52 protein-coding genes, 1 tRNA gene and 2 riboswitches (1 of these 55 cut by a window edge) are annotated in these 57314 nt (G+C 74.0%); of the genes, 13 read left to right on the forward strand and 40 right to left on the reverse strand.

Features of this window, described 5'->3' with window-relative positions:
- Positions 1–24 precede the first annotated feature (24 nt).
- The 3 genes from AUV08_RS07580 to AUV08_RS07590 all read left to right on the forward strand — a co-directional run bounded on the left by AUV08_RS07580 (position 25) and on the right by AUV08_RS07590 (position 2567).
- Positions 25–1377, forward strand: coding sequence for a nicotinate phosphoribosyltransferase (locus tag AUV08_RS07580; RefSeq protein ID WP_036313014.1), 1353 nt, complete (start codon positions 25–27; stop codon positions 1375–1377).
- Positions 1378–1380: 3 nt separating this feature from the next.
- Positions 1381–2064, forward strand: a complete 684-nt coding sequence (locus AUV08_RS07585) for an isochorismatase family protein (RefSeq protein WP_036313018.1) — start codon at positions 1381–1383, stop codon at positions 2062–2064.
- 149 nt (positions 2065–2213) lie between these two features.
- Positions 2214–2567, forward strand: a complete 354-nt coding sequence (locus AUV08_RS07590; protein WP_036313021.1) for a GNAT family N-acetyltransferase — start codon at positions 2214–2216, stop codon at positions 2565–2567.
- Positions 2568–2576: 9 nt separating this feature from the next.
- Here AUV08_RS07590 and AUV08_RS07595 read toward each other — a convergent pair whose 3' ends face one another.
- The 6 genes from AUV08_RS07595 to AUV08_RS07620 form a co-directional block, all read right to left on the reverse strand.
- Complete coding sequence (locus AUV08_RS07595) at positions 2577–4526, reverse strand: heavy metal translocating P-type ATPase (RefSeq protein ID WP_036313024.1); 1950 nt, start codon at positions 4524–4526, stop codon at positions 2577–2579.
- 105 nt (positions 4527–4631) lie between these two features.
- Complete coding sequence (locus tag AUV08_RS07600; protein WP_080695844.1) at positions 4632–6452, reverse strand: DEAD/DEAH box helicase; 1821 nt, start codon at positions 6450–6452, stop codon at positions 4632–4634.
- The gene (locus AUV08_RS07605; RefSeq protein ID WP_010079007.1) at positions 6445–6789 is read right to left on the reverse strand and encodes a DUF3039 domain-containing protein; all 345 of its coding nucleotides are present in this window, start codon (positions 6787–6789) and stop codon (positions 6445–6447) included. The genes AUV08_RS07600 and AUV08_RS07605 overlap by 8 nt, the downstream gene beginning before the upstream one ends.
- A 23-nt stretch (positions 6790–6812) precedes the next feature.
- Positions 6813–8414: a hypothetical protein gene (locus tag AUV08_RS07610; protein WP_061867877.1), complete on the reverse strand. Its 1602-nt coding sequence runs from the start codon at positions 8412–8414 to the stop codon at positions 6813–6815.
- Positions 8405–9229 (reverse strand): ABC transporter ATP-binding protein, encoded by an 825-nt coding sequence (locus AUV08_RS07615; protein ID WP_061867878.1) that lies wholly within the window; start codon positions 9227–9229, stop codon positions 8405–8407. Before AUV08_RS07615 ends, AUV08_RS07610 begins: the two co-directional genes overlap by 10 nt.
- A gap of 64 nt (positions 9230–9293) precedes the next feature.
- Positions 9294–10250, reverse strand: a complete 957-nt coding sequence (locus AUV08_RS07620) for a co-chaperone YbbN (protein WP_231862133.1) — start codon at positions 10248–10250, stop codon at positions 9294–9296.
- Positions 10251–10375: 125 nt separating this feature from the next.
- On the opposite strand from AUV08_RS07620, the gene AUV08_RS07625 reads away from it, so the two are divergent.
- Entirely contained in the window at positions 10376–11698 is a 1323-nt protein-coding gene (locus AUV08_RS07625) for an AI-2E family transporter (protein WP_061867880.1), read from the forward strand.
- Positions 11699–11732: 34 nt separating this feature from the next.
- Here the strand turns inward: AUV08_RS07625 and AUV08_RS07630 are convergent, their stop codons facing one another.
- Positions 11733–12092 (reverse strand): hypothetical protein, encoded by a 360-nt coding sequence (locus AUV08_RS07630; RefSeq protein ID WP_049161478.1) that lies wholly within the window; start codon positions 12090–12092, stop codon positions 11733–11735.
- 52 nt (positions 12093–12144) lie between these two features.
- Here AUV08_RS07630 and nucS point away from each other — a divergent pair, with 52 nt between their 5' ends.
- Positions 12145–12840, forward strand: a complete 696-nt coding sequence (nucS, locus tag AUV08_RS07635) for an endonuclease NucS (RefSeq protein WP_061867881.1) — start codon at positions 12145–12147, stop codon at positions 12838–12840.
- A gap of 14 nt (positions 12841–12854) precedes the next feature.
- On the opposite strand, the gene AUV08_RS07640 is transcribed toward nucS, so the two are convergent.
- From AUV08_RS07640 to AUV08_RS07755, 24 genes are all read right to left on the reverse strand, one after another.
- Positions 12855–13244 carry a DUF2550 family protein gene (locus tag AUV08_RS07640; RefSeq protein WP_230259842.1) on the reverse strand — a complete coding sequence of 130 codons (390 nt, stop codon included), beginning with the start codon at positions 13242–13244 and terminating at the stop codon, positions 12855–12857.
- Between the two features lie 34 nt (positions 13245–13278).
- A complete protein-coding gene (locus AUV08_RS07645) occupies positions 13279–13554 on the reverse strand; it encodes a F0F1 ATP synthase subunit epsilon (RefSeq protein WP_036313044.1) in 276 nt (91 codons plus the stop codon).
- Between the two features lie 6 nt (positions 13555–13560).
- A complete protein-coding gene (atpD, locus tag AUV08_RS07650) occupies positions 13561–15018 on the reverse strand; it encodes a F0F1 ATP synthase subunit beta (RefSeq protein ID WP_002857256.1) in 1458 nt (485 codons plus the stop codon).
- Positions 15019–15071: 53 nt separating this feature from the next.
- Positions 15072–15965 (reverse strand): F0F1 ATP synthase subunit gamma, encoded by an 894-nt coding sequence (locus tag AUV08_RS07655; RefSeq protein ID WP_049161482.1) that lies wholly within the window; start codon positions 15963–15965, stop codon positions 15072–15074.
- 83 nt (positions 15966–16048) lie between these two features.
- A complete protein-coding gene (gene atpA, locus AUV08_RS07660; protein WP_036334989.1) occupies positions 16049–17683 on the reverse strand; it encodes a F0F1 ATP synthase subunit alpha in 1635 nt (544 codons plus the stop codon).
- Between the two features lie 90 nt (positions 17684–17773).
- Positions 17774–18586: a F0F1 ATP synthase subunit delta gene (locus AUV08_RS07665; RefSeq protein ID WP_036335014.1), complete on the reverse strand. Its 813-nt coding sequence runs from the start codon at positions 18584–18586 to the stop codon at positions 17774–17776.
- A complete protein-coding gene (locus AUV08_RS07670) occupies positions 18586–19140 on the reverse strand; it encodes a F0F1 ATP synthase subunit B (RefSeq protein ID WP_002857262.1) in 555 nt (184 codons plus the stop codon). Before AUV08_RS07670 ends, AUV08_RS07665 begins: the two co-directional genes overlap by 1 nt.
- Before the next feature lie 84 nt (positions 19141–19224).
- A complete protein-coding gene (locus tag AUV08_RS07675; RefSeq protein WP_002857264.1) occupies positions 19225–19440 on the reverse strand; it encodes an ATP synthase subunit C in 216 nt (71 codons plus the stop codon).
- A 150-nt stretch (positions 19441–19590) separates the two neighbouring features.
- The gene (gene atpB, locus AUV08_RS07680) at positions 19591–20391 is read right to left on the reverse strand and encodes a F0F1 ATP synthase subunit A (protein ID WP_002857266.1); all 801 of its coding nucleotides are present in this window, start codon (positions 20389–20391) and stop codon (positions 19591–19593) included.
- Positions 20392–20622: 231 nt separating this feature from the next.
- On the reverse strand, positions 20623–21057 hold the full coding sequence (locus AUV08_RS07685) for a hypothetical protein (protein ID WP_061867882.1): 435 nt from the start codon (positions 21055–21057) through the stop codon (positions 20623–20625).
- The gene (locus AUV08_RS07690; RefSeq protein WP_061867883.1) at positions 21054–22193 is read right to left on the reverse strand and encodes an MraY family glycosyltransferase; all 1140 of its coding nucleotides are present in this window, start codon (positions 22191–22193) and stop codon (positions 21054–21056) included. The genes AUV08_RS07685 and AUV08_RS07690 overlap by 4 nt, the downstream gene beginning before the upstream one ends.
- Before the next feature lie 9 nt (positions 22194–22202).
- Positions 22203–22934: an L-threonylcarbamoyladenylate synthase gene (locus AUV08_RS07695; protein ID WP_049161492.1), complete on the reverse strand. Its 732-nt coding sequence runs from the start codon at positions 22932–22934 to the stop codon at positions 22203–22205.
- The gene (gene prmC / locus AUV08_RS07700) at positions 22931–23833 is read right to left on the reverse strand and encodes a peptide chain release factor N(5)-glutamine methyltransferase (RefSeq protein WP_061867884.1); all 903 of its coding nucleotides are present in this window, start codon (positions 23831–23833) and stop codon (positions 22931–22933) included. Before prmC ends, AUV08_RS07695 begins: the two co-directional genes overlap by 4 nt.
- Positions 23830–24939 carry a peptide chain release factor 1 gene (gene prfA / locus AUV08_RS07705; protein WP_061867885.1) on the reverse strand — a complete coding sequence of 370 codons (1110 nt, stop codon included), beginning with the start codon at positions 24937–24939 and terminating at the stop codon, positions 23830–23832. The genes prmC and prfA overlap by 4 nt, the downstream gene beginning before the upstream one ends.
- Positions 24940–25054: 115 nt before the next feature.
- On the reverse strand, positions 25055–27130 hold the full coding sequence (rho, locus tag AUV08_RS07710) for a transcription termination factor Rho (RefSeq protein ID WP_061873171.1): 2076 nt from the start codon (positions 27128–27130) through the stop codon (positions 25055–25057).
- A gap of 320 nt (positions 27131–27450) precedes the next feature.
- Positions 27451–28404 carry a homoserine kinase gene (thrB, locus tag AUV08_RS07715; RefSeq protein WP_061867886.1) on the reverse strand — a complete coding sequence of 318 codons (954 nt, stop codon included), beginning with the start codon at positions 28402–28404 and terminating at the stop codon, positions 27451–27453.
- A gap of 3 nt (positions 28405–28407) precedes the next feature.
- Positions 28408–29520, reverse strand: coding sequence for a threonine synthase (gene thrC / locus AUV08_RS07720; RefSeq protein ID WP_002857280.1), 1113 nt, complete (start codon positions 29518–29520; stop codon positions 28408–28410).
- Positions 29521–29523: 3 nt separating this feature from the next.
- Positions 29524–30846 (reverse strand): homoserine dehydrogenase, encoded by a 1323-nt coding sequence (locus AUV08_RS07725; protein ID WP_061867887.1) that lies wholly within the window; start codon positions 30844–30846, stop codon positions 29524–29526.
- 172 nt (positions 30847–31018) lie between these two features.
- On the reverse strand, positions 31019–32491 hold the full coding sequence (gene lysA, locus AUV08_RS07730; RefSeq protein ID WP_061867888.1) for a diaminopimelate decarboxylase: 1473 nt from the start codon (positions 32489–32491) through the stop codon (positions 31019–31021).
- An 8-nt stretch (positions 32492–32499) separates the two neighbouring features.
- The gene (gene argS / locus AUV08_RS07735; RefSeq protein WP_061867889.1) at positions 32500–34170 is read right to left on the reverse strand and encodes an arginine--tRNA ligase; all 1671 of its coding nucleotides are present in this window, start codon (positions 34168–34170) and stop codon (positions 32500–32502) included.
- Positions 34171–34285: 115 nt separating this feature from the next.
- Positions 34286–35482: a HesA/MoeB/ThiF family protein gene (gene moeB, locus AUV08_RS07740; RefSeq protein ID WP_061867890.1), complete on the reverse strand. Its 1197-nt coding sequence runs from the start codon at positions 35480–35482 to the stop codon at positions 34286–34288.
- Positions 35479–36297 carry a thiazole synthase gene (locus AUV08_RS07745; protein ID WP_060775074.1) on the reverse strand — a complete coding sequence of 273 codons (819 nt, stop codon included), beginning with the start codon at positions 36295–36297 and terminating at the stop codon, positions 35479–35481. Before AUV08_RS07745 ends, moeB begins: the two co-directional genes overlap by 4 nt.
- A gap of 3 nt (positions 36298–36300) precedes the next feature.
- Positions 36301–36543, reverse strand: a complete 243-nt coding sequence (thiS, locus tag AUV08_RS07750) for a sulfur carrier protein ThiS (protein WP_060775073.1) — start codon at positions 36541–36543, stop codon at positions 36301–36303.
- Positions 36540–37709, reverse strand: coding sequence for an FAD-dependent oxidoreductase (locus AUV08_RS07755; RefSeq protein WP_061867928.1), 1170 nt, complete (start codon positions 37707–37709; stop codon positions 36540–36542). The genes thiS and AUV08_RS07755 overlap by 4 nt, the downstream gene beginning before the upstream one ends.
- A riboswitch (TPP riboswitch) is annotated at positions 37703–37833 on the reverse strand. It overlaps the preceding gene by 7 nt.
- A gap of 21 nt (positions 37834–37854) precedes the next feature.
- Between AUV08_RS07755 and thiE the strand changes: the two genes are divergently transcribed.
- Positions 37855–38592 carry a thiamine phosphate synthase gene (gene thiE / locus AUV08_RS07760; protein WP_061867892.1) on the forward strand — a complete coding sequence of 246 codons (738 nt, stop codon included), beginning with the start codon at positions 37855–37857 and terminating at the stop codon, positions 38590–38592.
- Positions 38593–38678: 86 nt separating this feature from the next.
- Positions 38679–38751 (forward strand) — tRNA-Arg (locus AUV08_RS07765).
- A gap of 200 nt (positions 38752–38951) precedes the next feature.
- On the opposite strand, the gene thiD is transcribed toward AUV08_RS07765, so the two are convergent.
- Positions 38952–39791: a bifunctional hydroxymethylpyrimidine kinase/phosphomethylpyrimidine kinase gene (gene thiD / locus AUV08_RS07770; RefSeq protein ID WP_061867893.1), complete on the reverse strand. Its 840-nt coding sequence runs from the start codon at positions 39789–39791 to the stop codon at positions 38952–38954.
- A 72-nt stretch (positions 39792–39863) separates the two neighbouring features.
- Between thiD and AUV08_RS07775 the strand changes: the two genes are divergently transcribed.
- The 4 genes from AUV08_RS07775 (at position 39864) to AUV08_RS07790 (ending at position 45511) form a co-directional block, all read left to right on the forward strand.
- Complete coding sequence (locus AUV08_RS07775; RefSeq protein WP_061867894.1) at positions 39864–41021, forward strand: hypothetical protein; 1158 nt, start codon at positions 39864–39866, stop codon at positions 41019–41021.
- 62 nt (positions 41022–41083) lie between these two features.
- Positions 41084–41198, forward strand: a riboswitch (TPP riboswitch).
- The gene (gene thiC, locus AUV08_RS07780; protein ID WP_061867895.1) at positions 41195–43018 is read left to right on the forward strand and encodes a phosphomethylpyrimidine synthase ThiC; all 1824 of its coding nucleotides are present in this window, start codon (positions 41195–41197) and stop codon (positions 43016–43018) included. It overlaps the preceding riboswitch by 4 nt.
- Positions 43019–43294: 276 nt before the next feature.
- Complete coding sequence (locus AUV08_RS07785) at positions 43295–44032, forward strand: DNA-3-methyladenine glycosylase I (RefSeq protein ID WP_061867896.1); 738 nt, start codon at positions 43295–43297, stop codon at positions 44030–44032.
- 63 nt (positions 44033–44095) lie between these two features.
- Positions 44096–45511, forward strand: a complete 1416-nt coding sequence (locus AUV08_RS07790; RefSeq protein WP_004167643.1) for an NAD-dependent succinate-semialdehyde dehydrogenase — start codon at positions 44096–44098, stop codon at positions 45509–45511.
- Positions 45512–45565: 54 nt separating this feature from the next.
- Here the strand turns inward: AUV08_RS07790 and thpR are convergent, their stop codons facing one another.
- The gene (thpR, locus tag AUV08_RS07795; protein WP_061867897.1) at positions 45566–46159 is read right to left on the reverse strand and encodes an RNA 2',3'-cyclic phosphodiesterase; all 594 of its coding nucleotides are present in this window, start codon (positions 46157–46159) and stop codon (positions 45566–45568) included.
- Positions 46156–47790, reverse strand: coding sequence for a sodium/proline symporter PutP (gene putP, locus AUV08_RS07800; RefSeq protein ID WP_061867898.1), 1635 nt, complete (start codon positions 47788–47790; stop codon positions 46156–46158). Before putP ends, thpR begins: the two co-directional genes overlap by 4 nt.
- 107 nt (positions 47791–47897) lie before the next feature.
- Here putP and hrpA point away from each other — a divergent pair, with 107 nt between their 5' ends.
- Entirely contained in the window at positions 47898–52001 is a 4104-nt protein-coding gene (gene hrpA, locus AUV08_RS07805; RefSeq protein WP_061867899.1) for an ATP-dependent RNA helicase HrpA, read from the forward strand.
- A 24-nt stretch (positions 52002–52025) separates the two neighbouring features.
- Here hrpA and AUV08_RS07810 read toward each other — a convergent pair whose 3' ends face one another.
- Positions 52026–52454, reverse strand: coding sequence for an HIT family protein (locus AUV08_RS07810; RefSeq protein ID WP_044659226.1), 429 nt, complete (start codon positions 52452–52454; stop codon positions 52026–52028).
- 44 nt (positions 52455–52498) lie between these two features.
- Positions 52499–53626, reverse strand: coding sequence for a sulfurtransferase (locus AUV08_RS07815; RefSeq protein ID WP_061867900.1), 1128 nt, complete (start codon positions 53624–53626; stop codon positions 52499–52501).
- 111 nt (positions 53627–53737) lie between these two features.
- Between AUV08_RS07815 and AUV08_RS07820 the strand changes: the two genes are divergently transcribed.
- The gene (locus AUV08_RS07820) at positions 53738–54184 is read left to right on the forward strand and encodes a Fur family transcriptional regulator (RefSeq protein ID WP_061867901.1); all 447 of its coding nucleotides are present in this window, start codon (positions 53738–53740) and stop codon (positions 54182–54184) included.
- 19 nt (positions 54185–54203) lie between these two features.
- Here the strand turns inward: AUV08_RS07820 and AUV08_RS07825 are convergent, their stop codons facing one another.
- The 4 genes from AUV08_RS07825 to AUV08_RS07840 form a co-directional block, all read right to left on the reverse strand.
- Positions 54204–55022, reverse strand: a complete 819-nt coding sequence (locus AUV08_RS07825; protein WP_044659228.1) for a metal ABC transporter ATP-binding protein — start codon at positions 55020–55022, stop codon at positions 54204–54206.
- On the reverse strand, positions 55019–55918 hold the full coding sequence (locus AUV08_RS07830) for a metal ABC transporter permease (RefSeq protein ID WP_044659229.1): 900 nt from the start codon (positions 55916–55918) through the stop codon (positions 55019–55021). Before AUV08_RS07830 ends, AUV08_RS07825 begins: the two co-directional genes overlap by 4 nt.
- A gap of 2 nt (positions 55919–55920) precedes the next feature.
- Positions 55921–56928 carry a metal ABC transporter substrate-binding protein gene (locus AUV08_RS07835; RefSeq protein WP_041104319.1) on the reverse strand — a complete coding sequence of 336 codons (1008 nt, stop codon included), beginning with the start codon at positions 56926–56928 and terminating at the stop codon, positions 55921–55923.
- Between the two features lie 75 nt (positions 56929–57003).
- Positions 57004–57314: the final stretch of a hemolysin family protein gene (locus AUV08_RS07840; RefSeq protein WP_041104317.1), read on the reverse strand. Its footprint extends 748 nt past the window's final position; the window shows 311 of its 1059 coding nt (coding positions 749–1059); the start codon falls outside the window, past its right edge — the gene reads right to left on this strand; its stop codon occupies positions 57004–57006.

Raw genomic sequence — 57314 nt, forward strand, 5'->3', positions numbered from 1 at the left:
GCCACGGTCCACTAGGGTGGGGGCGTGAGCCAGAACCCCGTGCCCAGCGCCCCGCGGACCGCCGACGACTGGCAGATCCCCACGGCGCTGATGACCGACCACTACGAGCTGACCATGCTCCAGGCCGCGCTGAAGGCCGGCACCGCGCACCGCCGCTCCCGCTTCGAGCTGTTCACCCGACGCCTGCCCAGCGGCCGCCGCTACGGCGTGGTGGCCGGCGTGGGCCGCGCGCTGGAGGGCCTGTCCCGCTTCCGGTTCGACACGCCCGAGCTCGACTTCCTCGCGGACACCACCGCCCTCGACGACGCCACGCTGGCCTGGCTCGCCGACTACGAGTTCACGGGTGACATCGTGGGCTACGCCGAGGGCGAGGCCTACTTCCCGCACTCCCCCCTCCTGCAGGTGGAGTCGACGTTCGCCGAGGCGTGCATCCTGGAGACCTACCTGCTCTCCATCTACAACTACGACTCCGCCGTGGCCTCCGCAGCCTCCCGCATGACGGCCGTCGCGGACGGCCGCCCGTGCGCCGAGATGGGCTCGCGCCGCACGCACGAGGAGTCTGCCGTGGCCGCCGCCCGCGCCGCGGCCATCGCGGGCTTCACCGCCACCTCGAACCTCGAGGCGGGCCGCCGGTACGGCATCCCGACCGTCGGCACCGCCGCCCACTCCTTCACCCTGCTGCACGACTCGGAGCGCGCCGCCTTCGAGGCCCAGGTCGCCGCGCTCGGGGCGGACACCACCCTCCTCGTGGACACGTATGACGTGGAGCAGGGCGTGCGCACCGCGGTCGAGGTTGCCGGCCCGGCCCTGCGGAACGTCCGGGTCGACTCCGGCGACCTCGTGATCCAGGCCCACCGCGTGCGCGAGCTGCTCGACGAGCTGGGCAACACCGAGACCGGGATCATGGTCACCTCGGACCTGGACGAGTACGCGATCGCCGCCCTGCGCTCCGCCCCCGTCAGCTCGTACGGCGTGGGCACGCGCCTGGTCACCGGGTCCGGCGCGCCCACCGCCTCCATGGTCTACAAGCTCGTGGCCCGCCAGGACGACGACGGCACGTGGGTGGACGTGGCCAAGGCCAGTTCCGGCAAGGCCAGCCGGGGCGGCCGCAAGGAGGCCGCGCGCCGCCGCGACCCGCGGGGCCGGGCCACCGCCGAGGTGATCGGCGTCAACCGCGGCGCCGCGCCCGACGCCGACGACCGTCCCCTGCTGCACCGTTTCGTGCACGCCGGCGAGCTGGCCGAGGGCTGGACCGGCCCCGAGGCCGTCACCCGCGCCGCCGAGCGGCACGCCGCCTCCCTGCGCGAGCTGCCCGCCTCGGTGGGCCGCCTGCAGCCGGGCGACCCCGCCATCCCGACCATCTTCCTGGAGGACTGACCCATGGAGAACCTGAACCGCGCCCTGGTGATCGTGGACGTGCAGAACGACTTCTGCGAGGGCGGCGCCCTCGGCGTGACCGGCGGCGCCGCCGTCGCGGCCGGGGTCAGCGAGCACCTGGCCGAGCACGCGGACGCCTACGCGTCCGTGGCAGCCACGCGCGACTGGCACGTCGACCCGGGCACGCACTTCGCCGCGGCCACCGGCGCCGAGCCGGATTTCCGCACCACCTGGCCGGTGCACTGCGTGGCCGGCACCGCCGGCGCCGAGCTGCATCCCGACCTGGACGCCGAGCACCTCGACGCCGAGTTCCTCAAGGGCCTGCACACGGACGCCTACTCCGGCTTCGACGGCGCCCTCGGCGAGCCCGACGCCGTCCCGACCGGGGCCGCGGGCGAGCGCCCCTCCGGGACCGTCGGCCCGTACGGGGCCACCGCCGTGGCCGCGGCCGCCGTCGAGTCCGGCGCCCCCGGCCTCGACGAGTGGCTCCGTGAGCAGGGCGTGGACGCGATCACCGTGGTGGGCATCGCCACGGACCACTGCGTGCGCGCCACCGTGCTCGACGCCCTCGACGCCGGCTACGAGGTCACCGTGCTGACCGACCTGGTGGCCGGCGTCGACGAGGCGGCCGCCCAGGCCGCGCTCCACGAGATGGAGGCCGCCGGGGCCATCCTGGCGACCTCGTGAGCGGGTTCGGCCCCGAGCGGCACCGGCGTCGCCTCTGAGGCGCCGCACGCCGAGACAGTGACGAATGTCACTCGATGCGGCATGATGGAGGCACGCGGCCCCGGCGGGCGTGCCGGAGCCGGTGCCCGACGCAGACGAGGAGAGCAGCCATGACCGACTCCCCCATCGCCGCAGACCGGGACGGCATCCGCTACCTCTCCGGGGTGATCCCCGCCGCCGACGGCGGCCGTCTGGTCGGTCTGGCCCGCGTGGTCTCCGACGGCCACACCATCGCCTACCTGCAGGACATCCTCGTGGATCCGGGGCACCAGCGCCGCGGCATCGCCTCCGAGCTGCTGCGCCGCGTTTTCGCCCGGTTCGGCCAGGTGCGTCAGCACGTGCTGCTCACGGACACCGAGGAGCGCCAGCGCGCCTTCTACGAGGCCCATGGATTCCGCGAGTCCCGTGACGTGGAGGGTGACGAGCTGCGCGCCTTCGTGCGCTTCCAGTCCCGGGACGGCTGAGCCCGGCGCTCAGGCCGACACGGCCTGCCGCTCCCCCCGGGCGGGGGCGGCGGCGAGATCGCCGAGCCGCTCGGCCTCGTGCGGGCCGGGCTTCATGGCGCGCAGCGCGTTGACGATGGCCACGACGTCCACGAGCTCCTGGAACAGCGCGCCGACCAGAGCCGGGATGGCGCCCGTGGCGGCGATGACCATCAGGACCAGGGAGAGCGCGATGCCGACCCAGATCGACTGCGTGGCCACCTGCAGGGTGCGCTGGCCGGCGGCCACGGCGACGGCGACCTTGGAGACGTCGTCGGCGAGCACCACCACGTCGGCGGACTCGGAGGCGGCGGTCGAGCCGCGGGCGCCCATGGCCACGCCCACGTCCGCGGCGGCGAGCACGGGGACGTCGTTGACGCCGTCGCCGACCATCATCACCGGGCGCTCCGGGCGCTCGGAGAGCAGGCGGACCTTGTCCGCGGGCAGCAGGTCCGCGTGGACCTCGTCGATGCCCGCCTCCCTGGCGATGTGCCGTCCGGTGGCCTCGGCGTCGCCGGTGAGCATGAGGACCTGTCGTGCGCCGAGGCGGTGGAGCGCCTGCACGGTGGCGGCGGACTCGGGGCGGATGCGGTCGGCCAGCAGCAGGACGCCGGCGAAGGCGCCGTCCACGGCCACGTAGACGGCGGACTGACCGGGGGCGAGGTCGGCGGTGACGGTGTCCGGGGCGGCCTGCGTGACGTAGGCGCGCTTGCCGACGACGACGCGCCGACCCTCGAGCACCGCCACGACCCCGTGGGTGGCCTCCTCCGTGGCATCCTGCGCGGTCGCCAGGGACAGCCCGCGCTCCTCGGCCGCCGCGCGGATGGCGTCGGCGAGCACGTGCACGGAGTACTGCTCGGCGGAGGCGGCCAGGCGCAGCAGCTCGTCCTGGGCGAAGCCGGCGGCCGGGCGCACGCCGACCAGCTCGGGGCGGCCGGCGGTGAGGGTGCCGGTCTTGTCGAAGCCCACGGTCTGCACGGAGCCGAGGGCCTCGATGGTCCCACCCGACTTCACGATCACCCCGGACGTGGCGGCGCGGGACATGCCGCCGAGGAAGGCCACCGGAGCGGCGATGAGCAGCGGACACGGCGTGGCCACCACGAGCACCTCGGCGAAGCGGACCGGGTCCTGGGACAGCCACCAGGCCAGGCCGGCGATCAGGTAGGCGACGGCGGTGAACGGCACGGCGTAGCGGTCGGCCAGGCGCACCATGGGGGCGCGGGACTCGGCCGCCTGCTGCACGAGGGAGACGATGGCCGCGTACTGCGAGTCGGCCGCGGAGGCGGTCGCCTCGAGCACGAAGGCGCGGGTGCCGTTGAGCGCGCCGGACATCACGGCCGAGCCGGTGCGGTGCGTGACGGGCAGGGACTCGCCGGTCAGGGAGGACTCGTCCAGGTCCACGGCGACCTCCCCGCCGTCCTCGGCGGAAGCCACGGTGCCGTCCACGGGAAGCACCTCGGCGGGACGCACCAGGAGCCGGTCGCCGGCACGCACCTCCTCCACCGGCACGTCCTCCACGGAGCCGTCCGGGCCCAGGCGATGCGCGCGCTGCGGGGCGCGGTCCAGCAGGGCGGACAGATCCCGCCGAGCGCGGCCGGCCGCGTAGTCCTCGAGGGCCTCCCCACCGGTGAGCATCAGGCAGACGAGCACGGCGGCGAGGTGCTCCCCCACCAGCACGGTGGCGACGATCGCGGTGACGGCGAGGATGTCCACACCCCAGTGCCCGCGCATCAGGTCCCTGACCATGCCCACCGAGGTCCACGCGGCCACCACCAGGGCATACGCCGAGGCGATCCAGCGCGCCGGATCCTCCGCCCCCGCCAGGTGCAGGCCGAGGGTGAGGGCGACGACGACCAGCGTCGCGAGCACCCACGGGTACCGCGCGGCGAAGCCGAGGACGGCGGGGCGCGACGACGACGGGGACGGGGCGGACACGGGCATGGCGACTCCTGACATCGTGCCCCCATTCCAGCCCGTCCCCGTGCCGGGTGCCAGCCAGGGGAGGCGAACCTCGGCCCGCGGGCGCCCCCGCGCTCCCGGCGGACCTCAGGTCCGGCCGACGAACCACCCGCGCAGGGTGCTCAGCCGCTTCTCCAGCTGCTCGCGGGAGGCCTGGGCCACGGCGGGGCCGCCGGAGATCTCCCGCAGGCGGTTGTGGATCACCCCGTGCGGCTGGCCGGAACGGGCCGCCCAGGCGGACACCGTCTTGGACAGCTCGGAGCGCAGCTCCTTCATCCGCCGGTGGTCCACGACGTCGGCGGGCTCGGCCGCCTGCGCACGCGGCCGGCGCTGGATCTGCTCGGCCTGCCGCTGCCGCAGCAGGGCGGAGACCTGCTCGGCGTCCAGCAGGCCCGGGATGCCGAGGAAGTCCTGCTCCTCCTCCGAGCCGACGGCGCCGCCGAGGCCGAACTCGCCGCCGTCGAAGAGCACCTTGTCGAAGCTCGCCCGGGACTCGAGGGCCTCGAACTTCTCCCGCGTCAGCGCGTCCGAGCCGCTCTCGGCCCGGTTGGCCTCCGCGATGAGGTCCTCCTCGGGGGCGTCCTCGAGGTCCTCGACCTCGACGGCGCCCTCCTTGCGGTCCAGCGCGTGGTCCCGCTCGAGCTCCATCTCGTTGGCCAGCAGCATGAGCGCGGGCACGGACGGCAGGAACACCGAGGCGGTCTCCCCACGCCGGCGGGAGCGCACGAAGCGGCCCACGGCCTGGGCGAAGAACAGGGGCGTGGACGTGGACGTGGCGTACACGCCCACGCACAGGCGGGGCACGTCCACGCCCTCGGACACCATGCGCACCGCCACCATCCACCGCTCGTCCGACGCGGCGAACTCCTCGATGCGATCCGAGGCGCCCTTGTCGTCCGAGAGGATCACGGCCGGCCGCTGGCCGGTCAGCGCCTCGAGCTGCGCGGCGTACGCGCGCGCGTCCTGGTGGTCCGTGGCGATCACGAGACCGCCGGCGTCGGGGACGTTGCGGCGCACCTCGGTGAGCCGGCGGTCCGCAGCGCGCAGCACCGAGGGGATCCACTCTCCCGCCGGGTCCAGCGCGGTCCGCCAGGCGGAGGCGGTGATGTCCTTCGTGGCGGCCTCGCCGAGCTGGGCCTCCATGACCTCGCCGGTGGAGGTCTTCCAGCGCATCTGGCCCGAGTAGGCCATGAAGATCACGGGGCGGACCACGTGGTCGCGCAGCGCCGGCCCGTAGCCGTACGTGTAGTCGGCCTTGGAGCGCTCGATGCCGTCCTGGCCGAGCTCGTAGCGGACGAAGGGGATGGAGGCGGTATCCGAGCGGAAGGGCGTGCCGGTCAGGGACAGCCGCCGCGTGGCCGGCTCGAACGCCTCACGGATGCCCTCGCCCCAGCTCAGGGCGTCGCCGCCGTGGTGGATCTCGTCCAGGATCACCAGCGTCTTGGCGGCCTCGGTGCGGTTGCGGTGCAGGACGGGCTTGTTCGCCACCTGGGCGTACGTCAGCGCCACCCCGCGGTACTCGGCGCCGTGCCGCCCGTCGGCGTTCTTGAAGTTCGGGTCGATGGCGATGCCGACGCGCGCGGCGTTGTCCGCCCACTGGCGCTTGAGGTGGTCCGTGGGCGCGACGACGGTCAGCCGTTGCACGACGCCGGAGTCCAGGAGGATCTTGGCCACGCGCAGCGCGAACGTCGTCTTGCCCGCGCCGGGGGTCGCGACCGCCAGGAAGTCCTGCGGGGCGGTCTGGAGGTAGCGCTCCAGCGCCTCCTGCTGCCACTGGCGCAGCTTGGGGGCCGTCCCCCACGCCGCGCGCTCGGGCATGGCGGGGGGAAGGTCCTCGCCGATGTGGAACAGGTCGTGCTGGACGCTGCCGTCCGGGGTGCCGCTCGTCAGGGAGCGGCCGTCAGCCACGGCCGCGGCCTCCGAACCAGCCACCGCGCTTGCCGCCGCCGTCGCCGTCGCCGCCGTCCTGCGGCTCGCGCAGGCCCTCGTAGATCTCCTTGCACGTGGGGCACACGGGGAACTTGTTCGGGTCCCGGCCCGGCACCCACACCTTGCCGCACAGGGCGATCACGGGGGCACCGGTGACAGCGGACTCCGTGATCTTCTCCTTGCGGACGTAGTGGGCGAAGCGCTCGTGGTCGCCCGGCTCGATCTCCTGCCGCAGCTCCTCGCGCTCGAGGACGGACGTGCCGCCGCCGGCGGGCGCGAAGGGGTCGTTCAGGTCGGGTTCGCCGGTCACACTCATACGGGCCAGTCTAGCCGCGCCCCTCAGAAGGCGGCCACGGCCTGGTAGGTCTCGGCCTGCGCGCGGTCGTACCAGCGCGCCCCCAGGCGCACGCCCAGCCACAGCGCGACGGCGCCCCACACGAGCCCGAGGGCCACCGTCACCCAGCCCCACACGGCGGCCCCGGTGACGAGCCGGACGATGAAGGGCACCAGGAACGGCACCGCGAGCGCCAGGCTGACCAGCATCGCGGCGCCCTGGACGAGCATCGTGCGCATGGCCGCGCCCTGCGGCGTCTTGAACGGGCTGTCTCCCGGCTTCGGCACGGGGTACACGAAACGGGCGGAGACGAACGCGGACAGCCCGGCGGTCGTCCCGAACAGGCCGAGGGCCAGGCCCAGCATCGGCGCCAGCAGGGACCAGTCCCCCGCCGCCGCCACCGTCGCCGTCGTCACGAGCAGGATCATCGGCACGCCCCAGCCCGCCAGGCCCAGGACCCGGCCCCAGCGGTCGTCCACGCCCCGCACGCCCGAGACGACGTGCAGGTGGAACGCCGTGTGGTCGTAGGCGATGTCCGCGGAGATCGAGTAGGCCAGAGACCAGGCGGTGATCGGCCCGAGGACCAGCAGCAGGCCCAGTCCGGGACCCCCCTCCCCGGCCATGCCCCCGGTGAACCACAGCAGGACGGCCATGAGCGGGATGATGATGAGCCCGGCCGCGTACCGCGGGTCGGCCAGCCAGTAGCGCTGGGCGCGGGCCGCGATCGCGGTGCGCGGGCCCGTGGCCGGTCGGCCCAGCCAGCGCAGCGGCGTCGGGTCCGCTCCCGCGGCGACGCGGCGGGACCGACCGCCGCCCACGGCCACCGGCTCCACGGTGCAGCGCACGGCCAGGTGCCACAGGGCCAGGGCGGCCAGGCACCAGGCGGCCGCCACCGCGAGGTGGAGCGCGACGGCGGCGCCGCGGCCCTCGGCAGCCGCCCACGCCGCGGCGGGGCCCGCCCCGAACGGGGTCCACGCCGCGCCGCGGGCGATCTGGGGCGCGATCGCCAGGAAGTCCTCGAACGACGCGATGGCCCGCGAGAGGGCGAGGCCGCCGAGCATGAGCGGGATGAACAGCAGGACGGAGACGACGTCCCGCACCCGACGCCGGCTCGCGTAGGCGGCCAGGAGGCCGGCGAGACCGGAGCCGATCGCCACGGCGGTCACCGCGGTGAGCGCGCCCCCGACCAGGCCCACCGCCAGCGCGGCCGGCCGGTCCCACCAGCTGGCCCCCAGGCCCACCAGCACGGCCAGCGTGGCGAGCCCGACCGGCGTCGTGAAGGCGCTCAGGACCAGCCCGGCGATGAGGGTGCGGGCCGGGACGGGGAAGAGCACGAAGCTGTGCGGGTCGAGCGTGGCGTCGACGCCCGTGACGAACGGCGGGATGACGAGCCAGGCGAGCACCACGACGGCGGCGGCCAGCACGGTCGTGGCGCCGCGGGCCTCGTCCGGCAGGGCGGGCAGGCCCGTGACGAGCAGCGTCACCGCCACGGCGGCCATGCCGAGCACGTACAGCGCGCCGAGCACGCTCATCACCAGGGTGAACGGGGACCGGCGCCACTGGTTCAGGGTCAGCGTCCAGCGCAGTCGGACGAGCGTCAGAGCCATGCCAGCCCCTCCGAGCCGTGGCGGCCGCCGACGAGGTCCACGAAGCGGTCCTCGAGGTCGCGCCCGTCCCGGACCTCCTCGAGCGTGCCGGCGGCCCGCAGGGTCCCGGCCGCGATCACGGCGACGTGGGTGCACATGCGCTGGACGAGGTCCATCACGTGGCTCGAGACGATCACGGTGCCGCCCCGCTCCACGTACGAGTGCAGGATGTCCCGGATGTTCGCGGCGGAGACCGGGTCCACGGCCTCGAACGGCTCGTCCAGGACGAGCAGGTCCGGGGCGTGGACCATGGCGGCCGCCAGGGACACCTTCTTGGTCATGCCGGCGGAGTAGTCGGCCACGAGCTTGCGGCCGGCGTCCTCCAGGTCCATCACCCGCAGCAGGTCCGCGGTCCGCTCGGCCACGGTGTCCGCGTCGAGCCCGTGCAGCAGCCCGGCGTAGGTCACGAGCTGCGCGCCCGTGAGGCGGTCGAAGGTACGCACGCCGTCGGCGAGCACGCCGACCCGTCGCTTGGCCTCGAGGGGCTGCTCCCACACGTCGACGCCGTGGATCCAGGCGCGGCCGCGGTCCGGGCGCAGCAGCCCGGTGGCCATCGACAGGGCCGTGGTCTTGCCCGCCCCGTTGGGCCCAACCACCCCGAAGAACGATCCGGCCGGGACGTCCAGGTCCAGCGCGTCCAGCGCCAGCTTGTCCCCGAACCGCTGGGTCAGCCCGCGCGTGACGAGGGCGAGGTCCGGATCGGGGGCGTCCACCGCGCGACGACGGGCGGCGGCCGCCAGGTGGGCGGGGGCAGGCTCGGGCGCATGCGGAGTCATGCCTGGGACGTTACCCACCGTCAGGCGGACACGGCGTCCTCCTCAGGGATGAACTGTGGGTCCCTCAGAACAGCGCTGCGGCCAGCCGACGCCGCGAGGCCGGCACACGGGGATCGTCCGTGCCCACCACGGTGTAGAGGTCCACGAGGTGGGCGCGCGCCGTCTCCCGGTCGTCGCCGGGGTGGAGGGCGATGAACCGCACGAGTCGGGCGAAGGCGTCCTCCACGTGGCCACCGAGCACGTCCAGGTCGGCGACGGCGAGCTGGGCGGCGACGTCGTCCGGGCCGTCCGCGGCGGCCGCGCGCACCGCTGAGGCGTCGGCGTCACGGGTGCGCAGCATGAGGCGGGCCGCGGACAGGCCCTGCTGGGCCACGGCGTCCGCGGGGCTGTCGGCCAGCGCCGCCTCCCACGCCGAGACGGCCCCGGGCAGGTCGTCGGCGGCGAGGGCCTCGTGGGCGGCCCGGTGCAGCGGCGGCACGGGCGGGGCCTCCGCAGCCGCGGCGTCGGCGTCCTGGCGCGCCGGAGCGACGGGGGGCACGGTGCCGGCGACGCCGTTCTGACGGGCCACCTCGAGGATCTCCCCCATGAGCTGGCGCAGCGTCTCCTCCGGCACCTCCTGATTGACCAGCGGCACCGGCTGCCCCGCCACCACGGCCATGACCGCGGGGCCGGCCCCCAGGCCCAGCGCCTGCAGCACGGCGGGCTCCTTCGCCACGTCCAGACGCGCGAGCACGAGCCGTCCCGCCTGGGCGTCGACCGCGTCCGCGAACTGCCGGTAGAGCGCCTCGCTCGCCGCGTCCCCGGGCACATGCAGGTGCAGCAGCACCGGCACCTGGGCGGAGAGCTGGACCAGCTGCTGCAGCAGACCCTGGTCGGCGTCCGCGATCACCCACGAGCCGCCGCCGGCGCCGGCGTCGGCCCCCGGCGCGGTGCGCCCGGCCGGGGCCGGGGTGCCGAGCGAGGACAGGTCGACGGCGCCGCGCAGGTGGGACGGGGCGTCGGAGGGGGGCTGGGCGGTCACGTCGGTCACGATCCTTCCGGTCCGGGTCCGCCCCGTCGCCGGGGCGAGGGGCGTTGTCACTGCGCCCCACGGTAGCCTCCCGGGCGCGGCGCGGTCAGGCCGGGGCCCTGACGTACGCTGAGCGCGTGGAGGAGAAGGAGACCGCATCCGGCCCGGACGTCGCCGGCGTCGCCGACGTCCGTGGCCCGGCCGAGCCCGAGGGCGCGGAGCAGCCGTCCCTGGCCGGCATGCCCGTGGAGCCGGTCGGGGTGGCCGCCGCGCCGCCGTCGCACGGGCCGACGCCCGCCGGGCGTCGTCGACTGCCCCGCCTGGGCTCCGTCCTGCGGCGGCGCCGACCCTTCCTCGAGGAGGACCGGGTGGACCCCGAGTCGGTCCCCGTCGACGGCGCCGAGGATCCGGCGGTCGCGGCCGTGGCCGTCGAGTCCCCCGTGCTGACCGGCTTCCTGCTCGCGGTCGGCGTGGCCCTGGCCATCGGCGTCGTCTCGGTGCTGCGCACGAACGGACAGCTCATCGTGTGGATCGCCGCGGCCCTGTTCATCGCCCTGGGCCTGGATCCGCTGGTGCGCCGGGTCGAGTCCTGGGGCGCGCCCCGCTGGGTCGGCGTGCTCACGGCCGCGCTCGGCCTGGCCGCCGTGGCCGGGGCGTTCGTCACCCTCCTCGTCCCCACGGTGATCGAGCAGTCCACGCAGCTGGTCCAGGACCTGCCGGCCATCATCGACGGGGTGATGACCGCCGAGTGGTTCGTGCAGCTCGACGAGGAGTTCCACCTCCAGGAGGCCGTCCGCGCCCAGACCGAGCGCCTCGCCGCCGACGGCGTCGCCGTCACCGACCTGTTCGGCGGGCTCCTCGGCTTCGGCCAGACCGTGCTGAACGCCGTCTTCTCGGTGCTCGTGGTGGTCGTGCTGACGCTGTACTTCCTCTCCTCCCTGCCGCACATCAAGTACTGGGCCTACCGGCTCGCACCGCGCTCGCGCCGGCCCCGCATCGAGGCGCTGTCCGAGCAGATCACCTCCTCGGTCGGCCACTACGTGATGGGCCAGTCCTTCGTGGCCGCCCTCAACGGCGCGGTGGCGTTCACGGCGCTGGCCATCGCCGGCGCCCCCTTCGCCGTCCTGCTCGCCGCGATCGCCGCCTTCATGGCGTTCATCCCGCTGGTGGGCGCCGCGATCGGCGGCACGCTGCTGACCCTCGTGAGCCTGCTGACCTCGTGGCAGACCGCCGCCGTGTTCGCGGCCATCTACTTCGTCTACCTGCAGATCGAGGCCTACGTCATCTCGCCGCGCGTCATGGCGCGCGCGGTGTCCGTGCCGGCGGCCGTGGCCGTGATCGCGGTGATCGCCGGAGGCGCGCTGCTGGGCGTCCTCGGCGCCCTCATGGCGATCCCGCTCGCCGCCGCGCTGCTGCTGCTGGTCCGCGAGGTCTTCATCCCCCGTCAGGACGCCCGGTAGGCCCACGACGGCGGCGCGGCCCGGACCGTCGCGGTCAGCGGCCCGGGCGGGTGCGCCAGCACACCGGGTGCCAGTGCCGCCGGTCCGCCCCCGCGTCCTCGTCCCCCATGATCCAGTCCGCGCGCCAGGCCACGAGGTGCGCCTGGCCCTGCCGGATCACCCGACCGCAGCCAGGGCACGTGTAGTCCTTCACCGCGCGCCACGCGGGGATCTGCCGGACGTGCCAGCCGCCGTCGGACCCGGACTGGCGCGAGTAGCCCGCGTCCAGGCCGAGGAGCTCCTCGAGCGGGTCGGCGCGCCCCGGCGACGGCCGGGACCGCCGGGAGGCGCCGGAGGCCCCGCGCTCACTCCGCCGAGGCGCGGACGAGCGGCGGGGGCGGTTCGAACGGGGCATGCCTCCATGCTGGCACACGAGCGGGTGGGCGCGGTCCGCCTAGGATGGACCGGTGCGACTCGTCATTGCCCGCTGCTCCGTGACCTATGAGGGCCGCCTGAACGCCCACCTGCCCACCGCCACCCGCCTGCTCATGGTGAAGGCGGACGGCTCGGTGCTGGTGCACTCCGACGGCGGTTCCTACAAGCCCCTCAACTGGATGTCGCCGCCCGCGACCCTGCACGTGGAGGAGCCCTCCCCCGATCAGGCCGACCAGGGGGTGACGCAGGTCTGGCGCGTGCAGGCCAAGAAGTCCGACGACCGGCTCGTCGTGCTCATCGAGGAGGTCCTGGCGGACGACTCCCACGAGCTCGGCGTGGACCCCGGCCTCGTCAAGGACGGCGTGGAGGCGGATCTGCAGCGTCTGCTGGCCGAGCAGATCAGCCTGCTCGGCGACGGCCACACCCTCGTGCGCCGCGAGTACATGACGGCGATCGGCCCCGTGGACATCCTGGCCCGCGACGCCGACGGCGGCACCGTGGCGGTCGAGCTCAAGCGCCGTGGGGACATCGACGGGGTCGAGCAGCTCACCCGCTACCTCGAGCTGATGAACCGGGACCCGCTCCTGGCGCCCGTGCGCGGCGTGTTCGCGGCCCAGCAGATCAAGCCCCAGGCCCGCACCCTCGCCGAGGACCGCGGCATCCGCTGCGTCACCCTCGACTACGACGCGATGCGCGGCGTGGACGACGCCGAGTCCCGCCTGTTCTGAGGCGCCGGGCGGGCTCAGCGGCGCCAGAAGGACGACGCCGCGGACGGCCCCGCCTCGCTCCAGGCGCGCAGGGCGCCGGCGTCGTCGGGGTCGACGACGACGCGCACCGGACGTGTGCCGGCGCTCAGCTCCAGGACGGCCCGGCCGGCCTCGTCCGCCGGGAGGCGGTCGATCTGCAGGCGGCTCCGGTCCGCGCTCCAGCGCTCTCGCGAGAGGCGCCAGCCCCCGGTGAGGCGCAGGCGGGACTCGTCGTACACGCCGATCACACGCTCACGCCCCGGGCCCTCCCGCTCCAGGACCGCAGGGAAGGCGGCCGTGACACGGGCGAGGGCCCGGCGCCGCATCACCAGGGCGAGTGCCGACAGCACGATGACTGCCACCACGGTCGCCGAGGCGATGAGCACCGGGCCCTCCACCGTCAGGTCCTGCCGCGCCGCGTCAGGCCGCCGCGGCGTCGCCCAGCCGGGCGGACGTCGCGGCGATCACGACACGGTCGTGGTCCACGGAGAAGAAGCCGCCGCGGGCCTGCGCGGTGACGGTGCCGCCGTCCGTGGTCCGCACCACGACCTCGCCGTCGCCGAGGACGGCGAGCATCGGGGTGTGGCCCGGGAGGATGCCGATCTCACCGTTGACGGTGCGCGCCGACACGGCCGACGCGGCGCCCGACCAGATGGACCGCTCCTCGGAGACGATCTCGACGTTGAGCTCAGCCATGATCGATCAGCCCTCGGCCTGGATCTTGGCCCACTCGCGCTCGACGTCGTCCAGGCCGCCCACGTTGTAGAAGGCCTGCTCCGCGACGTGGTCCAGGTCGCCGTCGGCGATGGCCTTGAAGCCCTCGACGGTGTCCTTGACCGGCACGGTGGAGCCCTCGACGCCGGTGAACTGCTTGGCGGTGTAGGTGTTCTGCGAGAGGAACTGCTCGATCTTGCGGGCGCGGCCCACGGTGATCTTGTCCTCCTCGGAGAGCTCGTCCACACCGAGGATCGCGATGATGTCCTGCAGCTCCTTGTTCTTCTGCAGGATCTGCTTCACGCGGATGGCCACGTCGTAGTGGTCCTGGCCCACGTACTGCGGGTCGAGGATGCGCGAGGTCGAGGCCAGCGGGTCCACGGCCGGGTACAGGCCACGGGACGCGAGGTCACGGGTCAGGTTGGTGGTCGCGTCCAGGTGCGCGAACACGTTGGCCGGGGCCGGGTCGGTGTAGTCGTCCGCGGGGACGTACACGGCCTGCATCGAGGTGATGGAGTGGCCGCGGGTCGAGGTGATGCGCTCCTGGAGCACACCCATCTCGTCCGCCAGGTTCGGCTGGTAGCCCACGGCGGAGGGCATGCGGCCCAGCAGCGTGGAGACCTCGGAACCGGCCTGCGAGAAGCGGAAGATGTTGTCGATGAACAGCAGCACGTCCTGGTTCTGCACATCGCGGAAGTACTCCGCCATGGTCAGCGCGGACAGGGCCACGCGCAGACGCGTGCCCGGCGGCTCGTCCATCTGGCCGAACACGAGGGCGGTGTCCTTCAGGACGTCCGCCTCGTCCATCTCGACCCAGAGGTCGTTGCCCTCACGGGTACGCTCGCCGACGCCGGCGAACACGGAGGTGCCGCCGAAGTTGCGGGCCACACGGGTGATCATCTCCTGGATGAGCACGGTCTTGCCCACGCCGGCGCCGCCGAACAGGCCGATCTTGCCGCCCTTGATGTAGGGGGTCAGCAGGTCGATGACCTTGATGCCGGTCTCCAGCATCTCGGTGGAGCCCTCGAGGGAGGCGAAGTTCGGCGCCGGGCGGTGGATCGGCCAGCGGTCCTCGGCCTGCAGCTGCGAGGACGGCATGTCCAGGGTCTCGCCGAGCACGTTGAAGATGTGGCCCTTCACGGCGTCGCCGACCGGCACCGAGATGGGGGCGCCGGTGTCCACGACGTCGGTGCCGCGCACCAGGCCGTCGGTGGACTGCAGGGAGATGGCACGGACCATGTTGTCGCCGAGGTGCTGGGCGACCTCGAAGGTGACCGTGCGGCGCTGGCCGTTGAGGTCGATCTCAGTGGTCAGCGCGTTGTAGATCTCCGGCATCGCGTTGGCCGGGAACTCGGCGTCGATCACGGGGCCGATGACGCGGGACACGCGTCCGGTGGCACCGCCGGTGGGGGTCCCGGTGCCCTGGTCAGTGATGGTGGCAGTCATCTCTCTCACTTCTATCGTGTGTGGATGGCGAGTCTGGTGAGTCCCGAACGGGCTCAGGAGTTGTTGAGCGCGTCCGCGCCCGCGATGAGCTCGGTGAGCTCCTGGGTGATCTCGGCCTGACGGGCGTTGTTCATCAGGAGCGTGTAGTCCTTGATGAGGCTCGTGGCGTTGTCGCCCGCCGACTTCATGGCGCGCTGACGGTTGGCGAGCTCCGAGGCCGCCGACTGCAGCATCGCGTTGAAGATGCGCGACTCGATGTACTTGGGCAGCAGCGCGTCGAGGACCTCCTCCGCGTCCGGCTCGTACTCGTAGAGCGGCAGCACCTCCTCGGCGGTGGCGGCCTCCTCCTCGACGACCTCGAGGGGCAGCAGGCGCACCACGTGGGGGTTCTGCTTCACGAGCGAGACGAACTCGGTGAACACGACGTGGATCTCGTCCACGCCGCCGTCTGCCGTGTCCGTGAGGAACGCGTCCACGAGCACCTCGCCGATCTCGGAGGCGCGCTCGGCGACGGGGGCGTCCGTCTGGCCGGTCCACAGCTGCTTGTAGTCGCGGCCGCGGAAGTCGAAGTACGTCTGCGCCTTGCGGCCGACGACGTACACGTCCACGTCCTTGCCCTCCTCGCCGAGGCGGGTGAGGAGCTGCTCGGCCTTGCGCAGCACGTTCGCGGAGTACGCGCCGGCGAGGCCGCGATCCGAGGACATGATGAGCACGGCCGCCCGGGTCGGGTTCTCGGGCTCCGTGGTGAGGACATGATCGATGTCGTGCTGGCTCGACACGGCCGAGACGGCGCGGGTGATCGCGTTCGCGTAGGGCAGCGACGCGCTGACGCGCTCACGTGCCTTGGTGATGCGGGACGTGGCGATCAGCTCCATCGCCTTGAAGATCTTCTTCATCGACGACGTCGACGCGATCTTCTGACGGTAGACCCGGATCTGGGCTCCCATGGTGGTCCTTTCCCTGGCGGGAGGGCGGCCCGGCGTCGTCCCCGTGGGGTCCGACGCCGGACCGCTCCCTCACCGACCGGCGGTCAGCGCTTCTGCTTGGTGATCTGCTCCTGCGCGACCTGGTCCTGCTCGATCGCGCGGTGCTCCTCGTGGCCGGCCTGCACGCCGCCGTCCTCGGAGGACTGGAAGCCCTTGGAGAACTCGGCGACGGCCGACTCGAGCGCGGACACGGTGCCGTCCTCGAGCTTGCCGGTGGAGGCGATGTCGGTCAGGACGGAGGTGTGGCGACGCAGGTGGTCGATGAACTCGCGCTCGAAGCGCAGCACGTCCTGCACCGGCACCTCATCGAGGTGGCCCTTGGAGCCGGCCCAGATGGACACGACCTGCTCCTCGACCGGGTAGGGCGAGTACTGCGGCTGCTTGAGCAGCTCCATGAGGCGCTCACCGCGGGCGAGCTGGCGGCGGGTGGCCGGGTCCAGGTCCGAGGCGAACATGGAGAACGCCTGCTGGTCGCGGTACTGCGCCAGGTCCAGCTTCAGCGTGCCGGAGACCTTCTTCATGGCCTTGACCTGGGCGGCGCCGCCCACGCGGGACACCGAGATGCCCACGTCCACGGCGGGACGCTGGTTGGCGTTGAACAGGTCCGACTGCAGGAAGATCTGGCCGTCGGTGATGGAGATGACGTTGGTCGGGATGTAGGCCGACACGTCGTTCGCCTTGGTCTCGATGATCGGCAGGCCGGTCATGGAGCCCGCGCCCATCTCGTCCGAGAGCTTGGCGCAGCGCTCGAGGAGCCGGGAGTGCAGGTAGAAGACGTCGCCCGGGTAGGCCTCGCGGCCCGGCGGGCGGCGCAGCAGCAGGGAGACGGCACGGTAGGCCTCGGCCTGCTTCGACAGGTCGTCGAAGATGATCAGCACGTGCTTGCCGCCGTACATCCAGTGCTGGCCGATGGCCGAGCCGGCGTAGGGGGCGAGGTACTTGAAGCCGGCCGGGTCGGACGCCGGGGAGGCCACGATGGTGGTGTACTCCAGGGCGCCGTGCTCCTCCAGCGTGGCGCGGACGCCGGCGATGGTGGAGGCCTTCTGGCCCACGGCCACGTAGACGCAGCGGACCTGCTTCTCGACGTCGCCCGACTCCCAGTTGGCCTTCTGGTTGAGGATCGTGTCGACGGCGATCGCGGTCTTGCCGGTCTGGCGGTCACCGATGATCAGCTGACGCTGGCCACGGCCGATCGGGATCATGGCGTCGATGGCCTTCATGCCGGTCTGCAGCGGCTCGTGGACCGACTTGCGCTCGGTCACGGTCGGCGCCTGCAGCTCGAGGGCACGGCGGCCCTCGGCCTCGATCGGGCCCAGGTCGTCGATGGGCTGGCCCAGCGGGTCCACCACGCGGCCCAGGAAGGCGTCGCCCACCGGGACGGAGAGGATCTCGCCGGTGCGCTGCACCTCCATGCCCTCGCGGATCTCCTGGAACTCGCCGAGGACGACGACACCGATCTCGCGGGTGTCGAGGTTCTGGGCCAGGCCCTGGATGCCGTTCTCGAAGCGCAGCAGCTCGTTCGCCATGACGGAGGGCAGACCCTCCACACGAGCGATGCCGTCCGCCGCGGAGATGACACGGCCGACCTCGGTGCGATCGGTGCCCGACGGTTCGTACGATGCCGCGAAATCGTTCAAGGCATTGCGGACATCGTCAGCGTTGATGGTCAATTCGGCCATCTGCAGTCCCTGCTCTCTGTGCTTGGTGATCATCGACGTGACGATGATGCTTACGTTCGTGGGTGTTCCGGATGCGGGCGGGAGCCGGCCTCAGCCGGCCATCCGCCGCTGGAGGTCGTGGAGGCGCGAGGCCATGGACCCGTCGACGACGTCGTCGCCGACCTGGACGCGGATGCCGCCCACCACGTGGGGGTCCACCGTCACGTCCATGACGAGATCGCGGCCGAAGGCGCGGCGCAGGCCCAGGGCCAGCCGCTCCTGCTGCTCGGCCTCGAGCGGCCGGGCCACGGTCACCTCGGCGATCCACTGGCGCTGCCGCTCGGCGACGACGTCCGCGGCCTTGCGGATGGCGGCGGACGGCTTCAGGCCGCGCGGAGCCGCGACGGCGCGCTCGACCAGCAGTCGGCCGGCCGGGCTGGCCGACTCGCCCAGGAGACGACCGGCCAGAGCGGCCCGCGCCTCGAGGGGTGCGTGCTGATCGGTGAGCGCCCGCTGCACCTCGTGCGAGTCCTCCACCGTGCGGTTGAAGGCCAGCAGCTCGCCCGAGAGGGCGGCCAGGCCCGCGTGTCCGCCGCGTGCGGCCTCCGCGGCGGCCGCGTGCGCGGCCACCGTCTCGAGGGCGTCCCCGAGATCGCGCTCCGCCGACCAGCGGCGGCCGGCCAGGTCCTTGAGGACCTGCAGTGCACCGGGGGTCACCCGGGCGCCGAACAGCGAGTCGACGAGGCCGTGACGGCGCTCGGTGGTCCAGGCGGGGTCGGTCAGGGCGCGGCGCAGGGCGCCGTGCTCGTCCACCACGTCCAGCGCGCCGAACAGCTCGCGTGCCAGGGCCACGCCGCCCTCGTCCAGCACCGGACCGACGGCCTCCAGGGAGGCGGCCAGGGAGTCCCTCGATGCGCCCGTCATCATTCGGCGACACCTGCGCTCTGGTGACGGTCCAGGTCAGCCAGGAAGCGGTCGACCACGCGCTGCGAGCGGGCGTCGTCCTCGAGGGACTCGCCCACGATCTTGCCGGCCAGGGTCGTGGCCAGCGAGCCGACCTCGCCCTTGAGCTGCGCGGCGGCCTGCTGACGCTCGGCGGCGATCTGCGCCTGCGCCTGCTCGGAGATGCGCGTCGCCTCGGCGGTCGCGCGCTCGCGCGCCTCGGCCACGATCTCGGCGGCCTCGGTGCGGGCATCCTCGCGGATGCGGTTCGCCTCGGTGCGGGCGTCCGCCAGCTGCGACTCGTAGTCCGCCATCATCGCGTTCGCCTCGGCCTGGGCCTTCTCAGCCTTGGCCAGACCGCCCTCGATCGCCTCGACACGGTCCTGGTAGGACTTCTCGAGGGTCGGGACGATGAACTTGATGACGATGAACATGAGCAGGGCGAAGCCCACCACGACGACGAGGATCTCCCACGGGTTGGGGATCAGGGGGTTGGCCCCCTCAGCCGCCGCGAGGATCAGTCCGTTGCTGATCATGTTTCAACCATCCTTCGGTCAAGAGTCCTGTGGAGAGGGAGCACCGACGGTCTCACCGTGCGGGCGCTCCGTGGACGCGGCGCGTCAGGCGCCGATGACGAAGGCGAAGACGAGGCCCAGGATGGCGAGGGCCTCGGCGAGCGCGAAGCCCAGGAGGGCGATCGGCTGCAGGATGCGCTGGGCCTCCGGCTGACGGGCGACGCCGTTGATGTAGGCGGCGAAGATCAGGCCCACGCCGATGGCGGAGCCGATGGCGGCGAGGCCGTAGCCGATCATGTTGAGCGAACCGTGCAGTTCCATGGTGTTCCTTTCACGAGGCCGAGGTGTCCGGCCGGGTTGTGGAGGGTCGGCCTCCCGGGTGGTCCTCCTGCGGAGGGCCGGGAAGACTGGTGGCGGGCTCTCCCGCCGTACCGCGGCCGCCTGGGTCGTGCCCGAGGCGGCCCCGGAAGATCAGTGGTCGTTCGCGTCGATCGCGCCCTGGATGTAGATCGCGGTCAGCAGCGTGAAGACGAAGGCCTGCAGGTACATGATCAGCAGCTCGAGGAAGTACAGGGCCACCGAGCCGAGGATGACCAGGATGCCGGTGCCCTGCAGGGCCAGGCTGCCGGTCTGCGTGATCAGGTAGGCGGCGCCGGCGCCGGCGAGCATCACGATCATGTGGCCGGAGAGCATGGTGGCCATCAGACGCAGGGAGTGGGTCAGGGGGCGCACGATGAAGTTGGAGATGATCTCCAGCGGCACGAGCAGCGGCAGGATCCAGCCGGGCACACCGGAGGGCACGACGGCCAGCTTCAGGTAGCGCACGCCGTGGCGCTTGATGCCGACGCCGATCCAGATCGCGTAGACGATGAGGGCCAGGCCGTAGGCGGCGCCCGCGTGGGAGAAGGTCGGCAGCTGCAGCACCGGGATGGCGCCGAACAGGTTGTTCAGCAGCACGAAGAAGAAGATGGCGAAGAGCAGCGGGACCCACTGCTTGAAGTTCTTCTCGCCCAGGATGTCCTTCGCGATGTCGTTCCGGACGAAGGAGTAGCCGGACTCGGCGAGCCACTGGGCCTTGCCGGGCACGAGCCGGGGACGGCGCATGGCCCACGCGAAGAAGGCGGTGATGAGCACCACGGAGAGCAGGACGAGCAGCATCTGCTTGCCGAAGCCGGTGCCGTACTCCGCACCCCAGGGGAAGATCTCCGGGAGGTGACCATCAGAGATGGTGGGGGGCACGAATGATGCGTTGGCCAGCACGAGGGTCAGCACGCGGTTCCTCTCCGAAGTGATGCAGTCGACGGGACCGCAGCCTCGTCCCCGGACCACAGGCGGGCGCCGCGACATTGCGGGGGTACCGGTGCGATGCGAGACACGGATGGCGGCAGATGGGCGCCGTCGAAGTGTTCGCCTCCAACGATACCAAACGGTGACCCGTGCTCCGTACCGCAGAAGGGGCCCACGGCATGGCCCGCGGCTCCGTGTCTTCGCCCCTCGGACGGGTCAATCGGCGTAGATCCCGCGGCGGGTCCGGGCGAAGACGAGGACCTCCGCGGCCTGCCAGACGAGGATCGTCACGAGGGCGGAGATCGCCGCCGCGTCCGGCCGGACCCAGTGGGGGCGGGGCAGGACCCCCAGCAGCACCGCGAACACCGCGATCTTGAGCACGAACAGCCCCACGCTGACCGGCAGCGCCGCCTCGCGCGCCCGGTCCCAGACGAGTGCCGTCGTCACCCCGGTGAGCGCCGAGAGCGCGAGCACCGCGCCGCCGCCCAGCAGGGCGCTCCCGGCCGCCTCCCCGCCGGCGGAGAGCAGCCACGCGGCGCACGTGATCGCCAGGGCAGCCCCCGCCGCGGCCAGGGACCACCCGAGGATCCCCCACCAGCCACGGCGGTTCTCCCAGCGGCGCCGGCGTCGGCGACCTCCCGCCCCGGTCACGCGTCCCCCCGCTCGTCCGGGTGGGCCGCGGCGTCGTTCCGGACCGCGCGACGGCGCTCCACGATCGGATGCAGGGTGAGGTAGCCGGCTCCGGCCAGGGCCACGGCGAGCACGGGCAGGACGATCATGTGGTCCACGAAGTTCAGGGACACCGCGCCCCAGGCCACGAGGAACGCCCAGAGCCAGAGCAGCGCGACGGCCTGCGCCTGGGTGTAGCCGCCGTCCACGAGCTTGTGGTGCAGGTGCCCGCGGTCCGCCGAGAAGGGGCTGGTGCCCTTGGCCGTCCGCCGCAGCACGGCCAGGGCGAGGTCCGTGAGCGGCAGTGCGAGGACGGCGACGGGCAGCAGGATCGGCATGTAGGCGGGGACGTTGCGGAAGCGCATCCCGTCCAGGGCGTTCACGTCCGCGGTCACGGCGACCGCGGCCGCGGCCATCAGCAGGCCGATGAGCATGGCCCCCACCTCGCCCATGAAGATGCGGGCCGGGGCCAGGTTCCACGGCAGGAAGCCCACGCACGCGCCGACGAGCAGGGCCATGAGCAGGGTGGCGAGGTTGGCGTAGTCGAACTGGTTGATGGTCCGCGTCAGCAGATACGAGTAGACGAAGAAGGCCGAGCCGCCGATCAGCGCGACGCCCGCCGCCAGGCCGTCCAGACCGTCCACGAAGTTGATCGCGTTCATCGTCAGCACCACGGCGAACACCGTGAGGATGACCTGCGTGGTCTCGTTCCCCACCGGGATCCAGCCCACCGGCATCGCCTCGATGCGGATCCCGCCCAGGGCCACCGCGAGCCCGGCCAGCACCTGGCCGGCCATCTTCACCCACCAGCGCAGGTCCCACATGTCGTCGGCGATGCCCACGACGAGCACGACGGCGACGGCGACCAGGAGCCCGCGCATCGCGGCGTCGTCCGCGTAGATCCCCTGGAGGAACGGCACGACTCCCCCGACGGCGAATCCCACCAGCACGGCCGCGGCCATGGCCACGCCGCCCAGCTTCGGCACGGGGTGCCGGTGCACGTCCCGCTGGCGCAGCGGGGTGAACACGCGCGCACGCAGCCCCAGCCGGCGCATGAGGGGCGTCAGGGCCCCGCAGGCGACGGCCGTGACCACGACCAGGACGAGATACGCGCGCATGGGGGCCGGTCAGGCCTCCCGGTCGGCGGGACGCGCCGCGGCGGCGTCGTCGGCCGCGATCCGTTCGGCGGCGACCGGCGGCTCCTCGCCCTCGGCGAGCAGGTCCGGCACCACCGCGCGCAGCTCCTCCAGGGGCACGGAGCCCTGCCGGGCCACGCGGAACGGGGTGACGGTGCAGTCCACGATCGTCGAGGGATCCCGGCTCTCGCGGGGGCCGGCGTCGAGGTAGAGGGCCACGGACTCCCCCAGCATCGAGCGGGCGGCGTCGGCGGTGGTGGCGGCGTCCATGCCGGTGCGGTTCGCGCTGGAGACGGCCATGGGGCCGACGGCGTAGAGCAGCTCGCGGGCCACCGCGTCGTCCGGCACGCGCAGGGCGACGGTGCCGCGGGTCTCGCCGAGGTCCCAGGTCAGCGTGGGCTGGGACTTGAGGATGAGCGTGAGGGCGCCGGGCCAGAAGCGCTCGGCGAGGGCCTCGGCCTCCTCCGGCACGTCGTACGCGAGGCCCGCCATGACGCGGCGGTCCGCGATGAGCACGGGCGGCGGCATGGTGCGGCTGCGGCCCTTGGCGGCCAGCAGCACGGCCACGGCCAGCGGGGAGAACGCGTCCGCTCCGATGCCGTAGACGGTGTCCGTGGGCAGGACCACGCAGCCGCGGTCCGCGAGGACCTCGCGGGCGCGGGCCACGGCATTCTCGAGGGCGGCCGGATCCGAGACGTCGATGAAGTCACTCACGTCGGTCATTCTTCCACCTCCGCGCCCGCCGCGGCGTCGCAGGACCGGCGCGCCGTCAGGAACCGGTCTCGTCCGGTGAGGTCCTGGTGCACGCGGACGCCCGTGAACCGGGGGTCCGCGCCGAGGGTGGCCAGGAGCGCCGGGCCCTGCGTCTCGTGGTGCTCCATGGCGAAGAGGCCGCCCGGGGCGAGCAGGTCCGCCGCCCGGTGCGCGATGGCCCGCGGGACCCGCAGCCCGGGCGCGTCCCCGCCGTAGAGCGCCCGCGCCGGGTCCAGTCGGGCCTCGGGCTGGGCGGGCACCTCGGCCTCGGGAACGTAGGGCGGGTTGCTCACGACGACGTCCACGCGGCCCTCGAGGTCCGGGCATGCGACAAGGGCGTCGCCTTGTCGCAGGTCGACCCCGCGCGGGGCGAGGTTCCGCCGGGCCCAGTCGGCCGCCGTCGGGTCGAGCTCGACGGCGGTGACGGCGAGTGGGCGGCCCCGTGCCTCGCCCCACGCCGCGACGGCCGCAGCGATCGCGCCGGAGCCGGTGCACAGGTCCACCACCACGCCCGCCGTGGGCCGCACGGCCAGGTCGGCCACGACGGTCTCCACGAGCAGCTCGGTCTCCGGTCGCGGGATGAAGACCCCCGGGCCGACCGGCAGGTCGAGCCCGTGGAAGTGCGCGACGCCGGTCAGGTGCTGGACGGGCTCGCGGGCGGCGCGGCGCCCGACGAGGGTCTCGAACGCCGCCGCCTGCGCGGGCTCGGCCACGGCGCCGGCGAACACCCGGGCCAGCAGCGCGCCGCGGTCGAGGCCGAGCACGTGGGCCAGCAGCAGCTCGGCGTCCACGCGCGGCGAGTCGATGCCCGCCGCGGTCAGGCGGGCGGCGGCGTCGCGCAGCAGCGCGGACCAGGCCGGTGCGCTCACGCGTCCGCGCCCAGCGCGGCGAGCCGGCGCTCCTCGTCGAGGGCGAGGCAGGAGGCGATCACGGCCTCGAGGTCGCCGTCGAGGACCGCGTCGAGGTTGTGCGCCTTGTAGCCGGTGCGGTGGTCCGCGATCCGGTTCTCCGGGAAGTTGTAGGTGCGGATGCGTTCCGAGCGGTCCATGGTGCGCACCTGCGCGGCGCGCGCCGCGGAGTCCTCGGCGTCCTGCTCCGCCCGCTGCCGCTCGAGCAGCCGCGACCGCAGCACGCGCAGCGCGGCCTCGCGGTTCTGGATCTGGGACTTCTCGTTCTGCATGGAGACGACGATCCCCGTGGGCAGGTGCGTCAGACGCACCGCGGAGTCGGTCGTGTTGACGGACTGGCCACCCGGCCCGGAGGAGCGGAAGACGTCCACCTTGAGGTCGTTCGGATCGAGGTGGACCTCGTCCGGGGTGTCCACCTCGGGCAGCACGAGCACCCCGGCGGCGGAGGTGTGGATGCGGCCCTGGGACTCGGTGACGGGCACGCGCTGCACGCGGTGCACGCCGCCCTCGAACTTGAGCCGGGCGTAGACGCCGTCGGCCGGGTCGGCCGCGCTCCCCCGCACCGCCACGTGGACGTCCTTGTAGCCGCCCAGGTCGGAGTGCGTGGCGGAGAGGACCTCCGTCTTCCAGCCCCGGGATTCGGCGTAGCGCAGGTACATGCGCAGCAGGTCACCCGCGAACAGGGCGGCCTCCTCGCCGCCCTCGCCGCCCTTGATCTCGAGGATCACGTCGCGGGCGTCGTCGGGGTCGCGCGGGATCAGCAGCCGGCGCAGCCGTTCGGCGGCCTCCGTCTCGGCCGCCTCCAGACCGGGCACCTCGGCCGCGAACGCCGCCGCGTCGTCGTCGCCGGCCGCGGCCAGCTCCCGCGCATCGGCCAGCTCCTCCGCGGCCGCCGACCAGGCGCGGTGGGCCGTCACCACGGCGCCGAGCTCGGCGAACCGCCGGTTCAGCCGCCGGGCGAGCGCCGGGTCCTGCTGCACTGCCGGGTCGGACAGGCGCGCCGTCAGCTCGCGATGCTCCGCCAGGAGCCGATCCACGGCCTCGCGCCGCTGCTCCGAATCGAACACGTGCGTGCCTCTCCTCCTCCGGCCTCAGGGGGCCGGGCTCTCCGACGCGGACGGCCCCGCCCCGTCCGGCGGAGACGAGCTCCCCCGGACGGGACGGGGCCGTGCGACGGGACGGTCAGTCGTCGCCCTTGGACCCCAGCGTGGTCTTGGAGACCAGCATGAGGAACTCGGCGTTGGACGCGGTGTCCTTGATCTTGTTGGTGAGCAGGTCGAGGGCCTGCTGCTGCTCGAGGCCGGAGAGCACCCGGCGCAGCTTCCACATGATCTTGACCTCCTCCTGCGAGAGCAGGGCCTCCTCGCGGCGGGTGCCGGACGCGTTGACGTCCACCGCCGGGAAGATGCGGCGCTCCGCGAGGTGGCGGGACAGGCGCAGCTCCATGTTGCCGGTGCCCTTGAACTCCTCGAAGATCACCTCGTCCATGCGCGAGCCGGTCTCGACCAGCGCGGTGGCCAGGATGGTCAGCGAGCCGCCGTTCTCGATGTTGCGGGCGGCGCCGAAGAACTTCTTCGGCGGGTACAGGGCCGAGGAGTCCACACCGCCGGAGAGGATGCGGCCCGAGGCCGGGGCGGCCAGGTTGTAGGCGCGGCCCAGGCGGGTCATGGAGTCGAGCAGCACGACGACGTCGCGGCCCATCTCCACGAGGCGCTTGGCGCGCTCGATGGCCAGCTCGGCGAGGGTGGTGTGGTCGTCCGCCGGGCGGTCGAACGTGGAGGCGATGACCTCGCCGTCCACCGACCGCTGCATGTCGGTGACCTCCTCGGGGCGCTCGTCCACGAGCACCATCATGAGGTGGACCTCGGGGTTGTTCGTCTTGATCGCGTTGGCGATCGACTGCAGGATCATCGTCTTGCCGGCCTTGGGCGGGGAGACGATGAGGCCGCGCTGGCCCTTGCCGATGGGGCTGACCAGATCGATCACGCGGGGGCCGATCAGCTTGGGATCGGTCTCCAGGCGCAGGCGCTCCTGCGGGTACAGCGGCACGAGCTTGCCGAACTCCACGCGCTGCGGGTGCTCGACGGCGGGCTGGCCGTTGACCGAGGAGATCTTCACCAGGGCGTTGAACTTCTGACGGTTGGAGCCGCCGCCGTGGTGCTGCTGCTTCTCTCCGTCGCGCGGGGCGCGGATCGCGCCGACGACGGCGTCGCCCTTGCGCAGACCGTACTTCTTCACCATGGCCAGGGAGACGTAGACGTCGTTCGGGCCCGGCAGGTAGCCGGAGGTGCGGACGAACGCGTAGTTGTCCAGCACGTCGAGGATGCCGGCCACGGGCTGCAGGACGTCGTCCTCGGTCAGCTCGGTCTCGTCGACCTCGGGGCCGCCGCGGCCACGGCGGTTGCGGCCGCGCTCGTTGCGGTTGCGGCGGTTGCGACGGTTGCGGCCGCCCTCGTCGTCGCGGTCGTCGCGGCGGCTGCGGTCCCCGCGTCCGCCGTCGCCCCGGCCGCCGTCCTCGGACTTGTCGCCGCGCTGCTCGCGCGAGCCGTCACGGCCGTTCTCACGGTCCCGGTTGTTCTCGCGGCCGTTCTCACGGTCGCGGCCGTTGTCGCGGTCCCGCCCGTTGCGGCCGTTGCGGCCGCGGCCGTTCTCGCGCCCGTTGTCGTCACGGTCCTCCCGGTCGCCGCGGCGGTCCGCGCCGTCCTCGCCCTGGGCGCCGTCGGAGCGACGGTCCTGACCCTGCTGGGCGTCGTCGTCGCCGGCGCGCCGGCGATTGCGGGAGCGGCGTTCGGACTGCGGGCGGTCCTCGCCCTCGTCGCGGGCCTCGGACCCCCCGGACCGATCCTGGTCCGAGGCGGTCTCACGGGGGGCCTGCTCCGTCTGGTCCTCGCGAGCCTCGGCCTGGGGCTGCCCGTCCTGGGCGGCGGCGGCCGGAGCGGAGGTGTCGGCGTCGGCGCGGCGCGAGCGGCGGCGGGCCGGGCGCTCGGCGGCCGGGGCCGCGTCCTGAGAGGACGCGGCGGCCGGGGCGGCCTCGGCGGCGGGGGCCGCGGTGGCCTGGGCCGCGCGCTCGGCGGCGTCGCGGTCCGCCACGGAGCCGCCGCGCTGGTGGTCGGAGATCGCGGTCACCAGGTCGGCCTTGCGCATGCGCGAGCCGCCGGCGATGCCGAGCTGAGAGGCCAGGGCCTGGAGCTGGGCGAGCTTGAGCGAGGCCAGGCCACCGCCGTTCGTCGGCGTGGTCTGTTCCGTGGATTCGGTCACGAAGGTTCCTTCTCCCTCGAATGCGGCCCGGCGGCGCGTGGCGCGTCGGGCTGCGGTGTGCATCCGGTCGGGCCGCGCAGCGGCGCCCCAGAAAACCGGGTTTCATGGTGTGAACTCAGCAGTGGCGCCTCCCCTGATCGTGCGCAGTCGCTGCGTGACGGGGCGGAGGCGTCCGGACTCGACCGAGCCGGAGGGGGTCCCGCACGCCGGCCGTGCGCAGCACGGGATGGATCGCGGCGGGGTTCCGGCCGACGGCGCACGGTGCATCCGGCCGTCACTGGCCCGGGCACCGGAGACCCGGGCCGCGCGAGGCGGTGGGGTCAGCCGTGGTGGAGTGATTCCACCCTAACACCGTCCACGGCCACGCACGGCACCAGCACGCGCCAGGCGGCCGCCCCGTCCGCCGTCAGAGCACGCGCCGCCTCCGCGGCGTGCTCGGCCGCCTGGACGCCGTCGCACAGCGCGAGCACCGTGGGACCCGCGCCGGAGACGACGGCGGCATGGCCGCGCCCGCGCAGCCCCGCGACCAGTGCGGCGCTGGCCGGCATGGTCACGGCGCGCGGCTCCTGGTGCAGCCAGTCCCGCGTGGCGGCCAGCAGCAGCGCGGGGTCCTCCGCCAGCGCGTGGACGAGCAGCGCGGCACGGCCGGCCTGGGCCGCCGCCACCGCGTGGGGCACCTCGGCGGGCAGCACGCCCCGGGCGACGTGGGTGGACAGCTCGGTGTCCGGGATCGCGACCACCGGCACCACGCGCTCGTGCAGCCGCAGCGGCGCCGTGGCCGGGCCGGGCACGTCGTCACGGGTCCAGGAGACGGTGGCCCCGCCCACGAGCGCGGGGGCGACGTTGTCCGGGTGCCCCTCGAAGCGGGTGGCCGCCTCGAGCAGGTCCGCGGGCGCCCGGCGCAGCGCGGCCGGCAGCAGGGCCTCGGCCGCGGCGTAGGCCGCGACGACGGCGGCCGCGGACGAGCCGAGCCCGCGGGCGTGCGGGATCCGGTTCACGGCGCGCAGGTGCAGCCCCGGCGCGGTGAACCCGCGGTCCCGCAGGTGCTCGTGCGCCAGGCGCAGGATCAGGTGCGCGCCGTCCCGCGGCAGGGTGGCCGCGCCCTCCCCCTCGACCTCCGCGACGTCGGGGCCCGCCACGACCGTGAGCGTCACCTCGTCGCGCAGCTCCAGGGCCAGGCCCATCGAGTCGAAGCCGGGGCCGAGGTTGGCGGAGGTGGCGGGGACGGAGACGGACGCGGCGGTCCCGGGCGCCAGCGACTGCGGTGCGGCCATGGCTCAGCTCAGGCCGAGCGCCTGGGCGACGGTGACCACGTCGAACGGCACCGAGCGCGGGGTCACGTCGGCGCCGTCGGCGCCGCGCAGGGCCCACTGCGGGTCCTTGAGGCCGTGGCCGGTGACGGTGATGACCCAGCTCTTGCCGGTCGGCACATTCCCGGCGGCGTGGTGCTTGAGCAGCCCGGCGACGCCGGCGGCGGAGGCTGGCTCGACGAACACGCCCTCCTTCGCCGAGAGCCAGCGGTGGGCCTCGAGGATCTCCTCGTCCGTCACGGAGTCGATCATGCCGCCGGACTCGTCGCGGGCGGCCTCGGCCTGCTCCCACGAGGCCGGGTTGCCGATCCGGATGGCGGTGGCGATCGTGTCCGGGTCGGTCACGGGGTGGCCCTGGACGATCGGGGCCGCGCCCGCGGCCTGGAAGCCCCACATCACGGGGGTCTTCGTGGCCACCGCGGGCAGCTCGGCATCCGAGGCGCCCTCGTGCGGGTTCACGTAGGGGGCCGCATACTCGCGGTAGCCCTTCCAGTACGCGGTGATGTTGCCCGCGTTGCCCACGGGCAGCAGATGGTAGTCCGGGGCGTCGCCGAGGGTGTCCACGACCTCGAACGCGCCGGTCTTCTGCCCCTCGATGCGGGCCGGGTTGACGGAGTTCACGAGGAACACGGGGTAGTTCTCGGCCAGCTTGCGGGCCACCTCGAGGCAGTCGTCGAAGTTGCCCTGCACCTGGAGGATCTCCGCACCGTGGGCCACGGCCTGGGACATCTTGCCCATCGAGATCTTCCCCTCGGGCACGAGCACGGCGCACGTGATCCCGGCCTGCGCGGCGTAGGCCGCCGCCGAGGCGGACGTGTTGCCGGTGGACGCGCAGACGACGGCCTTCGCGCCGTCCGCGACGGCGGCGGTGATCGCCATGGTCATGCCGCGGTCCTTGAAGGAGCCGGTCGGGTTCATGCCCTCGAACTTCACGTGCACGGTGCCCTGCACCAGCTCGGAGAGGTGGGGGGCGTGGATGAGCGGGGTGCCGCCCTCGCCGAGGGTGATCACGCGCGTGTCCTCGGTGACGGGCAGGCGGTCGGCGTACTCGCGGACGACGCCGCGCCACTGGTGGGCCATGGGTCAGTTCCCTTCGACTCGGAGGACGGACGCGACCTCGTGGACGACGTCCAGGGCGGCGAGCGCCTCGACGGTGGCGTCGAGGTCGCGCTGCCGCGCACGGTGGGTGATCAGCCGCAGGGACGCGCCGGGGGCGTTATCGCGCTCGGACGGGACCTGGCGCAGCGTCTCGATGGAGACGCCGTGCTCCTCGAACACCCCGGCGACGCGGCGCAGCACGCCGGGCTGGTCCGCCGCGCGCAGCACGACCATGAAGGAGGTGTGGGCCTCGGCCGGGTCCAGGGCGGGCAGGGCGGTGACGGGGGTGCGCAGGCGTGCCGGGCCGCCGCGCACGATGCGCTGGGCGATCGAGACGACGTCGCCCATCACCGCGGAGGCGGTGGGGGCGCCGCCGGCGCCGGGACCGTAGAACATGAGCTCGCCGGCGTTCTCGGCCTCCACGAAGACGGCGTTGAACGCCCCGCGCACGGAGGCCAGCGGGTGCTCCCGCGGCAGCAGGGTGGGGTGCACGCGCAGGACCGCGCCCTGGGCACCGTCGGCGGCGCGGCCGCGCTCGGCGATCGCCAGCAGCTTGATGACGTAGCCCGCCTCCGCGGCGGCGGCGTTGTCCTCGGACGTGATCGCGGTGATGCCCGCGACGGCCACCTGGTCCAGGGTGTACGGCGCGCCGAACGCGATGGTCGCCAGGATCGCGGCCTTCGCGGCGGCGTCGTGGCCCTCGACGTCGGCGGTCGGGTCGGCCTCGGCGTAGCCGAGCCGCTGGGCCTCGGCGAGGGCGTCGTCGAAGTCCGCCCCTTCGGAGTCCATCCGATCGAGGATGAAGTTGGTGGTGCCGTTGGCGATGCCCATCACGCGGGTGACGCGGTCCCCGCCCAGGGAGTCGCGCAGCGGGCGCAGGATCGGGATGGCGCCGGCGACGGCGGCCTCGAAGCTGAGCTGCGCGCCGGTGGCGGCGGCCGCGGCGTACAGTTCCTCGCCGTGCTGGGCCAGCAGCGCCTTGTTGCCGGTCACCACGGACGTGCCGGCGGCGAGGGCGCGCAGGATCAGGGTGCGGGCCGGCTCGATGCCGCCCATCAGCTCGATGACGACGTCCGCGCCGTCCACCAGCGCCTCGGCGTCGGTGGTGTAGAGCGCCGGGTCCGCCTGCCAGTCGCGCGTCGCACCCGTGTCCCGCACCGCGATGCCCGTGAGCTCGAGGTCAGCGCCCACGCGGTCCCGCAGGATGTCGGCGTCCTCGGTGAGGATCCGGGCGGTCTGGGACCCCACGGTCCCGCCGCCCAGCAGGGCGACCTTGAGGGCGTTGGGGGCGTCGGTGTGCTGGGGCATGGTCCTCCGGGGTCAAGCATCGGGGTCGGTGCCGCGCGATCACGCGGTTCGGCTGGCCTCGAATCTAGCGCGGCGCCCCGGCTCGTCCCGCCGCGCGACACTCGGTGTCCGCAGAGCGGGACGGACCCACCCGGGCCCGCGGCCGGCTTCCGGGTGCGCCTCGCCCGCTGCCTCAGCGACCGAGGCGCGGATCGGCCTCGCGGGCGAACAGGTCCTCCTGCGTCTCGCGGCGGATGATCACCCGCGCCTGCCCGTCGGAGACCGCGACGACGGCCGGGCGGGCCAGCGCGTTGTAGTTCGAGGACATCACGTGCGTGTACGCGCCCGTGGCCGGCACGGCCAGCAGGTCGCCGCGGCCCAGGTCGGCCGGCAGGTACACGTCGCGGACCAGGATGTCGCCGGACTCGCAGTGCTTGCCCACCACGCGGGAGAGCACCGGCTCGGCCCCCGAGGTGCGGCGCGCGGAGACGGCGGTGTAGTCGGCGTCGTAGAGCACGGGACGCGGGTTGTCGGACATGCCGCCGTCCACGGCGACGTAGCGGCGGGCCGCGGTGCCGCCGTCGGGGGCGTCCACGTCCACGGTCTTGGTCACCCCGACCGTGTAGAGGGTCAACCCCGCGGGGCCCGAGATGGCCCGCCCCGGCTCGAGAGAGATGCGCGGGCACGTCAGGCCGAGGCGCTCGACGGTCTTCTGGACGTCGTCGGCGAGGGCGTCGGCGATCTCCGCGGCCGGGCGCGGCTCGTCCACGGCCGTGTAGGCGATGCCGTGGCCGCCGCCGAGGTCGAGCTCGGCCAGCTCCACCCCGTGCTCGGCCTTGACCTCGGCGAGGAACTCGAGCACGCGTCCGGCCGCCAGCCCGAAGCCCTCGGCCTCGAAGATCTGGGATCCGATGTGGCAGTGCACGCCCAGCAGGTCGATCGACTCGGCCGCCAGGGCCGCGGCCACGGCGACGGCGGCCGGCGAGCGGCCGGCCACGTTGCCGTCCCGGTCGGTCGAGGCCGGGGCCAGGGAGAGCCCGAACTTCTGGTCCTCGTGCGCGGTGGCGATGAAGTCGTGGGTGTGCGCGTGCACGCCCGGGGTCAGCCGGAGCATCACGGGGGCGCGGCGGCCGGCCTCGGCCGCGAGCGCGGCCAGGTGGGTGAGCTCGTCGAGCGAGTCCACGATGATCCGACCCACGCCCGCCTCGAGGGCGGTGCGCAGCTCGGCGTCCGACTTGTTGTTGCCGTGCAGGCCGATGTGGGCCGGGTCGACGCCGGCGGCCAGCGCGATCGCCAGCTCGCCGCCGGAGGCGGTGTCCACGCGCAGGCCCTCCTCGGCGGCCCAGCGGGCGGTGGAGAGGGTGAGCATGGACTTGCCGGCGTAGTAGACGTCCCCTCCCCCGCACAGGTCGGCGAACGCGGCGTCGAAGCCCTCGCGGAACGCGCGGGCGCGGGCGCGGAAGTCGTCCTCGTCCACCACGAGCAGCGGCGTGCCGAACTCCGCGGCGAGCGCGCTCGCGCGCAGGCCCTGGACGGTGAGCTCGCCGTCGGCGGCGCGGTCCACGCCGGCGGCCCACAGGCCGGGCACGAGCGCGTCCGGGTCCCCCGGCGCGGGAAGCCAGGCGGGCGCGAGCGGGGAGGCGGGGGCGGGCTGCGGCGTCGTCATCCGGGCGCTCACATCTTCTCCGGGGCGGTCACGCCGAGCAGGCCGAGGCCGTTGGCCAGCACCTGGGCGGTGGCGTCGTTGAGCCACAGGCGAGTGCGGTTGAGGGTCTCCACGGGACGCGGCGTGCCGTCGTCGGTGGGCATGGGCACGATCCGGCAGGCGGCGTACCACGAGTGGTAGGCCCCGGCGATCACCTCGAGGTGGCGGGCCACGCGGTGGGGCTCGCGCAGGCGCGCCGCCGCGGCGACGACGGCCGGGAACTCCGCCAGCTGGGCCAACAGCTCGGACTCGGTGGCGTGGGTGAGCAGGGCGGCGTCGAACTCGGAGCGGTCCACGCCGTGGGCCTGCGCGGTGCGCGCCGCACCCGAGGCACGGGCGTGGGCGTACTGCACGTAGTAGACGGGGTTGTCGTTCGTGGCGGAGCGCAGCAGCTCGGGGTCGATCGTCAGGGGCGAGTCCGCGGGGTAGCGGGCCAGGTCGTAGCGCAGGGCGTCGCGGCCGAGCCACTCCACGAGGTCCTTGAGCTCGATGATGTTGCCGGCGCGCTTGGAGAGCTTCGCGCCGTTGACCGAGATGAGCTGGCCGATGAGGATCTCGATGTTCGTCGCCGGGTCGTCGCCGGCGGCGGCGGCGATCGCCTTGAGGCGGTTCACGTAGCCGTGGTGGTCGGCGCCGAGCAGGTACACCTTCTCCTCGAAGCCGCGGTCGCGCTTGTGGAGGTAGTAGGCGGCGTCGGCGGCGAAGTAGGTGGGCTCGCCGTTGGCGCGGATGAGCACGCGGTCCTTGTCGTCGCCGAAGTCGGTGGTCTTGAGCCACACGGCGCCCTCGCGGTCCTCGATGTGGCCCTGCTCGCGCAGCCGCTGCACGGCCTGCTCGATCGCGCCGGAGTCGTGGAGCGTCTGCTCCGAGGTGAACACGTCGAAGTGCACGTCGAAGGCGGCGAGCGTGTCCTTGATGTCCTGCATCTGGAGCCGGTACGCGGCCTCGCGGACCACCGGGCGGGCGGCCTCGTCCGTCAGCTCGCGCACGTCCGGGTGCTCGAGGGCGACGGCGTCGGCCAGCTCCTGCACGTACGCGCCGGGGTAGCCGCCCTCGGGGACGTCGCGGCCGTGCAGGCGGGCGAGGACCGAGTCGGCGAACACGTTCATCTGGTTGCCGGCGTCGTTGACGTAGTACTCGGCGGTGACGTCCGCGCCCGAGGCGCGCAGCAGGCGGGCGATCGCGTCGCCCAGCGCGGCCCAGCGGGTGTGGCCGATGTGCAGCGGGCCGGTGGGGTTGGCGGAGACGAACTCCATGTTCACGGTGTGCCCGGCCAGGGCGTCGTTCCGGCCGTACTCCGGGCCGGCCTCGACGATCTCGCGGGCCAGGGCGCCGGCCGAGGCCGCGTCCAGGGTGACGTTGAGGAAGCCGGGGCCGGCGACGTCGACGGCGGCGATGCCCGGCTTCCCGGTCAGGCGCTCGGCCACGAGCCCGGCGAGGTCGCGCGGGGCCATCCCGGCCTTCTTGCCCAGCTGGAGGGCGACGTTGGTGGCCCAGTCGCCGTGCTCGCGGCTGCGGGGTCGCTCCACCTTCACGCGCGCGGGGGTGATCTCCCCCCGCAGCTCGGCGGGGAGGTCACCGGCATCGACGGCGTCGGTGAGGACAGCGGACAGCAGGGCGGAGAGGTCTTCGGGCTTCACCCGCGCAAGTCTACGGAAGGGCCGCCGCGCCCGTGCGCGTGCGAACGAACCCTGCGAGATGGCCCCCTCCGGCCCGCGGTGGGGGCCATCTCGCAGGGTTCGTCGGGGCGGGGGGTCAGGCGGGCCAGGCGGCGAGGCCGCCGGCGAGGGAGAGGACGCGCCCGCCGGCGCTCGGGTCGGCCCCGACGACGGCGTCCCGCGCCCGGGCCGAGCGGGCTCCGGCGGCGCAGTAGACCACCAGGACGCGGTCCTGCCCGGGCGCGAGGGCCGCCGGCTCCGCGAGGACGGCCTCGAGCGGGACGTGCCGATCGGCCACCGCCGCGGGGGCCTCGACCCGGCGCAGGCGGCGCTCCCAGTCCTCGCGGACGTCGAGCAGGGTCAGGGACGCGGCCCGGGCGGGGTCGGCGAGCAGGGCGGCCAGCGCGGCGGGGGCGATCTCCCCGCCCGCGGCGCCGCAGGCCTCCGCCGAGCCGGGGGCGCCGGCGTCGTCCGGGCGGGGGGCCCGGGCCGCGTGGGCGGACAGGTCCGTCACGGGGGTCCGCTCGGGGTCGGCCACGATCCGCAGCTCACGGAAGCGCATCGTCAGGGCGTCCACGGAGAGCAGCCGCCCGACCAGGGGCTCACCCACCCCGGAGAGCAGCTTGATCGCCTCGGCCGCCATGAGGGAGCCGATGATCCCGGGCAGCACCCCGAGCACTCCGGCCTGCGCGCACGAGGGCACCTCGCCGGGTTCGGGCCGCTCCGGGAACACGTCCCGGTACAGCGGCCCGCCCGGGGCGAACACGCTCACCTGCCCCGCGAACCGCAGGATCGCGCCCCACACCACGGGCACGCCCGCGATCTCGCACGCGTCGGCCACGAGGTAGCGGGTCGCGTAGTTGTCCGTGCCGTCGAGCACGAGGTCCACGGCGCCGACCCGCTCGAGCGCGTTGGCGGCGGTCAGGCGTTCGCGGTGTTCGACCACGCGCACCTCGGGGTGCAGGCCGCGCATCGTCGCGGCGGCGCAGGCGGTCTTGGGGCGGCCGAGGTCCGCCTCGGCGTGGATCACCTGGCGGTGCAGGTTGGAGCGGTCCACCACGTCGTCGTCGATCACGTGGATCTCCCCCACGCCCGCGGCGGCGAGGTAGGTCAGCACGGGCGCGCCGAGGCCGCCGGCGCCGACCACGAGGACGCGGGAGCGCAGCAGCGCCAGCTGGGCCTCGGGGCCGAAGCCGTCCAGGCTCAGGTGGCGGGCGAAGCGCTGCAGCTGGGTGTCGGACAGTGCGGTGAGGTCGCGGGGCTCGCGGGCGGCGGGGTCCGGGGCGGCGGTCACCGCTCGTCCTCCTCGGCCGTGACCCGCCCGGCCATCGGCGAGGAGGCCAGGGCGTGCTCGCGGCGGGGGATGCGTCCGGCACGGCGGGCGTGGAAGCCCGCCTCGAGCGCGAGCCGGCACGCATGGGCCATGCGGGCGGGCTCGGCGGCGCGGGTGATCGCAGAGGCGGCGAGCACGGCGTCGCAGCCGGCCTCCATCGCCAGGGCGACGTCCGAGGCGGTGCCCACGCCGGCGTCGAGCACGATCGGCACGGAGGCGCGCGAGACGATCAGCTCCAGGTGTGCGCGGTTGAGGATGCCCAGCCCCGAGCCGATCGGCGAGCCCAGCGGCATGACGGCGGCGGCGCCGGCCTGTTCGAGGCGCAGCGCCATGGCGGGGTCGTCCGACGTGTAGGCCAGGACGGTGAAGCCGTCGGCGGCGAGCCGCTCAGTGGCCTCGAGGGTCTCGACGACGTCGGGCAGCAGGGTGCGCTCGTCGGCGATGACCTCGACCTTCACGAGGTCGGTCTCGAGCGCCTCGCGGCCGAGCCGGGCGGTGAGCACGGCGTCCCGGGCGGTGTAGCAGCCGGCGGTGTTGGGCAGCACGTCGATGCCGAGGCCGTCCAGCAGCGCGACCAGGCCGTCACGGGTGTCCGCGGACCAGCGGCGCAGCGCCACGGTGGTGAGCGTGGTGCCGGAGGCGACGAGGGCGCCCTCGAGCGCGGTGAGGTCGGTGATGCCGCCCGTGCCCATGATGAGCCGGGAGGCCAGGTCGTAGCCGCCGATCCGCAGCGGCGGGATCGCGGGGGCGGCGGGCGGGGTACGGTGCTCGGCCATCGCTCAGCCCCCCTGCACCGCGGTGACGACGTCGACCTCGTCCCCGGCGGCCAGCGCCCGGGTGGCCCAGGCCGACCGGGGCACGACCTCGCCGCCGACCGCCACGGCCACGCCGAGCCGCCGCCCGTCCGCGGCGGCGCCGTCGTCGCCGACCGCGCGCCCGGTGACGTGCGCGACGACGTCGCGGACGGTGGCCACGGCCAGCTCGGCGGGCTCTCCGTTGAGGGTCAGGGTGAGGGTGCTCATGCGATCTCCTTCAGGCGGGCGTGCAGCAGCTCGAGGATCCGCCCGGCCGCCCAGGGGGCGAGCAGGATCCCGTGACGGTGGAAGCCGGTGGCGACGACGGCGCCCGGGGCCTCGGGCACGGCGAGCACGCGCGGGGCGTCGTCGGGGGTGCCGGGGCGGGCGGCGGTGGTGATCTCGACGAGCTCGCACTCGCGGACGGCGGGCAGGATCGCGGCGGCGTCGGCGAGCAGGTCCAGCACGGCCCCGGCCGAGGTGCCGGCCAGCCCGTCCTCGCGGGCCGAGGCGCCGACCACGAGGGTGCCGTCCGCGCGGGGCACGAGGTAGACCTGGCGCCCGTGGACGAGGCCGCGGACGGTCCGGGTGATCAGGTGCGACTCCCCCGGCAGCAGCTGCTCGGGGCGCACCCGCAGGCGCAGCACGTCGCCGTGGACGGGGCGCAGCGGGACCTCGACGGCGGTGGCCGCGCCGCCGATCCCGCGGTGGCCCAGGCCCGCGGCGAGGACCGCGCCGTCGGCGGTGAGGACGTCCCCGTCGGCCAGCGTGAGGCGCACTCCCTCGCCCTCCGGGTCGGCGGCGGTGACGCATCCGGCCAGGAACCGGGCGGCGGGTCCGGCGCCGGCCGGGAGCGGGCCGCCGTCAGGTCCGGTCTCGGCGCGCAGGGCGGCGACGCAGGCGGCGGCGAGCCGTCGCGGGTCCACCTGATGGTCGTCCGGGGCGTCGAAGCCGGCGGCCAGGCCCGGGGCCAGGGCGGGCTCGGCGCGGCGCAGCGCGCGGACGGAGACGGGCTCGACCCGGCGGCCGAGGATCGAGGCGTGCTCGAGCACGTGGTCCCACGCGCGGGCGTCGGAGAGGTCCGCGGCCACGATCCAGGCACCCTGCGGCAGGAAGCCCGTCTCGACGTCGGTGAAGGCGGCGAGCAGGTCCACGAGCGCCGGGTAGGCCTCCCAGCCGGCCTGCAGCAGCGGGGCGAGGTCGTCCTGGCTGAACTGGGTCTCGGCGAGCGGGGCGAGCATCCCCGCCGCGGCGTGGGTGGCCCCGGCGACGGCGTGCGGACGCCCGGCGGTGTCCAGCTCGGGGGCGATCAGGGTGACGGCGTGGCCTGCGGCGCGCAGACGCACGGCGGCGGTGAGGCCGATGATCCCGGCCCCGACGACGGCCACGTGCACGGACCGGTCCTCCTCACGGCGGCATGACCCGCATCGAGTGGTGATGGTCGGCCGCGCCGGCGCGGTGCGCCCCTGCGGCCCTCTCAGCCCGGCGTGTGCGGCCCGGGCTCCCATGGAACTGCGGCCAGTCTGCCACAGTGGGCGCATGCACTCCCCCGATCCGCTCCTGATGGCCGCGGCCGACCACGACGACGGCGACACCGGCGCGGGCCGCCGCGCCCGACTCGCCGCCTCCCGGCTGTACGTCTGCACCGACCTACAGCGGTTCCTGCGCCCGGACGGCACGCTCGACTCGGCCGCGTTCGCTCACTTCTGCGCGGCGGCGTTCCGCGGCGGGGTGGACGTGATCCAGGTGCGGGACAAGGCCGTGGACGTGGCGGTCGAGCTGGCCGCGTTCGCCGTGCTCGTCCCGCTGGCCCGGGAGCACGGGGCGCTCTCGGCCGCTAACGATCGCGCCGACGTCGCCGCCCTGGCCGGGGTGGACGTGTTCCACACGGGCCAGACCGACCTGACCACCGCACAGTGCCGCGCCCTGCTGGGCCCGGACACGGTGCTCGGCCGCTCGTGCCACACCGAGGCGCAGGTGCGCGCCGCCCGCGCGGAGGACGGCCTGGACTACTTCTGCACGGGGCCGGTGTGGGCGACGCCCACGAAGCCGGGCCGGGCCGCCGTCGGGCTGGAGCTGCCCTCCCTCGCCGCGCGCCTGGACGCCGAGGACCCGGCGGGGGCGCGGCCGTGGTTCGCCATCGGCGGCGTCGACGCGGACCGGCTGCCCGAGGTCCGCGCGGCCGGGGCGGAACGGATCGTGGTGGTCCGCGCCGTGACGCAGGCCGGGGACCCCGAGGCCGCGGCCCGGACGCTGCGCGCGGGCCTGCCCGGCTGACGCGCCCCGCGGGGAGGTCACGGACGGGCCATCCTGATGGTGTAGAGTCGACGAGTCCGCAACGCGCTCGACGCGTCGCGACCCCCGCCTCCGTAGCTCAGGGGATAGAGCGTCTGCCTCCGGAGCAGAAGGCCGCAGGTTCGAATCCTGCCGGGGGCACGAGCGAACAGAGCCGGACCCCCGTGGCGACACGGGGGAGCCGGCTCTTCCGCGTTCTGCGGCCCCGGACGCTCGAGCGGAGCGGGAGGTCCGGGTCAGCGGCATTCGAGGCGGGAAATCGACCTCATGGAACGTCCCGCGGTGCGCATTCGCCGGATTTCCCGCCTCGATCGTGTCGAAGCCCGGAGGTCCGGCGCACATCAGCGCCGCTGCGCATGACCGTGGTCGACGGGACCGTGCCACGTCGGCCGCGAGGCGTCCCCGACCGCGAGCGCCTCCCCCGCCCGCATCGCGTCGGCCAGCCACGGCTTGGCTCGCTCGAGTGCGTCCTCCCAGCTCAGGCCCGCGCCGGCCAGCGTGGCCAGAGCCGAGGAGAGGGTGCAGCCGGTGCCGTGCGAGGCGCGGGTCGTCACGCGCGGGCCGCGCACCTCGTGCACGGCTCCGTCCACACGCACGACGGCGTCCGGCACCTCCGCCGCCTCGGCCTCGTCCAGGTGCCCGCCCTTGAGCAGGACGGTCACGTCGTGCTCGGCGGCCAGGCCCCGGGCCGCGTCGAGGGCGGCGTCCCAGCCCGTCGCGTCCCGCCCGGTCAGCCGGGCCAGCTCGGGCAGGTTGGGGGTCACCAGGTGCGCCGCCCGCAGCAGCCGGGACCACGCGGCGCGCCCGTCGTCGTCGCCCACCGCGGTGAGAGCGTCCCCGCTCGAGGCCACCATGACCGGGTCCAGCACGACGACGGCGGGCAGGGTCTCCTCGAGCCAGCCGGCGACGGCCCGCATGAGCTCCACCGTGCCGAGCATGCCGATCTTCACGGCGTCCACGGCGATGTCGGCGGCGACCGAGTCGAGCTGGGCACGCACCACGTCCACCGGCAGCGGGTGGACGGCCTGCACGCCCTGCGTGTTCTGGGCGGTGATCGCGGTGATCGCGGTCATCCCGTAGCCGCCCCACGCGGCGATGGTCTTCAGGTCGGCCTGGACACCCGCGCCGCCGCCGGAGTCGGAGCCGGCGATGCTGAGCACGCGGGGGACGGCGGGGGTCATGCGGGGCTCCTTCGGGTCGGGGCGGATCGGCCGCCCGGGCCGGGCCGATCCCGCCCATGAGAATGTAGTCGCATGTCCCCCGTCACAGAGAGCTCCCCCGCGCACCCCGGCCGAGCCGAGGAGTCGGCGCCGCTGCGGCCGACCTCCCCGCTCGGGATCGCCGCCACGTTCATCGGCACCACCATCGGCGCCGGGTACGCCTCGGGCAACGAGATCCTGCAGTACTTCGTGAGCTTCGGCCTCTGGGGCGGCACGGGGGCGCTCGTGATCGCCGGCACGCTGTTCTTCCTGCTCGCGGTGATCGTGCTGCGGCTGGCGCAGAAGCTGCGGACCACGGACATCCACCGGATCGTGAACCCCACGACCTCGCGCGTGCCCACCTGGTTCGCGGACCTGTGCATCACCACGTCCCTGCTGGGGACGCTGGTGATCATGCTGGCCGGGGCCGGGGCGGCGGTGCACACCGCGTTCGGGCTGCCCTCGCTCGTGGGCTCGCTCGTGATGGCGGCCGTCTGCGTGGTCTCGGTGCTGGCCGGCATCACGGGCCTCGTGCGCGTCCAGGCCGTGGTGGTCCCCCTGATCATCGTGGTCGCCGTCGGCGTCGCGGTGTGGGGGTTGGTGAACCCGGGGGCCGCGGTGGACGACGTCGCCGCGCTCGTGACCTCGTCCCCGCTGATCAACCAGTGGTGGCTCTCGGGTGTGCTGTACGTGGCGTTCAACATCCAGCTGGCCTACGCGGTGCTCGCCCCGATCGGCGAGGAGAGCTCCTCGTCGGGGCGCTCCCTCGTCGCCGGGGCCGGGCTCGGGGCCCTGGGCCTCGTGGTGATGGCCGGCGCGGTGATGGCCGCGCTGACCGCCCACGCCCAGCTCATCGGCCGCGCCGAGCTGCCCATGGTCGAGCTGGCCGCCATGATCGGCGGCTGGGCCGCCCTGCTGTACACGGTCGTCCTGCTGCTGGCGCAGTTCACGACGGCGGTCTCGTGCCTGTACGGCGGGGTGGAGCGCATCGCCCTGCTGTCCTCGATGCGCCGCGTGCCGGGCTGGGCCATCGCCGTCGTCACGGCCCTGGCCGCCACCCTGCTCTCGAGCGTCGGCTTCTCCGACCTCGTGGGCACCGTCTACCCCGTCCTCGGCTACGCCGGCATCGTCATCATCGTGATGCTCATCGTCACGTGGATCGTCGAGCGCACCACGGTGCGCCGGCGGGCGGCCCGCGCGGCGCGCGCCTGAGCGGCCCGCCGCATGGCCGCTGCCGACGGCGGTGAGGCCTCGCAGGGGACGTGCTAGGGTCGCTCGCATCCCACGGGAGCCCCACGGCACGGGGCTGAGACCGGGCTGACGCCGCCCGGAGACCGTCTGAACCTGTCCGGGTCATTCCGGCGAAGGAAGAAGGAGCCGCGGCCATGTCCGTTTCCGAGCGCACCCCCCTGCCCGCAGCCGAGTCGACGGCCGAGGTCGTCGCCGAGGAGAACTACCCCACGCACCGTCTGGGCTGGCTCGAGGATGCCGAGCACGGCATCCGCGTGCCCGTCACCGAGGTCCACCAGGACGACTCCCCCGACGGCACGCCCAACGCGCCCCTGACCGTCTACCGCACCATGGGCCCGGGCTCCGTGCCCGAGCGCGGCCTGCCCGCCCAGCGCGCCGAGTGGATCCGCGCCCGCGGCGACGTCGAGGAGTACGAGGGCCGCGAACGCGACCTGCTCGACGACGGCCGCTCGGCCGTGCGCCGCGGCGCCGCCTCGCAGGAGTGGGCCGGCGAGCGCCGCGCCCCGCTGCGCGCCAAGGAGGGCGCGCGCGTCACCCAGATGCACTACGCCCGGCGCGGCGAGATCACCCCGGAGATGCGCTACGTCGCCCTGCGCGAGGGCGTGGACGTGGAACTGGTGCGCTCCGAGGTCGCTGCCGGCCGCGCCATCATCCCGGCGAACGTGAACCACCCCGAGTCGGAGCCGATGATCATCGGCAAGGCGTTCGCCGTGAAGGTCAACGCGAACATCGGCAACTCGGCGGTGACATCGTCGATCGCCGAGGAGGTCTCGAAGCTGCAGTGGGCCACCCGCTGGGGCGCGGACACCGTGATGGACCTGTCCACGGGCGACGACATCCACACCACCCGCGAGTGGATCCTGCGCAACTCCCCCGTGCCGATCGGCACCGTGCCGATCTACCAGGCCCTCGAGAAGGTCGGCGGCGACCACCAGGCCCTGACCTGGGAGATCTTCCGCGACACCGTGATCGAGCAGTGCGAGCAGGGCGTGGACTACATGACCGTGCACGCCGGCGTGCTGCTGCGCCACGTGCCGCTGTCCGCGGACCGCGTCACCGGCATCGTCTCCCGCGGCGGCTCGATCATGGCCGGCTGGTGCCTGGGCCACCACAAGGAGAACTTCCTCTACGAGAACTACGACGAGCTCTGCGAGATCTTCGCGCGCTACGACGTCGCGTTCTCCCTGGGCGACGGCCTGCGGCCGGGCTCCGTGGCCGACGCCAACGACGCCGCCCAGTTCGCCGAGCTCGACACGCTGGCCGAGCTGACGGAGCGGGCGTGGGCGTACGACGTCCAGGTCATGGTGGAGGGCCCCGGCCACATCCCGCTGCACCTGGTGCGGGAGAACGTGGAGCGCCAGCAGGAGCTGTGCAAGGGCGCCCCGTTCTACACGCTCGGCCCCCTCGTCACGGACATCGCCCCGGCGTACGACCACATCACCTCGGCCATCGGCGCCACCGAGATCGCCCGCTACGGCACCGCGATGCTCTGCTACGTCACGCCCAAGGAGCACCTGGGCCTGCCGAACCGGGACGACGTGAAGACGGGTGTGATCACCTACAAGATCGCCGCGCACGCCGCCGACGTCGCCAAGGGCCACCCCGGCGCCCGCGACCGCGACGACGCCCTGTCCAAGGCGCGCTTCGAGTTCCGCTGGCGCGACCAGTTCGGCCTCGGCCTGGACCCCCAGCTCGCCGAGGAGTACCACGACGAGACGCTGCCGGCCGAGCCCGCCAAGACCGCCCACTTCTGCTCGATGTGCGGGCCGAAGTTCTGCTCCATGCGCATCAGCCAGGACATCCGCAGCGAGTTCGGCGGCGCGTCCGAGCAGGCGAGAATCGCCGAGGCCGGCATGGCCGCGAAGTCCGCGGAGTTCCGGGCCGCCGGCGGGTCCGTGTACCTGCCCGAGCCGAGCCTGCGCCGGCCCGAGGGGGACGCGGTGCTCGCGAGGGACTGAGCGGTCCGTGCCGCGACGCGGGGGCCAGGGTGCCGGCCATGAGCACCTCCCCCGCGCGCGGTGCGAACCTGCCCTGGGCGCGCTCCCGGGCGGCGTCGCCCCGACCGCGGTCGTTCCCAGCGTCTCCCCCTTCGCCACACGTGGCGGCTGCGGGCCGGGCGGCTCGAGTGACGAGGTCTGGCCGTGCCTCCTGCACAGGTGTCCGCAGACGGGGCTGCGTCCCCAGGCGTCGCGTTCCGGCGCCGGATGTCCGGGGCCGCTCCTAGGCTCGGGTGCATGAGCGCGCACCACGCCGACGACGGCCTCCCCACCCCCGCCGAGGATCCACCGGCGGGCGGGCGACAGGCGCCGCCGAGTGGCGTCGTCGTGGGTGAGGACGGGCGAGCCCGCCCGCCGTGGGCGGCACGGGATCCGCTGCTGCGGGAGTACTACGACACGGAGTGGGGCCTGCCCGTCACGGACGAGCAGGGCCTGTTCGAGCGCCTCGTGCTCGAGGCGTTCCAGTCGGGCCTGAGCTGGCGGACCGTCTTGGCCAAGCGGCCGCGGTTCCGTCAGGTGTTCGCGGGATTCGACGTGGACGCCGTCGCGGCGTTCGGGGACGCGGAGGTCGAGGCGCTGCTGGCGGACCCCGGCGTCATCCGGAACCGGCGCAAGATCGAGGCCGCGGTCGCGAACGCGCGGGCCGTCGTGGGGATGCGCGGCGAGCGGTTCGCCCCGCTGCACCCGGGCTCCCCCGGTGCGGGCCCCGACTGGCACGGCGACGGCGACCGGCCGGCCCGCGGTCTGCCGGGGCTGGTCTGGGCTCACCAGCCTGCAGCGACCCCACGGCCGGAGACGGTGGCGCTGATCCCCTCGGCCTCGGACGAGTCGCGCGCGCTCGCGAGGGCGCTGAAGGCGCACGGCTGCCGCTTCGTCGGGCCGACCACGTGCTTCGCCCTGATGGAGGCTGCCGGGGTCGTGGACACCCACCTTCTCGGCTCGTGGCGAAGAGGGGCGTCCGGGATCTGGGAGTGAGCGGGAGCCTCCGGCAGGATGGGGAGCTCAACGCAGGACGTCCACACGAAAGGGTGACGGCTGATGACCACCACCTCCGCCTCTCAGGGCTACCGCACGATCAACCCGGCCACCGGGGAGCTGCTGAAGTCCTTCGACAACGCCACGGATCAGCAGATCGCCGACGCCCTCGACGCCTCGCAGGCCGCCTACGAGCAGTGGTCCCAGAAGTCGGTGGCCGAGCGCGCCGCCATCGTGAAGCGGATCTCCGAGCTGCTGGCCGAGCGCTCCAAGGACATCGCCGCGCTGATCACCACGGAGATGGGCAAGTCCCTCGGCGCTGCAGTCGGCGAGGTGCGCTACGGCGCCCAGATCTTCGGGTACTACGCGGACGAGGCCGAGGAGCTGCTCGCGGACCAGCCGATCAAGCAGTTCTCCGGGCAGGAGGCGTTCGTCCAGCGGCTGCCGCTCGGCCCGCTGCTGGGGATCATGCCGTGGAACTTCCCGGTGTACCAGGTGGCCCGTTTCGTGGCGCCGAACCTCGTGCTCGGCAACACCATCCTGCTCAAGCACGCCGAGATCAACCCGCAGGTGGCACAGCTGCTGGAAGAGCTCTTCACCGAGGCCGGACTGCCGGAGGGCGTGTACCAGAACGTGTTCGCCACCCACGACCAGATCTCCACGATCATCGCCGATCCGCGCGTGCAGGGCGTGTCCCTCACCGGTTCGGAGCGGGCCGGCGCCGCCGTCGCCGAGCAGGCCGGCCGGCATCTCAAGAAGGTCGTCCTCGAGCTCGGCGGCTCCGATCCGTACATCGTGCTCTCCGCGCCGGACGCCCGCGCGGCCGCCCGCGACGCACTGGCCACCCGGATGGGCAACTGGGGCCAGGCCTGCAACTCGAACAAGCGCATGATCGTCATGGAGGACCTCTACGACGACTTCGTGGACGAGCTGGTCCAGCGCTCCTCGGCGATGCAGCCCGGCGACCCGACCTCGCGCGACGCCGACGTCTACGGCCCGCTGTCCTCGGAGTCCGCGGCCGACGGGCTCGCCGAGCAGATCGCCGCGGCCAAGGAGGCCGGCGCCACCGTCCACGTGGGCGGCGAGCGCGTCTCGGGCCCCGAGGGCGAGGGTTTCTACGTCTCCCCGGCCGTGATCACGGACGTTGACCAGGAGAACCCCGCCTACACGCAGGAGCTGTTCGGCATGGCCTCCGTCGTCTACAAGGTGTCCTCGGCCGAGGAGGCCGTGGCCCTGGCCAACGACTCGCAGTACGGTCTCGGCGGCGCCGTCTTCTCCACGGACCTGGACGAGGCCAAGCGCGTGGCCGACCAGCTCGAGGTGGGCATGGCGAACGTGAACCTCGCCTCCGCCGCCGGGGCGAACCTGCCCTTCGGCGGCGTGAAGCGCTCGGGCTTCGGCCGCGAGCTCGGCCCCCTGGCCCTGGACGAGTTCGCCAACAAGCGCCTGTACGCGGTGCAGGGCCCGCTGGAGGGCTGACCCCGGGCCGGGTCGGCCGGGCGGGTCTCCCGCTCCGGCCGGCCCGTCGGCCCCTCAGCCGCGCAGCGGGACGGTCGCCAGCACCTCGTGCAGCGGGCCGCCGGAGCGGCCCTCGCCGAGCCGGGACGCCACGACCTCGACCTCGTCCGCCGTCCACTGCGGGCCGCGGTACACGGCGAGCGCGTGCACGGCCTCGGCCAGCAGCACGGTGCTGGGCGCCGACGGTCGAGGCTCGCCCCGCCTCCGACACCTGGGCCGCGGTGCGGCCGCCGAGACCCGCGCCACGGTGAGGTGGGCGCGCCGGCGGTCCCGGCCGTCGTCGTCGGCGAGCCACGGTTCCGCCAGGAGCGCGCCGAGCTCCCGGACCTGCCCGCCCACCCCCATCCAGAGCGTGCGGTGGGAGAACTCCCCCGCCCCGGCCAGGTGCAGGTCCAGCGGCGCGTGTCCCGCCGCGATGCGGCCGGCGTCGGCGACGACGTCGTCCACGGCCCCGGCGGGCACCTCCGGGTGGAACGCCAGCGTCAGGTGCCGCTGCTCCCGCTCGGTCCAGCGCAGCGCGCGTCCCGCCCGGTCCCGGACGCCGTCGAGGGCCGGCTCGACGTGGTCGAGCACGGCCCTCGGCGGACGGATCGCGAGGAAGAGCCTCACGCCTGCGCGCGCGGATCCGCGGCGGCTGCGGTCGAGCCCCCGGCGGCGTCCCGCGCCATGGTTGCCGGGGCCACGTCCGGGTGCGGCTCGCGGCCGGCCACGATGTCGATCGCGCCGGTGAACTCGGCGTCGATCCGCCGCTGCACGCGGCGCGAGCGCTGGGTCACGAGGGACACCACCACACCCACCACGAGGGCGGCGACGAAGCCCGGCAGCAGCTCGTACAGGCCGAACCACTCCCACGTCTCGGCGCTGGCCTCGGACCACACCCAGGCGACGGCGGCGCCGGTGAGCATGGCGGCCATCGCCCCCCACGAGGTGAACCGCGGCCAGTACAGGGCGAGCAGGATCACGGGGCCGAAGGCGGCGCCGAAGCCGGCCCACGCGAAGGAGACGAGCTCGAGCACGGAGGAGTCCGGGTTGAGGGCGAGCAGACCCGCCACGAGCGCCACCACCAGCACGCCGATGCGGCCGAGCCACAGGGTGAACGTCGGGGAACCGGTGCGCCCGCGCAGCATGTAGAGGTCCTCCACCAGGGCGGAGGAGCACACGATCAGCTGCGAGGAGAGCGTGGACATGATCGCGGCGAGGACGGCGGCCAGCACCAGGCCGGCCACGAACGGGTGGAACATGATCGAGGCCAGCACCAGGAACACGGTCTCCGGGTCCTCGAGCGTGGTGCCGGGGTTGGCCTGGAAGTAGGCGATGCCGACGAGGGCGACCATCACGGCGCCGAACACGGACAGCGCCATCCAGCCGATGCCGACGCGCCGGGCGACGGCCGCGTCGTGCGGGGTGCGCAGGGCCATGAAGCGGACGATGATGTGCGGCTGGCCGAAGTAGCCCAGGCCCCAGGCGAGGGAGGACAGGACGCCGATCAGCGTCGCGTTCTCGAACATCGAGAAGTGGTTCACCCCGCCGCCGGCGGCGTCGGCGGCGCGGATGCCCTCGACGACGGCGTCCCAGCCGCCCATGGTCAGGATCACGACGATGGGCACGGCCAGCAGCGAGAGGAACATGAGGACGCCCTGGGCCACATCCGTCAGCGAGGCGCCGAGGAAGCCGCCGAACAGGGTGTAGAGCACCGTGATGCCCGCGACCACGAGCATGCCGGTGAGGTAGTTGATGCTGATGCCCTGGGCGTAGAAGGAGTCGGGGCCGAAGGTCGACTCGACGAACTTGCCGCCGGCCACCATGCCCGAGGAGACGTAGAAGGTGAAGAACACGAGGATGATCAGGCCGGCCACGATCCGCAGGATGTGCGTGCGGTCCTTGAACCGGTTCTCGAGGAAGGATGGGATCGTGATCGAGTTCCCGGCCACCTCGGTATAGGAGCGCAGGCGGGGGGCGACCACGCGCCAGTTCACCCACGCGCCCACGGTCAGGCCGACCGCCATCCAGCCCTCGACCAGGCCCGCGGCGTAGATCGCGCCGGGCAGGCCCATCAGGAGCCAGCCGGACATGTCGGACGCACCCGCGGAGAGCGCCGCGACGGACGGCTTCATGTCGCGTCCGGCGAGCATGTAGTCGTCGAGGTCGGTGTTCTTGCGGGAGGCGTACAGGCCGATCGCGATCATCGCGAGGAAGTAGAGGCCGATCGCCGCTAACAGGAAGACGGTGTTCGTGTCCATGGGCTCCAGAGAATCACATCCGGACTCACAGCCCCAGTCCCAGATCCGTCCCGGATTCGCCCCGTCCGGGTCGGCCCGGGCCCCGCGCGCCTAGGATGGAGGCCGTCATGACGCAGACTCCCCCGCCCTCCACGCCCGCCGCGCAGCCGTCCGCGACGCCCCACGACGCCGCCGCGATCACGTTCCCCGAACACCTGCCGGTGGCGGAGCGTCGCGAGGAGATCATGGCCGCGATCCGCGACCACCAGGTGGTGATCGTCGCGGGCGAGACCGGCTCGGGCAAGACCACGCAGCTGCCGAAGATGTGCCTGGCCCTCGGGCTCGGGGAGGCGGGCTCGATCGGCCACACCCAGCCCCGGCGCATCGCCGCCCGCTCCGTGGCCGAGCGCATCGCGCAGGAGCTGGGCGAGGAGATCGGGCAGACGGTCGGCTACCAGGTCCGCTTCACGGCGCAGACCTCGAAGGCGACCCGGGTCAAGGTCATGACGGACGGCATCCTGCTGGCCGAGATCCCCCATGACCCGCAGCTGCGCCGCTACTCCGTGATCATCGTGGACGAGGCCCACGAGCGCAGCCTCAACATCGACTTCCTCCTGGGCTACCTGCGCAACCTGCTGCCCCAGCGGCCGGACCTGAAGGTGATCATCACCTCGGCCACCATCGACCCGGAGCGCTTCGCCCGGCACTTCGGCCGGCCGCTGGCCGAGGGTGAGGACCATGCGGACGCGGTGGAGGCCGACGACGGCGGCCGCGTGGTCCCGGCGCCGATCATCGAGGTCTCGGGGCGGACCTACCCCGTCGAGATCCGGTACCGGCCGCTGACCGACGAGCCCTCCCCGGACGACCCCGAGGACGACGCGGACGATGCCGCCGAGACCCGCGACCCCCTCGACGCGATCGGCGACGCCGTCCTCGAGCTGGCCGCCGAGCCGCCGGGCGACATCCTCGTGTTCCTGCCGGGCGAGCGGGAGATCCGCGAGGCCGCGGACCACCTGACCGGCGTCGTCGCCGGCACCACGCGCCTGGCCGGCACGGAGATCCTGCCGCTGTTCGGCCGCCTGTCCATGGCGGAGCAGCACCGCGTGTTCGGCCGCGCCGGGGCCGGGGTGCGCCGGCGGATCGTGCTGGCCACGAACGTCGCCGAGACGTCCCTGACCGTGCCGGGCATCAAGTACGTGATCGACACGGGCACCGCGCGCATCTCGCGGTACTCGAACCGCACCAAGGTGCAGCGCCTGCCGATCGAGCGCGTCTCCCAGGCCAGCGCGAACCAGCGCTCGGGCCGGTCCGGCCGCACCTCGGACGGCATCGCGATCCGCCTGTACTCGGAGGAGGACTACCTCTCCCGCCCCGAGTTCACGGACCCGGAGATCCTGCGCACCTCCCTGGCCTCGGTGATCCTGCAGATGCTCTCCCTCGGCGTGGCCCGCACCCCGGGCGACGTGAAGGAGTTCCCCTTCGTCCAGCCGCCGGACGGCCGCCAGGTCACCGACGGCGCCACCACGCTCACCGAGCTCGGCGCGCTCGAGGCCGGCGGCGCCCGCGCGGGCACCATCACCCGGGTCGGACGCCGCCTGGCCCGTCTGCCGGTGGACCCGCGGCTGGGCCGCATGATCCTGGAGGCCGGTGAGCGCGGCTGCGTCCGGGAGGTCATGGTGATCGCCGCGGCCCTGACCATCCAGGACCCCCGCGAGCGCCCCACGGAGCAGCGCGAGGCCGCGGACGAGCTGCACCGCCGGTTCGCGGACGAGAACTCGGACTTCTCCGCGATCCTGAACCTCTGGGCCTACCTGCACGAGCGGCAGAAGGAGCTCTCCGGCTCCCAGTTCCGCAAGCTGTGCCGCCGTGAGCACATCAACTGGCTGCGCGTGCAGGAGTGGCAGGACCTGGTGCGCCAGCTGCACCAGCTCGCCAAGGACGTGGGCCTCACCGTCGAGGCCGGACCCGTGGACCCGGTCGGCCGGCACGAGGCCGTGCACAAGTCCCTGCTCACCGGCCTGCTCTCGCAGATCGGCGCCTACGACGAGCGCCGTCGCGAGTACGTGGGCGCCCGCGGCACCCGCTTCGCCGTGTTCCCCGGCTCCGCCCTGTTCAAGAAGCGCCACCCGTTCGTCATGGCCGCCGAGCTCGTGGAGACCTCCCGGCTGTGGGCGCGCACGGTGGCCCGGATCGAGCCGGAGTGGGCCGAGGAGGTCGCCGGCCACCTCGTCAAGCGGACCTACAACGAGCCGCACTGGTCGCGGCGGGCGGGTTCCGTCGTCGCGCGCGAGAAGGTGACGCTGTTCGGCGTCACCCTGATCCCGGACCGCTCGGTCCGGTACGGCCGGATCGACCCGGAGCTCTCCCGCGAGCTGTTCATCCGGCACGCCCTCGTGGAGGGCGACTGGCGCACGCGTCACCGGTTCTTCGCCCGCAACCGGGCTGCGCTCGAGGAGGTCGACGCCCTCGAGACGCGCCTGCGCCGCCGCGACCTGCGGATCGGGGACGAGGACCTGTTCGCCTTCTACGACGCGCGGATCCCGGGAAACGTCGTCTCCGAGCGGCACTTCGACGCGTGGTGGAAGAAGGCGCGCCAGGATCAGCCGGACCTGCTGGACCTCGACGTCGCCGCCCTGCTCACCGCCGACGCCGAGGACCTGGACACCGACGCGTTCCCCACCACGTTCGCGTATCCGATGCCCGGCGGCGACGTGGAGCTCGACCTCGAGTACACGTACGACCCGACCGGCGCGGCCGGCACCGACGGCGTGACCGTGGCCGTGCCGATCCTGCTGCTCAACCAGGTCTCCCCCGGCCCCTTCGCGTGGCTGGTCCCCGGCCTGCGGGTCGAGCTCGTCACCGCCCTCATCAAGGCGTTGCCCAAGGCCGTGCGCAAGAACCTCGTGCCCGCCCCGGACGTGGCCCAGCAGCTCGTCGCGGACCTCGAGGCCCACGCCGACCCGCTGCGGGACGAGCTGCCGGACGCGCTGTCCGCGGCCGTGCGCCGGGTGCGCGGCGTGGTGGTGGAGCCCGGACTGTGGGCCCCGGACGCGGTGCCCCTGCACCTGCGGATGGACTACCGCGTCGTGGACGCCCGCGGCGCCGTGATGGGCGCCGGCCAGGACCTGCCCGCGCTGCAGGCCCGGCTCGCGCAGGCCAACCGCTCCGCGATCGCCGCCCGGCTCGCCGGCACCGACGACCCCGCCTCGGCCCGGCCGGGGCCGCGCGGCAAGGGCCGCGGCGGCCGTGCCCAGGCCGACGCGCGGGCCGGGGCCGAGGGACGCCGTCGCCCGGAGGGCCCCGGGCGGTCCGGCGCGACGCCGGCCTTCGAGGAGCGGCACGGGCTGACCTCGTGGAGCATCGGCACGGTGCCGAAGACCGTCTCCACCGCGGCCGGGGCGCGCGGCCCCGCCATCACGGGCTACCCGAGCCTGGTGCCCGAGACCACGCCCGACGGCGGCCCCGCGGCCGGCCTGACCGTGGCCCGGTCCGCGGAGGACCAGGCGGCCTGGCACCGGGCCGGGGTGATCCGGCTGCTGCTGGCCACCCTGCCCAGCCCACAGCGCTACGTGCTGGACCACCTGGACAACAGGGAGAAGCTCACCTTCACCCAGAACCCGCACGGCTCGGTGGACTCCCTCGTCGCGGACTGCACCCAGGCCGCCGTGGACCGTCTCGTCGGGGACGAGCTGCCGTTCGACGAGGCCGCGTTCCGCGCCCTGTTCGACCGGGTGCGGGCCGACCTGATCGACACGGTCTTCGCCGTCACGTCCCTGGTGGAGCAGGTGCTCTCCCGGGCCGCGCAGGTGCGACGCCGGCTCAAGGGCTCGGTCTCGCTCGCCCTCGCGCCGGCGCTGTCGGACGTGAAGGCACACCTCGAGCAGCTCGTGTTCCCCGGCTTCGTGGCCACCACGGGCTGGGAGCGGCTGCAGCACCTGCCGCGCTACCTGCAGGGCATGCTGACGCGCCTGGACCGGTTGGACGCCGGCGGCCACCTGCAGCGCGACGGGCAGCACATGGCGGTGGTGCAGGGGCTCGAGGACGAGTTCGACGCCGCCGTCGCGGCCCACCGCGCCCGGTTCGCGGGCACGCCCGTGCCCGCGGAGCTGGAGCGGGTGCGCTGGCTCATCGAGGAGCTGCGCGTCTCGTTCTTCGCCCAGGAGCTGGGCACGGCGGTCTCGGTCTCCGAGAAGCGGGTGCGTCAGGCGCTCGCCCGGGCCACGCGCGCCTGAGTCGGGCCCGGGCGGCGCGGGCCGTCAGTCCTGCGGGACGACCTCGCCGTGGCCCAGGTCCCGCAGGGCCGCGCGGAGGCGGGCGGCGGCGTCGTCCAGGTCCGCCGGATCGGGGGCGTTGTCCACGCGAGCCAGGTCGAAGTCGGCGAGCGAGGTGGAGGGCCACACATGCACGTGCAGGTGCGGGATCTCATAGCCGGCGATCATGAGCCCGGCCCGGCGGGCGGAGAACGCCGCCACCTGCGCCTTGCCGATCTGCTGGGCGACCGTCGTCAGGTGCGTGACCAGCGCCGGGTCGACCTCCACCCATTCGTCCACCTCCTCACGGGGCACCACGAGCGTGTGCCCCGGCTGGAGCGGCGCGGCGGACAGGAACGCGACGCACGTCGGGTCCTGCCACACGAAGCGGGCGGGCAGCTCGCCGGCGATGATCCTGCTGAAGACGGTGGCCATGGGGGGTCCTCCTGGGGGTCGGCGGGGCGGGGCCCCGGGGCTCGTCAGTCCCGGCCGGACGCGCCGTCGGGCTCGGGGCCGACCGCGACGGCGTTGGACGGGTCCTGGACCCATGCTGACCACGAACCCGGGTAGAGCGCCACTCCGGGTCGCCCCGCGACGGCCAGGGTGAGCACGGCGTGCGCCGCGGTGATGCCCGAGCCGCAGTACACGGCCACGGGAGTGGCGTCGTCCACGCCGACGGCGTCGAACCGCTCCGCCAGCTCTGCGGCGGGCCGCAGGCGGCCGTCCTCGGCGATGCTCTCCGCCGTGGGCACGTTCCGCGCCCCGGGGATGTGCCCGGCCACGGGGTCGAAGGGCTCGACCTCCCCGCGGTAGCGTTCGGCCGCCCGCGCGTCGAGGAGCAGACCGCCGGAGGCCATCGCCTCGGCGCCGGCCGTGTCCACGACGGGCATGCGGCCCCACGACGGCCGGGCGGTGCCGGGCACCGGGATGACCTCACCGGGCTGCAGGGGCAGGCCCGCGGCGCGCCACGCCTCGAGGCCGCCGTCCAGGAGCACGGAGTCCCGCAGCCCCGCGTGGCGCAGCAGCCACCAGGCGCGCGCGGCGGACAGGCCGTGGTCGTCGTCGTAGACCACGATGGTGTCCCCCTCGTCGATCCCCCACATCCGCACGGTCTCCGCGAACTGGCGCGCGTCCGGCAGGGGGTGGCGCCCCGCCGCCGGACCGGCGTGGCCGGCGAGCTGGCTGGGCAGGGAGACGTAGACGGCGCCGGGCAGATGGCCCTGGAGATAGGCGGCGTGGTCCGGCCCGCCCCCCGTGGCCCGGAACCGGACGTCGAGCAGGATCACCCGGTTCGGGCGGCATCGGCCCGGCTGGGCGTAGGCCGGGCCCCCGGGCACCGGCGGCAGGTCCTCGACGGGGGCCAGGCCGAGCCAGCCGGCCAGCACGTCCACCGTCACCAGGGTGGGCGGCTCGGCGGCCTCAGGGTCGACGCCGTCGATGTCCGCGTCCGGGTCGCCGCCGGCGTCATGGGACGAGGACGGGGCCGCCGTGGGCGCCGGGACCACGCGGCCCTGCCCCTCGTCGACGACGATCAGCGGGTCGGGTCGATCGGGGGCGGCGCCGTCGCGGTCCGGGACAGGGGATGGGTCCGGGCTCTCGCTGTGCACCCGGACACCCTACTCCACGCCCCATTCGGCGCCGCTGATAACCTGGAGGATGGCCCGCGCGGACCTGTTCCGGACCGCGCGGAGGAGGCGGCAGCCGCCGCAGAAGGAGTCGTGAGCACCGTGAGCGCCCCCCAGCCCAGCCCCCGGGCCGCCCGTCCCCGGGCGACCCGGCAGAAGGCCGCCGTCGACCGAGCCCTGAACCGCATCCCGGACTTCGTGAGCGCGCAGGAGCTCCATGCCCGCCTCCAGGACCAGGGCGAACGCGTCTCGCTGGCCACCGTGTACCGGACCCTGCAGCAGCAGCTCGACGACGGCCTCGTGGACATGCTCCGCCGCGACGACGGCGAGACCGTGTACCGCCGGTGCGAGGACGAGGGCCACCATCACCACCTGGTGTGCCGGATCTGCTGGACCACCGTCGAGGTCACCGCCCCCCACGTCGAGGCGTGGGCCACCGCCGTCGCCGCGGAGCACGGCTTCACGGACGCGGACCACACGGTGGAGATCACCGGCGTCTGTGCCCGCTGCCGGGCCGAGGGGCGCACCCGCGCGGCCTGACCCCGGGGCCGGGCCCCGGTCAGTGGCGGATGCCGCCCGCGGGGTCGTCCAGGAAGTCCGCCGGGTCCTCGACTGCCTTGGAGGGCCCGTGCAGGGCGCCCCGGCCGTAGGCGATGTCCAGGTTCTCGACCGTGAGCACGTTCCGCGGCGGGCCGGAGGCCACGACACGCCCGCCCATCAGGACCACATGGTCCGCCTCCGCAGCCTCGTCGAGATCGTGGGTCGTGTAGACCACGGACACCCCGCGCGTCGGCTCCTCGTGGAGGAGGTCGTCGATCGTGCGGGCGGAGACGATGTCGAGGCCCGTCATCGGCTCGTCGAGCAGCAGCACGTCGTGGTCCTGGGCGAGGCCCTGGGCCACGTAGGCGCGCTGGCGCTGGCCGCCGGAGAGCTGGTCGAGGTGCCGCCGCGCCAGGTCCGCGACCTGCATGCGCTCCATGGCGGCCCGCACGATGTCCCGGTCCTGCTTCCGGAACGGGCGGAACCACCCGAGCGTGGGGTACCGGCCCATCCCGACGACGTCGCGCACCGTCACCGGCACTCCCTGGGGCACGCCGATGGACTGCATCACGAAGGAGGTGCGCTGCGAGCGCCGCCGCGGGTTCTCGCCGAGCACCTCCAGCGCACCGGAGGCCGGGTCGCTCAGGCCCGCCAGGGCGGTCAGCAGCGTGGACTTGCCGGAGCCGTTGGGCCCGATCACCGCGATCAGCCGCCGGGCCGGCAGGGTGAAGTCGGAGGGCCGGACGGCCACGTGCGAGCCGTGGCGCAGTTCGAGCGCCCGGGCGACCGCGAGGGGAGGCGTGGCCGCCGCGGCGCCCGCGGGGAAGGACGCGTTCATCGGGCGACCTCCGCTCCGGGCAGGGCCACGACCGGCGTCTCCTGCTCACGCTGCGCGCGCGAGCGCACGTGCCGGCCCAGGAGCGCCAGCACGGCGGCGCGGACGGCGAGCACGACGAAGAACAGCAGGATCGGCATGAGCGCCATGGTGGCCGAACCCGCCGTGCCCAGCCGGTAGCTGAGGGTGAGCCCGGTGACGACGCACGCCGCGCCGATCACGACGGAGACGAGCATCATCTGGGGGACGCTGCGCGTCAGCAGCGCCGCCGTCGCGGGCGGTCCCACGAGGAGGCCGAACACGAGCACCGTGCCCACCGCCTGGAACGAACCGATCACGGCCGCGCCGATCATCACCAGCAGCAGCGTGTGCGTCAGCCCCGGTCGCATGCCCAGCGAGCGCGCCTTGACCTCGGAGAAGCTCAGTGCCAGCAGGGGCCGGTAGAGCAGCAGGGCCAGGGCGATCACCACGACGGCGATGACCGCCTGGGTCACGATGCCGTCCACGCTGACCCCCAGCACATCGCCGAACAGGATCGACGTGAGCGATCCCGTGTAGGAGTCCGACTTGGAGATGATCACCACGCCCAGGGCCATCATCCCCACGAAGAGCAGGCCGATGGCGGTGTCCTCCTTGAGGGTGGTGGCCCGGTGCACCAGCGAGATGCCCGCCATCATGACGACGGCGGCCACCGCCGCACCGAGGTGGGGGCTGCCACCGGTGACGACCGCCAGGGCGATGCCCGGCAGGACACCGTGCACGAACGCGTCCCCGAAGAAGCTCATCCCGCGCAGCACCAGCCACGTGCCCACGACCGAGCACATCACCACGGCGATGAGTCCGCCGACGAGGGCGCGCTGCTGGAATCCCATCTGGAAGGACTCGAGCAGCCAGTCCATCCTCAGCCCTCCAGCGCGTCGGCGAGGGTGCGGGCGTTGAGGAGCATGGCCTCGGCGTAGTCCGCCTCCGGGGTGTCCTTCGGGCCGACGCCGCCCTCGTAGACCTCGATGACCGGCAGGTCGCCGGCCTCCTCGGCCACGGTGTCCACGAGGCTGTTGCGCGCGCCCACGGACGTGATCACGGCGTCTGCGCCGCCGTCGCGGATGGACCGGGCGAGCTCGGCGATCTCCTGGGAGGAGGGCTCGCCGTCGGTGGAGCCGCCCGGGACGACGACGCCGGACACGGTGAAGTCGTAGGCCTCGCTGAAGTAGCCGTAGGCGTCGTGGTCCGTGACCAGCGTGCGGCGGTCCTCCGGGACCCCGGCGAGGATCTCCCGGACCTGCGTGTCCGTCTGCTCGAGCTCCCCGCGCACGGTCGCGCCGCACTCGGCGAACCTCTCGTCACCCCGCTCCTGGGCGAGCGTGTCGCCCATCAGCTCGGCGGCCCTCGCCATGCGGGCGACGTCCATCCAGACGTGCGGGTCCTCGGACCCGTGGTCATGGCCCTCGTGGCCCGCCCCCTCCTCGGCGTGGTCATGGCCGCCGAAGGGCAGCGGATCCAGCTGGGGCGCCACCTCGACGACGGTCGCGCCGTCCGCCTCGGCGTTGGCGAGGGCGGACTCCATGCCGCCCTCGAGGCCGAGGCCGTTGGAGAACACGAGGCCGGAGGAGACCATGTCCTTCACCTGCGCGGACGAGGCGGAGAAGTCGTGCGGATCATCCCCCGGGCCCATCACCGTGACGCTGCGGGCGTCGGCGCACGCGACCACGCGGTCGAGCACGGAGCCGAGCTGCGTCGTCGTGGCGACGGCCACGGGCGCGCCCGCGGCCGAGCCGGACCCGGCGGCAGCAGAGGCGCCCGCGGCCTGCTCGCCCGCGGAGTCGCCGCTGGTCCCGCCGCACGCGGCGAGGCTCAGGGTGAGCGCGGTGAGGGCCCCGGTCAGGGCGGGCAGACGACGGCGGCGGAGCATGGGGCGACCTCGTTCGTGTCGGGAGGATGTGTGAAATCGGTTCTCAACAGTAGCACCGCGCCGCCCGCGCGACGCTCACGCGGGCCGGAACCGACGTGGCGACTGCGTCACGTCGTTGATCTCCCCGACGAGCTCCTCGAGCACGTCCTCGAGGAAGAGGATGCCCGCGGTCTCGCCCTCGGGCGTGATGACCCGGGCGAGGTGGGAGCCCGTGCGCTGCATGAGCGCGAGTGCGTCCTCGACCTCGTCCTCGAGCCGCACGTTGGCCAGCGAGCGCACGCGCGTGAGCGGGATCGGCTCGTCGTGTCCCGACGGGCCCACGGTGAGGACGTCCTTCAGGTGCAGGTAGCCGGTGTAGCCGCCGTCGGGGTCCTCGACCACGAACC

The sequence above is a fragment of the Micrococcus sp. CH7 genome, from assembly GCF_001595485.1.
Lineage (GTDB): Bacteria > Actinomycetota > Actinomycetes > Actinomycetales > Micrococcaceae > Micrococcus > Micrococcus luteus.

Bases quoted from the DNA above. Each gene is read 5' to 3' on its own strand.
- AUV08_RS07585 (WP_036313018.1), top strand. From the start codon at position 1,381: ATGGAGAACCTGAACCGCGCCCTGGTGATCGTGGACGTGCAGAACGAC.
- AUV08_RS07590 (WP_036313021.1), top strand. From the start codon at position 2,214: ATGACCGACTCCCCCATCGCCGCAGACCGGGACGGCATCCGCTACCTC.
- AUV08_RS07595 (WP_036313024.1), bottom strand. From the start codon at position 4,526: ATGCCCGTGTCCGCCCCGTCCCCGTCGTCGTCGCGCCCCGCCGTCCTC.
- AUV08_RS07605 (WP_010079007.1), bottom strand. From the start codon at position 6,789: ATGAGTGTGACCGGCGAACCCGACCTGAACGACCCCTTCGCGCCCGCC.
- AUV08_RS07610 (WP_061867877.1), bottom strand. From the start codon at position 8,414: ATGGCTCTGACGCTCGTCCGACTGCGCTGGACGCTGACCCTGAACCAG.
- AUV08_RS07615 (WP_061867878.1), bottom strand. From the start codon at position 9,229: ATGACTCCGCATGCGCCCGAGCCTGCCCCCGCCCACCTGGCGGCCGCC.
- AUV08_RS07630 (WP_049161478.1), bottom strand. From the start codon at position 12,092: ATGCCCCGTTCGAACCGCCCCCGCCGCTCGTCCGCGCCTCGGCGGAGT.
- AUV08_RS07645 (WP_036313044.1), bottom strand. From the start codon at position 13,554: ATGGCTGAGCTCAACGTCGAGATCGTCTCCGAGGAGCGGTCCATCTGG.
- atpD (WP_002857256.1), bottom strand. From the start codon at position 15,018: ATGACTGCCACCATCACTGACCAGGGCACCGGGACCCCCACCGGCGGT.
- AUV08_RS07655 (WP_049161482.1), bottom strand. From the start codon at position 15,965: ATGGGAGCCCAGATCCGGGTCTACCGTCAGAAGATCGCGTCGACGTCG.
- atpA (WP_036334989.1), bottom strand. From the start codon at position 17,683: ATGGCCGAATTGACCATCAACGCTGACGATGTCCGCAATGCCTTGAAC.
- AUV08_RS07665 (WP_036335014.1), bottom strand. From the start codon at position 18,586: ATGACGGGCGCATCGAGGGACTCCCTGGCCGCCTCCCTGGAGGCCGTC.
- AUV08_RS07670 (WP_002857262.1), bottom strand. From the start codon at position 19,140: ATGATCAGCAACGGACTGATCCTCGCGGCGGCTGAGGGGGCCAACCCC.
- AUV08_RS07675 (WP_002857264.1), bottom strand. From the start codon at position 19,440: ATGGAACTGCACGGTTCGCTCAACATGATCGGCTACGGCCTCGCCGCC.
- AUV08_RS07690 (WP_061867883.1), bottom strand. From the start codon at position 22,193: ATGCGCGCGTATCTCGTCCTGGTCGTGGTCACGGCCGTCGCCTGCGGG.
- AUV08_RS07695 (WP_049161492.1), bottom strand. From the start codon at position 22,934: ATGACCGACGTGAGTGACTTCATCGACGTCTCGGATCCGGCCGCCCTC.
- thrB (WP_061867886.1), bottom strand. From the start codon at position 28,404: ATGGCCGCACCGCAGTCGCTGGCGCCCGGGACCGCCGCGTCCGTCTCC.
- thrC (WP_002857280.1), bottom strand. From the start codon at position 29,520: ATGGCCCACCAGTGGCGCGGCGTCGTCCGCGAGTACGCCGACCGCCTG.
- AUV08_RS07725 (WP_061867887.1), bottom strand. From the start codon at position 30,846: ATGCCCCAGCACACCGACGCCCCCAACGCCCTCAAGGTCGCCCTGCTG.
- lysA (WP_061867888.1), bottom strand. From the start codon at position 32,491: ATGACGACGCCGCAGCCCGCCCCCGCCTCCCCGCTCGCGCCCGCCTGG.
- AUV08_RS07745 (WP_060775074.1), bottom strand. From the start codon at position 36,297: ATGGCCGAGCACCGTACCCCGCCCGCCGCCCCCGCGATCCCGCCGCTG.
- thiS (WP_060775073.1), bottom strand. From the start codon at position 36,543: ATGAGCACCCTCACCCTGACCCTCAACGGAGAGCCCGCCGAGCTGGCC.
- thiE (WP_061867892.1), top strand. From the start codon at position 37,855: ATGCACTCCCCCGATCCGCTCCTGATGGCCGCGGCCGACCACGACGAC.
- thiD (WP_061867893.1), bottom strand. From the start codon at position 39,791: ATGACCCCCGCCGTCCCCCGCGTGCTCAGCATCGCCGGCTCCGACTCC.
- AUV08_RS07775 (WP_061867894.1), top strand. From the start codon at position 39,864: ATGTCCCCCGTCACAGAGAGCTCCCCCGCGCACCCCGGCCGAGCCGAG.
- thiC (WP_061867895.1), top strand. From the start codon at position 41,195: ATGTCCGTTTCCGAGCGCACCCCCCTGCCCGCAGCCGAGTCGACGGCC.
- AUV08_RS07785 (WP_061867896.1), top strand. From the start codon at position 43,295: ATGAGCGCGCACCACGCCGACGACGGCCTCCCCACCCCCGCCGAGGAT.
- AUV08_RS07790 (WP_004167643.1), top strand. From the start codon at position 44,096: ATGACCACCACCTCCGCCTCTCAGGGCTACCGCACGATCAACCCGGCC.
- putP (WP_061867898.1), bottom strand. From the start codon at position 47,790: ATGGACACGAACACCGTCTTCCTGTTAGCGGCGATCGGCCTCTACTTC.
- hrpA (WP_061867899.1), top strand. From the start codon at position 47,898: ATGACGCAGACTCCCCCGCCCTCCACGCCCGCCGCGCAGCCGTCCGCG.
- AUV08_RS07810 (WP_044659226.1), bottom strand. From the start codon at position 52,454: ATGGCCACCGTCTTCAGCAGGATCATCGCCGGCGAGCTGCCCGCCCGC.
- AUV08_RS07825 (WP_044659228.1), bottom strand. From the start codon at position 55,022: ATGAACGCGTCCTTCCCCGCGGGCGCCGCGGCGGCCACGCCTCCCCTC.
- AUV08_RS07830 (WP_044659229.1), bottom strand. From the start codon at position 55,918: ATGGACTGGCTGCTCGAGTCCTTCCAGATGGGATTCCAGCAGCGCGCC.
- AUV08_RS07835 (WP_041104319.1), bottom strand. From the start codon at position 56,928: ATGCTCCGCCGCCGTCGTCTGCCCGCCCTGACCGGGGCCCTCACCGCG.